Source organism: Nocardiopsis endophytica, assembly GCF_027706725.1.
Lineage (GTDB): Bacteria > Actinomycetota > Actinomycetes > Streptosporangiales > Streptosporangiaceae > Nocardiopsis_A > Nocardiopsis_A endophytica.
Genome location: NZ_JAQFWQ010000058.1, coordinates 1 through 43,535, shown reverse-complemented (window position 1 = coordinate 43,535; position 43,535 = coordinate 1). Strand labels below are relative to the sequence as shown.

41 protein-coding genes and 1 tRNA gene are annotated in these 43,535 nt (G+C 75.3%); 18 read left to right on the top strand and 24 right to left on the bottom strand.

Annotated elements, in window-relative coordinates:
- Positions 1-906: 906 nt before the first annotated feature.
- Positions 907-4,482, top strand: coding sequence for a hydantoinase B/oxoprolinase family protein (locus tag O4J56_RS19240; RefSeq protein WP_270687467.1), 3,576 nt, complete (start codon positions 907-909; stop codon positions 4,480-4,482).
- 463 nt (positions 4,483-4,945) lie between these two features.
- On the opposite strand, the gene O4J56_RS19235 is transcribed toward O4J56_RS19240, so the two are convergent.
- Entirely contained in the window at positions 4,946-5,650 is a 705-nt protein-coding gene (locus tag O4J56_RS19235) for a GntR family transcriptional regulator (RefSeq protein WP_270687466.1), read from the bottom strand.
- A 287-nt stretch (positions 5,651-5,937) separates the two neighbouring features.
- On the opposite strand from O4J56_RS19235, the gene O4J56_RS19230 reads away from it, so the two are divergent.
- From O4J56_RS19230 to O4J56_RS19210, 5 genes are all read left to right on the top strand, one after another.
- A complete protein-coding gene (locus tag O4J56_RS19230; protein WP_270687465.1) occupies positions 5,938-7,167 on the top strand; it encodes an NRAMP family divalent metal transporter in 1,230 nt (409 codons plus the stop codon).
- Positions 7,168-7,270: 103 nt separating this feature from the next.
- Positions 7,271-8,062 (top strand): LamB/YcsF family protein, encoded by a 792-nt coding sequence (locus O4J56_RS19225; protein ID WP_270687463.1) that lies wholly within the window; start codon positions 7,271-7,273, stop codon positions 8,060-8,062.
- 39 nt (positions 8,063-8,101) lie between these two features.
- The gene (locus O4J56_RS19220; RefSeq protein WP_270687462.1) at positions 8,102-8,713 is read left to right on the top strand and encodes a 5-oxoprolinase subunit B family protein; all 612 of its coding nucleotides are present in this window, start codon (positions 8,102-8,104) and stop codon (positions 8,711-8,713) included.
- Between the two features lie 54 nt (positions 8,714-8,767).
- Positions 8,768-9,637 (top strand): 5-oxoprolinase subunit C family protein, encoded by an 870-nt coding sequence (locus O4J56_RS19215; protein ID WP_270687461.1) that lies wholly within the window; start codon positions 8,768-8,770, stop codon positions 9,635-9,637.
- Positions 9,638-10,039: 402 nt separating this feature from the next.
- Positions 10,040-10,840, top strand: coding sequence for a putative hydro-lyase (locus O4J56_RS19210; RefSeq protein WP_270687460.1), 801 nt, complete (start codon positions 10,040-10,042; stop codon positions 10,838-10,840).
- A 13-nt stretch (positions 10,841-10,853) separates the two neighbouring features.
- Here O4J56_RS19210 and O4J56_RS19205 read toward each other — a convergent pair whose 3' ends face one another.
- On the bottom strand, positions 10,854-11,339 hold the full coding sequence (locus O4J56_RS19205) for a PaaI family thioesterase (protein WP_270687459.1): 486 nt from the start codon (positions 11,337-11,339) through the stop codon (positions 10,854-10,856).
- Positions 11,340-11,397: 58 nt separating this feature from the next.
- Complete coding sequence (locus O4J56_RS19200) at positions 11,398-13,215, bottom strand: DUF7800 domain-containing protein (protein WP_270687457.1); 1,818 nt, start codon at positions 13,213-13,215, stop codon at positions 11,398-11,400.
- A 183-nt stretch (positions 13,216-13,398) separates the two neighbouring features.
- Here O4J56_RS19200 and O4J56_RS19195 point away from each other — a divergent pair, with 183 nt between their 5' ends.
- The 5 genes from O4J56_RS19195 (at position 13,399) to O4J56_RS19175 (ending at position 15,870) form a co-directional block, all read left to right on the top strand.
- Positions 13,399-13,815: a YjbQ family protein gene (locus tag O4J56_RS19195; protein ID WP_270687455.1), complete on the top strand. Its 417-nt coding sequence runs from the start codon at positions 13,399-13,401 to the stop codon at positions 13,813-13,815.
- A gap of 168 nt (positions 13,816-13,983) precedes the next feature.
- A complete protein-coding gene (locus O4J56_RS19190) occupies positions 13,984-14,415 on the top strand; it encodes a DUF3052 domain-containing protein (RefSeq protein WP_270687453.1) in 432 nt (143 codons plus the stop codon).
- 150 nt (positions 14,416-14,565) lie between these two features.
- The gene (locus O4J56_RS19185; RefSeq protein ID WP_270687451.1) at positions 14,566-15,027 is read left to right on the top strand and encodes a peroxiredoxin; all 462 of its coding nucleotides are present in this window, start codon (positions 14,566-14,568) and stop codon (positions 15,025-15,027) included.
- 179 nt (positions 15,028-15,206) lie between these two features.
- Positions 15,207-15,280, top strand: a tRNA-Val gene (locus O4J56_RS19180).
- Positions 15,281-15,378: 98 nt separating this feature from the next.
- Positions 15,379-15,870, top strand: coding sequence for a VOC family protein (locus O4J56_RS19175; RefSeq protein WP_333563812.1), 492 nt, complete (start codon positions 15,379-15,381; stop codon positions 15,868-15,870).
- Between the two features lie 50 nt (positions 15,871-15,920).
- Here O4J56_RS19175 and O4J56_RS19170 read toward each other — a convergent pair whose 3' ends face one another.
- From O4J56_RS19170 to O4J56_RS19150, 5 genes are all read right to left on the bottom strand, one after another.
- Positions 15,921-16,232 (bottom strand): hypothetical protein, encoded by a 312-nt coding sequence (locus O4J56_RS19170; protein WP_270687450.1) that lies wholly within the window; start codon positions 16,230-16,232, stop codon positions 15,921-15,923.
- Positions 16,229-16,516, bottom strand: coding sequence for a hypothetical protein (locus tag O4J56_RS19165; protein ID WP_270687448.1), 288 nt, complete (start codon positions 16,514-16,516; stop codon positions 16,229-16,231). Before O4J56_RS19165 ends, O4J56_RS19170 begins: the two co-directional genes overlap by 4 nt.
- A 341-nt stretch (positions 16,517-16,857) precedes the next feature.
- Positions 16,858-18,975 (bottom strand): xanthine dehydrogenase family protein molybdopterin-binding subunit, encoded by a 2,118-nt coding sequence (locus O4J56_RS19160; RefSeq protein WP_270687446.1) that lies wholly within the window; start codon positions 18,973-18,975, stop codon positions 16,858-16,860.
- Positions 18,972-19,964, bottom strand: coding sequence for an FAD binding domain-containing protein (locus tag O4J56_RS19155; RefSeq protein WP_270687445.1), 993 nt, complete (start codon positions 19,962-19,964; stop codon positions 18,972-18,974). Before O4J56_RS19155 ends, O4J56_RS19160 begins: the two co-directional genes overlap by 4 nt.
- Positions 19,961-20,524 (bottom strand): (2Fe-2S)-binding protein, encoded by a 564-nt coding sequence (locus O4J56_RS19150; protein WP_270687444.1) that lies wholly within the window; start codon positions 20,522-20,524, stop codon positions 19,961-19,963. Before O4J56_RS19150 ends, O4J56_RS19155 begins: the two co-directional genes overlap by 4 nt.
- 229 nt (positions 20,525-20,753) lie before the next feature.
- Between O4J56_RS19150 and O4J56_RS19145 the strand changes: the two genes are divergently transcribed.
- From O4J56_RS19145 to O4J56_RS19135, 3 genes are all read left to right on the top strand, one after another.
- Positions 20,754-21,464 carry a TetR/AcrR family transcriptional regulator gene (locus O4J56_RS19145; protein ID WP_270687442.1) on the top strand — a complete coding sequence of 237 codons (711 nt, stop codon included), beginning with the start codon at positions 20,754-20,756 and terminating at the stop codon, positions 21,462-21,464.
- A gap of 210 nt (positions 21,465-21,674) precedes the next feature.
- Positions 21,675-22,361 (top strand): hypothetical protein, encoded by a 687-nt coding sequence (locus tag O4J56_RS19140; RefSeq protein ID WP_270687440.1) that lies wholly within the window; start codon positions 21,675-21,677, stop codon positions 22,359-22,361.
- Between the two features lie 71 nt (positions 22,362-22,432).
- A complete protein-coding gene (locus tag O4J56_RS19135) occupies positions 22,433-23,266 on the top strand; it encodes an alpha/beta fold hydrolase (protein ID WP_270687439.1) in 834 nt (277 codons plus the stop codon).
- A gap of 19 nt (positions 23,267-23,285) precedes the next feature.
- On the opposite strand, the gene O4J56_RS19130 is transcribed toward O4J56_RS19135, so the two are convergent.
- The 3 genes from O4J56_RS19130 to O4J56_RS19120 all read right to left on the bottom strand — a co-directional run bounded on the left by O4J56_RS19130 (position 23,286) and on the right by O4J56_RS19120 (position 26,144).
- Positions 23,286-23,771, bottom strand: coding sequence for a DUF3592 domain-containing protein (locus tag O4J56_RS19130; protein ID WP_270687438.1), 486 nt, complete (start codon positions 23,769-23,771; stop codon positions 23,286-23,288).
- Positions 23,772-23,967: 196 nt separating this feature from the next.
- Complete coding sequence (locus tag O4J56_RS19125) at positions 23,968-24,474, bottom strand: DUF3592 domain-containing protein (protein WP_270687436.1); 507 nt, start codon at positions 24,472-24,474, stop codon at positions 23,968-23,970.
- Positions 24,475-24,692: 218 nt separating this feature from the next.
- Entirely contained in the window at positions 24,693-26,144 is a 1,452-nt protein-coding gene (locus tag O4J56_RS19120) for an amidase (RefSeq protein WP_270687434.1), read from the bottom strand.
- Between the two features lie 67 nt (positions 26,145-26,211).
- Here O4J56_RS19120 and O4J56_RS19115 point away from each other — a divergent pair, with 67 nt between their 5' ends.
- The 3 genes from O4J56_RS19115 (at position 26,212) to O4J56_RS19105 (ending at position 28,598) form a co-directional block, all read left to right on the top strand.
- Positions 26,212-26,859 carry a TetR/AcrR family transcriptional regulator gene (locus O4J56_RS19115; protein WP_270687433.1) on the top strand — a complete coding sequence of 216 codons (648 nt, stop codon included), beginning with the start codon at positions 26,212-26,214 and terminating at the stop codon, positions 26,857-26,859.
- Positions 26,860-27,218: 359 nt separating this feature from the next.
- Positions 27,219-27,848, top strand: coding sequence for a hypothetical protein (locus O4J56_RS19110; RefSeq protein WP_270687432.1), 630 nt, complete (start codon positions 27,219-27,221; stop codon positions 27,846-27,848).
- A 120-nt stretch (positions 27,849-27,968) separates the two neighbouring features.
- Entirely contained in the window at positions 27,969-28,598 is a 630-nt protein-coding gene (locus tag O4J56_RS19105; protein WP_270687431.1) for a hypothetical protein, read from the top strand.
- A gap of 40 nt (positions 28,599-28,638) precedes the next feature.
- Here O4J56_RS19105 and O4J56_RS19100 read toward each other — a convergent pair whose 3' ends face one another.
- The 3 genes from O4J56_RS19100 to O4J56_RS19090 all read right to left on the bottom strand — a co-directional run bounded on the left by O4J56_RS19100 (position 28,639) and on the right by O4J56_RS19090 (position 32,669).
- Positions 28,639-29,412, bottom strand: coding sequence for an MBL fold metallo-hydrolase (locus tag O4J56_RS19100; protein ID WP_270687430.1), 774 nt, complete (start codon positions 29,410-29,412; stop codon positions 28,639-28,641).
- Between the two features lie 246 nt (positions 29,413-29,658).
- Positions 29,659-30,918 (bottom strand): metal-dependent hydrolase family protein, encoded by a 1,260-nt coding sequence (locus O4J56_RS19095; protein WP_270687428.1) that lies wholly within the window; start codon positions 30,916-30,918, stop codon positions 29,659-29,661.
- Positions 30,919-31,049: 131 nt separating this feature from the next.
- Positions 31,050-32,669: an AbgT family transporter gene (locus O4J56_RS19090; RefSeq protein ID WP_270687426.1), complete on the bottom strand. Its 1,620-nt coding sequence runs from the start codon at positions 32,667-32,669 to the stop codon at positions 31,050-31,052.
- 119 nt (positions 32,670-32,788) lie between these two features.
- Here O4J56_RS19090 and O4J56_RS19085 point away from each other — a divergent pair, with 119 nt between their 5' ends.
- The gene (locus O4J56_RS19085; RefSeq protein ID WP_270687424.1) at positions 32,789-33,844 is read left to right on the top strand and encodes an Lrp/AsnC family transcriptional regulator; all 1,056 of its coding nucleotides are present in this window, start codon (positions 32,789-32,791) and stop codon (positions 33,842-33,844) included.
- Between the two features lie 422 nt (positions 33,845-34,266).
- Here O4J56_RS19085 and O4J56_RS19080 read toward each other — a convergent pair whose 3' ends face one another.
- From O4J56_RS19080 to O4J56_RS19035, 10 genes are all read right to left on the bottom strand, one after another.
- Positions 34,267-35,991 (bottom strand): sensor histidine kinase, encoded by a 1,725-nt coding sequence (locus O4J56_RS19080; protein ID WP_270687422.1) that lies wholly within the window; start codon positions 35,989-35,991, stop codon positions 34,267-34,269.
- A gap of 93 nt (positions 35,992-36,084) precedes the next feature.
- Positions 36,085-37,080 (bottom strand): Acg family FMN-binding oxidoreductase, encoded by a 996-nt coding sequence (locus O4J56_RS19075; RefSeq protein ID WP_270687420.1) that lies wholly within the window; start codon positions 37,078-37,080, stop codon positions 36,085-36,087.
- Complete coding sequence (locus O4J56_RS19070) at positions 37,077-37,604, bottom strand: universal stress protein (protein WP_270687419.1); 528 nt, start codon at positions 37,602-37,604, stop codon at positions 37,077-37,079. The genes O4J56_RS19075 and O4J56_RS19070 overlap by 4 nt, the downstream gene beginning before the upstream one ends.
- A gap of 287 nt (positions 37,605-37,891) precedes the next feature.
- Positions 37,892-38,686 (bottom strand): HAD family hydrolase, encoded by a 795-nt coding sequence (locus tag O4J56_RS19065; protein WP_270687418.1) that lies wholly within the window; start codon positions 38,684-38,686, stop codon positions 37,892-37,894.
- Positions 38,687-39,173: 487 nt separating this feature from the next.
- The gene (locus O4J56_RS19060; RefSeq protein WP_270687417.1) at positions 39,174-39,800 is read right to left on the bottom strand and encodes a dihydrofolate reductase family protein; all 627 of its coding nucleotides are present in this window, start codon (positions 39,798-39,800) and stop codon (positions 39,174-39,176) included.
- On the bottom strand, positions 39,797-40,312 hold the full coding sequence (locus O4J56_RS19055) for an SRPBCC domain-containing protein (protein ID WP_270687415.1): 516 nt from the start codon (positions 40,310-40,312) through the stop codon (positions 39,797-39,799). Before O4J56_RS19055 ends, O4J56_RS19060 begins: the two co-directional genes overlap by 4 nt.
- On the bottom strand, positions 40,309-40,665 hold the full coding sequence (locus O4J56_RS19050) for an ArsR/SmtB family transcription factor (protein ID WP_270687414.1): 357 nt from the start codon (positions 40,663-40,665) through the stop codon (positions 40,309-40,311). The genes O4J56_RS19055 and O4J56_RS19050 overlap by 4 nt, the downstream gene beginning before the upstream one ends.
- Positions 40,666-41,164: 499 nt before the next feature.
- Entirely contained in the window at positions 41,165-41,851 is a 687-nt protein-coding gene (locus O4J56_RS19045; RefSeq protein WP_270687413.1) for a response regulator transcription factor, read from the bottom strand.
- A 129-nt stretch (positions 41,852-41,980) separates the two neighbouring features.
- Entirely contained in the window at positions 41,981-42,535 is a 555-nt protein-coding gene (locus O4J56_RS19040; protein ID WP_270687412.1) for a CGNR zinc finger domain-containing protein, read from the bottom strand.
- Positions 42,532-42,816, bottom strand: a complete 285-nt coding sequence (locus O4J56_RS19035; protein WP_270687468.1) for a VOC family protein — start codon at positions 42,814-42,816, stop codon at positions 42,532-42,534. Before O4J56_RS19035 ends, O4J56_RS19040 begins: the two co-directional genes overlap by 4 nt.
- Positions 42,817-43,535: the final 719 nt, after the last annotated feature.

Sequence of the window (43,535 nt, the reverse complement as noted above, 5' to 3'; positions counted from 1 at the left end):
CCTGTTCGACACCCGGACCGGCCTCGCGAGCGGTGCGGGTGCACGGTCATCGCGATACCAGAACGGGATTCGGCCCCAGAGGGCCCCTAAGCGGCACGCCGGGACCGTTTGTCGGGCCCGGCGTCACCGGGTGTAGCCGATATCGGCCCACCGCCGCCCGCGGGTGCGCGGCGGGAGCGGCCGGGCGGCCGCACCGACGCCCCAGACAGCGACCCGGGCCCCTGAATAGGTACGAGCCGGGCATCCTGTTCCCGAATCTCGTTCTGGTGCCGCTGTGTTCGTCACCCATGGGTCCTGGCGGGTGTCGCGGAGCGCGCTTCCCGCCCCTCCTCACCCTTAACGCGGAGTGTTCGACCAGGTCATAGCCGTGCCGGGGTTCGCGGTACGGGCCCGCCGACCGCCACGGGCGCGGAAGAGCGCGAACCCCGCCCATCGAGCCGCCCATCCGGGCCATCCAGGGCCCGCCGGACGGCAGGCGGGGCCGGGGAATCGCCCTGCTGTCGCCGTCGCTGCCCTTCGCGGTGACCGTGCACACGCGCTGCGCCCGACGACGCTGCCTTGAGGGCTGCCCGCCTTCGTCGTCGCCGCCATCCTGCTCACACTCCGGCGGGCCGCCGCTCGGCTGGTGTCCGTGAGTGGGGTACCTGCTCAGCCGCTCCGACCTCCCGGACTGTGAGGGGCCTGCCGGATGGCAGGCAAGGCCGGGGAACCACCCCGGTCCGGCCGTCGCCGCCCATCATGGGGACCACGCACACACCCGGCGGCCGACTGTGCTGCGCCACGGGGCGCCCACCCTCCTCGTCGCTGACCTCCTCGGCTGTCTTCCGTCGGCCGCCCTTCGGATCGGTGTGGCCCGACTCACTCCCCAGGGCGTCATGCGCCCCGCCTCCGGGTACGACCCTCCGCGTGACGACGGGACGCTGGCAGTTCTGGGTGGATCGCGGTGGCACCTTCACCGACGTCGTGGCCCGTGGGCCCGACGGCGGGATCAGGACGCACAAGCTCCTCTCGGACAATCCGTCCGAGTACGAGGACGCCGCGGTCGCCGGGATCTCCGCCCTGCTCGGCGGCCCCGTCGGCCCCGACGCCGTGGAGTCCGTGCGCATGGGCACCACCGTGGCCACCAACGCCCTCCTCGAACGGGCGGGCGAACGCACCGCCCTCGTGGTCACCCGCGGGTTCACCGACGCCCTGCGCATCGGCTACCAGGCCCGGCCACGCATCTTCGACCGGCACATCCGCCTGCCCGACCCCCTCTACGAACGGGTCATCGCCTACGACGAGCGCATCGCCCCCGACGGCACCGTCGTCCGCCCGCCCGACCTGGACGCGCTCGCCACCGACCTCCGGCGCGCGCTCGACGACGGCATCGGCGCGGTCGCCGTCCTGTGCATGCACAGCCACCTCCACCCCGAGCACGAGCGCGCCGCCGGGGAGCTCGCCCGCCGCCTCGGCTTCGCCCAGGTGTCGCTTTCCAGCGAGGCCTCCCCGCTGATGAAGCTCGTCCCGCGCGGGGACACCGCCGTCGCCGACGCCTACCTCTCCCCGGTGCTGCGGCGCTACATCGACCGGGTCGCCGAGCGCTCGGGCGGGGTGCGGCTGATGTTCATGCAGTCCAGCGGAGGCCTGGCCGAGGCCGGGCGGTTCCGCGGCAAGGACGCGGTGCTGTCCGGTCCGGCCGGCGGCATCGTCGGGATGGTCCGCACCTCCCAGGCGGCCGGGTTCGACCGGGTCATCGGCTTCGACATGGGCGGCACCTCCACCGACGTCTCCCACTACGCGGGCGCCTACGAGCGCGTGCACGAGGCGCAGGTGGCCGGGGTGCGGCTGCGCGCGCCCATGCTCGACATCCACACCGTGGCCGCGGGAGGCGGGTCCGTCCTCCGCTTCGACAGCGGCCGCTACCAGGTGGGCCCCGACTCGGCCGGAGCCGACCCCGGCCCGGCCTGCTACCGCAACGGCGGCCCGCTCACCGTCACCGACGCCAACCTCATGCTCGGCCGCATCCAGGCCGACCACTTCCCCCGCGTCTTCGGCCCCGGCGGGGACGCGCCGCTGGACACCGGCACGGTGCGCCGGCGCTTCGCCGGGCTCGCGGCGGGCATCGCCGAGCGCACCGGCGACACCCGCACCCCCGAGCAGGTCGCCGAGGGGTTCGTGAAGGTGGCCGTGGAGAACATGGCCAACGCGGTCAAGAAGATCTCGGTGCAGAAGGGGCGGGACGTCACCGGGTACTGCCTGACGACCTTTGGCGGCGCGGGCGGCCAGCACGCCTGCGCGGTCGCCGACGCCCTGGGCATCGGCACCGTGCTGGTGCCCCCGCTGGCCGGTGTGCTGTCGGCGCTGGGCATGGGGCTGGCCGACACCACCGACATGCGCGAGCAGTCGGTGGAGGAGCGCCTCGGCCCCGAGCTGCGCCCCGCCCTCGACGACCTGGCCGACCGGCTCGGCGCGGACGCCCGGGCGCACCTGCGCGACGAGGGCGTGCCCGACGCGCGCATCGAGCTGCGGCGGCGGGCCCGGCTGCGCTACGACGGCACGGACACCCCGGTCACCGTCGTGCTGGGGGCGGTACCGGACATGGTCGCCGAGTTCGAGCGCGAGCACCGGCGCACCTACTCCTTCCTGATGGAGCGCCCGCTGGTGGTGGAGGCCGTGGAGGTCGAGGCGGTCGCCCCCTCCGACACCGGCGACCCGGCGCCCGCCCCGGCGGCGGCCCCCGAGCCCCCCGAGCCGGTGCGGATGCACGTCGCGGGCCGGTGGCGCACCGTCGGGCTGCACCGGCGGGCCGCCCTGCCGCCCGGCACCGACGTCACCGGCCCGGCGGTCATCGCCGAGGACGGCGCGACCACCGTGGTCGACGACGGCTGGGCGGCGCGGGCCGAGCCCACCGGCCACCTGGTGCTGCGGCGGGTCCGCCCGCGCCCGCGCACGGCCCTGGGCACCGGCCCGGACCCCGTGATGCTGGAGGTGTTCAACAACCTCTTCATGTCCATCGCCGAGCAGATGGGCGCCCGGCTGGAGGCCACCGCCCAGTCGGTCAACATCAAGCAGCGCCTCGACTTCTCCTGCGCCCTGTTCGACCCGGGCGGCGGCCTGATCGCCAACGCCCCGCACATGCCGGTGCACCTGGGGTCGATGGGGGCGACCGTGCGGGAGGTGGTGGAGCGCAACGCCGGGCGGATGCGCCCCGGCGACGTGTACGCGGTCAACGACCCCTACCACGGCGGCACCCACCTGCCGGACGTGACGGTGGTGACGCCGGTTTACGACGCCGAGGGGCGCGAGGTGCTGTTCCACGTGGCCTCGCGCGGGCACCACGCGGAGATCGGCGGGCTCACCCCGGGGTCGATGCCCGCGTTCAGCCGTGATGTGCACGAGGAGGGGGTGCTGTTCGACAACCACCTGCTCGTGCGGGAGGGGCGCTTCCTGGAGGAGGAGACGCGCGCGCTGCTGGAGGGCGCGCGGTACCCCTCGCGCGCGCCGGAGGTCAACCTGGCCGACCTCAGGGCGCAGGTGGCGGCGAACGCCAAGGGCGTCGAAGAGGTCGGGAAGATGATCGGCCACTTCGGCCTGGACGTCGTGCAGGCCTACATGGAGCACGTGCAGCGCAACGCCGAGGAGGCGGTGCGGCAGGTCATCGACGCCCTGGGGGACGGGGAGTTCCGCTATGAGACGGACTCGGGCGCCGTCATCGCGGTGCGGGTGGAGGTGGACCGGGAGACGCGGTCCGCCGTCATCGACTTCACCGGGACCTCGCCGCAGCTGGAGACCAACTTCAACGCGCCGTCGTCGGTGGCCCGGGCCGCGGTGCTGTACGTGTTCCGCACGCTGGTGGGGGACGAGATCCCGCTCAACGACGGCTGCCTGGTCCCGCTGAGCATCATCGTGCCCGAGGGGAGCATGCTCGCGCCGGCCTACCCGGCGGCGGTGGTGGCCGGGAACGTCGAGACGTCGCAGGCGGTGACGGGCGCGCTGTACGGGGCGCTGGGGGTGCAGGCCGAGGGGGCGGGGACGATGAACAACGTCACCTTCGGGAACGAGCGGTTCCAGTACTACGAGACCGTGGGTTCGGGGTCGGGCGCGGGCGACGGCTTCGACGGTGCGTCGGTGGTGCAGACGCACATGACCAATTCGCGACTGACCGACCCCGAGGTGCTGGAGGTGCGGCTGCCCGTGCGGCTGGAGGAGTTCTCGGTGCGGAAGGGCAGCGGCGGGGCGGGCGCCTGGCGCGGGGGCGACGGGGGAGTGCGGCGGATCGTGTTCCTGGAGCCGATGACGGTCAGCACGCTCACGGGCAACCGCAGGCGCGCGCCCTATGGTGCGGCGGGCGGCGAACCGGGCGCGTGCGGGGCCGACAGGGTGGAGCGCGCCGACGGCACCGTGGAGGAGCTGGAGGGGTGCGCGTCGGTGCGGATGGAGCCCGGCGACCGGCTGGTCGTGCAGACCCCGGGCGGCGGAGGGTACGGGCGGCGCCGATAGGCGGGGGAGCCCCCGTGCCCGGAGCCTACTGACGTCACCGGGGTCGTTCGGCGGCCGGGGCCGCCGACGGGCTGCCCGCCGTCGGCCGTTTGCCGAGGGCGGGTCGCGGGCCGCCGGGAGTCCATCGCTCCAGGGGCCATGGTCCATGCCGACGGGCAGGGTGACTGGATTGACGGAAGCCGCACCGACCGAATGGGTGAGACTCCATCGCTGCGGGTGCTGCGGGGTTCCGGCCGCCTGACGTGGTGACGACTGCTCATCGGCGGTGACCGGGTGGGGGTTTCATCAGGCCGAGGGCGTTCCGCCGAGTGGTGTCGTACACGCCGGCCGTGGTCGGCCCCAGCGGCCTGGCCTGGGCGGATGGATACGACACCACTCCAAGGGATGCCCGCCGGAGATCGGACAAGGACCCCGCACGCCCCCGAGGCGCCGGGCGGCCAACGCCTCCAGACGGCCGCCCCTACTACTCCTTCTCCTCGGTCTCCTCCGAGAACGCCTCCACCAGCTGGCGTTCGGCCACGTCGAAGTAGTCGGACAGCTCCTCCGCCGCCTTCTCCAGGCGCCCCTCCTCCAGCAGGCGGTGGATCCGGCGGTTCAGCGCCACGTAGGGGACGTGGAAGTCGCGCGGGGCCGCCATCGCGTGGAACACCAGCCGCAGCTCGGCCAGCAGCCGCCGCACCACCTCGTCGGTGCGCGGGCTGTCCGCCAGCGCCGCCAGGGCCTGGTGGAACCGCATGTTGGCGGTGCCCACGCCCCACCAGTCGCCGCGCCCGGCCGCCGCCTCGCCCTCCTCGACGGCGGCGCCCACCCGGGCCACCGCGCCCTCCGGGGCCCGGTCGGCGCGGCGCACCGCGTCCAGTTCGAGCGCACGCCGCACCCGGTACAGGTCGACCACGTCGGCCAGCTCCGGCTCGGCGACGAATACGCCCCGGTTGAACCGGTGCACCAGCAGCCGCTCGTGCCCGAGCAGCCGGAAGGCCTCGCGGAGCGTGTTCCGGGACACCCCCAGGGCCTGGCCCAGCGCCTCCTCCGACAACCGTGCGCCCGGGGCCAGCGCGCCGTCGATGATCCGCTCGCGCAGCGCGTCGGCCACGCGCTCGGCGGTGCTCGACCGCTCCAGCGTCCCCCGCAGGTCGGAGAACGCCTCCAGCCCCTCGCTCGTCGCCACCCTCGGTCCCCGCTCCCTCGTCGTCGCGCCGGTGTTCCGCGGGGCCGGTGCGGCCCGGCCGCGCGCCCCGCCCCCAATTCTGTCGGACTGCGCGAACGCCTGCGGCGCGGGGCGTGCGGGCGGCCGCGGTGACCGGCCTCACGAAGGGGTGTGGCCTGGAGCGCGTGTCGGGGGTACGATGACGTCCTCCGTGCGATCGGTGAATTGTTGAACAATCCTCACCATGGCCGTGCGGTGGCCCCTGTTCCCTCCCCCTCCAGCGGGATCCCCAGACGAGCGAGGTCCGCATGAGCACCACCACGACCGCACCCGCGCGCCGCGGGCGCGGTGTCCTGCTGGGAGCCATGTTCCTGATGGCCACCAGCGCCGTCGGCCCCGGATTCATCACCCAGACCACCGAGTTCACCGTGACGATGGGCGCGGCCTTCGCCTTCGCCATCCTCGTCTCGATCGTCGTCGACATCGCCGTGCAGCTGAACCTGTGGCGGGTCATCGGCGTGGCCGGCCAGCGCGCCCCCGCACTCGCCAACAAGGTGCTCCCGGGCGCCGGGTACCTGCTCGCGGCGCTGATCGTCTTCGGCGGGCTGGTCTTCAACATCGGCAACATCGGCGGCACCGCGCTCGGCCTCGACGCCCTCGCGGGCATCGACGCCCGCATCGGCGGCGCCGTCTCCGCCCTCATCGCCATCGCCATCTTCCTCAGCAAGCGCGCGGGCATGGCCATGGACCGCATCATCGTGGTGCTCGGCGTCCTGATGATCGCCCTGACCCTCTACGCGGCGTTCTCCTCCTCCCCGCCCGTCGGCGAGGCCCTGCGCGGCGCCGTGGCCCCGGGGGCGCTCGGCGCGGACGAGTTCACCGCGATCGTCACCATCATCGGCGGCACCGTCGGCGGCTACATCACCTACGCCGGGGCGCACCGCCTCATCGACGCCGGGGTCACCGGCCGCGAGAACGTGCGCGCCATCTCACGCGCCTCGGTCACCGGCATCATCGTCACCGGCATCGTCCGCATCCTGCTCTTCCTGGCGGTGCTGGGCGTGGTGTCCGGCGGCGCCGCCATCGCCGACGCGAGCAACCCGCCCGCCGCGGCCTTCCAGCACGCCGCCGGAGAGGTCGGCCTGCGCCTGTTCGGCATGATCATGTGGGCGGCGGCCATCAGCTCGGTCATCGGCGCCTCCTACACCTCGGCGACCTTCATTACCGGGTTCTCCGAGCGGCTCCAGCGCCGCAGCACGTGGGTGGTGGCCGCCTTCATCGCCGTCTCCGCCGTCGCCTTCCTGGTTCTGGGCAAGGCCCCCGCCACCCTGCTGGTGATGGCGGGCGCCATCAACGGCCTGATCCTGCCCGTGGGCCTGGCCCTGATGCTGTGGGTCGGCTGGCGCCGTTCCGCCGACCTGCTGCACGGCTACCGCTACCCGCGCTGGCTGCTCGCCCTCGGCGCGGCGGTGTGGGTGCTGACCGTGTACATGGGGTGGAACGCGCTGTCGGGCATCGCGGCCCTCTGGTCCGCCTGACACCGCGACCGGGGTGCGGGGCACCGGGCCGCCCGGCGCCCCGCACCCGCCTTCCGAACGCGAGGACACGATCGACCGCGACGACAAGGAGGAGAGACCGCACGTGCGCATCGACCTCAACGCCGACCTGGGCGAGAGCTTCGGCCGCTGGGAACTCGGCGACGACGAGGCCCTTCTGGCCATCGTCACCAGCGCCAACATCGCCTGCGGCTTCCATGCCGGAGACCCGACCGTGCTCCGCCGCGCCTGCCGCGGCGCGGTGCGGACCGGGGCGGCGATCGGCGCCCAGGTGGGCTACCGGGACCTCGCCGGGTTCGGCCGCCGGTTCATCGACGCCGCGCCCGAGGAGCTGGCCGACGACGTCCTCTACCAGATCGGCGCCCTGGACGGCATCGCCCGCGCCTCAGGAGGGCGGGTCGCCTACGTCAAGCCGCACGGGGCGCTGTACAACGCGATCGTGCACCACGAGGCCCAGGCGGGCGCCGTGGCCGCCGCGGTGCGCGCCGTCGCCCCGGGCCTGCCGGTGCTGGGCCTGCCCGGCTCGGCGTGGCTGCGCGCGGCCGAGGAGGCCGGGCTGCGGCCGGTGCGGGAGGCCTTCGCCGACCGCGCCTACACCCCGCAGGGCACACTGGTGCCGCGCCGGGAGCCGGGGGCGGTCCTGCACGACCCGGACGAGATCGCCGAGCGCTGCGTGCGCATCGTGCGCGGCGAGCCGATCGCGGCCGTCGACGGCACCCCGGTGCGGATCGGGGCCGAGTCGCTGTGCGTGCACGGCGACACCCCCGGCGCGGTCGAGACGGCCCAGGCGGTGGCCAAGGCCCTGCGCGCCGAGGGCATGGTGCTCGCGCCCTTCGCGGGCGGTGGGCCCGAGGAGGGGCGGGGCGGGGATGGGTGAGGGGCCCAAGCCCGCCGCCCGTCCGCGGGAGGTGCCGCCGTGCGCGTCCTGAACTGCGGCGACTCCGGCGTCCTCGTCGAGGTCGCCGACCTGGCGCAGGCCCTCGCGCTGCAGGCGGCCCTCGACGAGAACCCCATCCCCGGCGTGGTCGAGGCCGTGCCCGCCGCCCGCACGGTGCTCCTGCGCGTCGACCCGGGGTCCCCGGGCGGCGTGCGGGCCGTGGCCGAGGCGGCGCGGCGGCTCCACCCCCGCCCCGGTGACCTGCCGCGCGGCGGCGAGGTGGAGATCGGCGTCCAGTACGACGGCGCGGACCTGGGCGAGGTCGCCGAGATCACCGGCATGACCGAGCGCGAGGTGGTGCGGGCGCACACCTCCGCCCGGTGGACCGTGGCCTTCGGCGGCTTCGCGCCCGGGTTCGGCTACCTGGTCGGCGACGACCGCCGGCTCGACGTGCCGCGCCGCGGCGAGTCGCGCACCCGGGTGCCCGCCGGGTCGGTGGCGCTGGCCGGGGGGTTCGGCGGCGTCTACCCGCGCAGCTCCCCGGGCGGGTGGCGGCTGCTCGGGCACACCGATGCCGTGGTGTGGGACCTTGACCGGGACCCGCCCGGCCTGCTGGTGCCGGGCACCCGCGTCCGGTTCCACGAGGTCTGAAGGGCACCGGGGCGCCGCCGGGGCGGGCAACGACGACGAGGAGGGGAACGACACGTGGCGGACCGGGCACTGGAGGTGCTCGCACCGGGACCTTTGGCGACGGTGCAGGACGCCGGGCGGCGCGGCCACGCGGCGCTGGGGGTCGGCGCGTCGGGGGCGGCGGACGCCGCCTCCTACGCCCGCGCCAACCGGCTGCTGGCCAACCCGGAGGGGGCGGCGGCGCTCGAGGCGACCATGGGCGGGCTGGCGCTGCGCGCACGCGGTGACGTGTGGGTGGCCGTCACCGGCGCCCCGTGCCCCGTGCGGGTCGGCGGGCGCGGTGGCGCGACCGCCGAAGTGCTGCGCCTGCGGGACGGCGAGGAGCTGCGGCTGGGCCCGCCCCGGCGGGGGCTGCGCAGCTACGTCGCGGTCCGCGGCGGCCTGGACGTGCCCGCGGTGCTCGGCTCGCGCAGCACCGACGTGCTGTCGGGGCTGGGGCCCGAGCCGCTGCGCGCGGGCGACGTGCTGCCGGTGGGGGAGCCGCCGCGCGCGTTCCCCGTGCTCGACGCGGTGCCCGAGCCGCCGGTGGGCGGGGACCGGCTGGAACTGGGCGTGGTGCTGGGGCCGCGCGACGACTGGTTCGCCCCCGAGGCGGTGGAGGCCCTGCTCGGCGGCGAGTTCGAGGTGACCGGCCGCAGCGACCGGGTGGGCATGCGCCTGGCGGGCCCGGCCCTGCCCCGGGCGGTCGGCGGCGAGCTGCCGACCGAGGGGATGGTGCCGGGGTCCCTACAGGTCCCGCCGGACGGCGAGCCGGTGCTGTTCCTGGCCGACCACCCGGTGACCGGCGGCTACCCGGTGATCGCGGTGGTGCGCTCGAACGACCTGCCCAGCGCGGCCCAGGCCCGCCCGGGAACGCGGCTGGCGTTCACCGCCGTGTCGCCATGAGGGCGATGGCGTGTGCCCCGTACTGCGGTCCGGCGCCGCCGCGTGCACCCCGACAGGCCCCGTCACAAACGAGGCCGGGGCCGCTCGGGCCAGGCCGATGGGAGGGCGCCGTCGGCGGTCTCGGTGAGGAGGGGGCGCCTCCGCTCCGGTCACGTCCGGACGAGGACGGGCGGGGCTCCGGTCAGGACTCCCAAGAGTCGGTCCGGTTCAACTCGAAGGCCGCAGTGGCCGGACCGGCCCACGCGCACGGAAATGGTGCCGCTCCAAGGACACGGTCGGCGGATCGGGCGCGATGGGGGCGAGCGTGCGGACCGACGAGAAGTCCGTCCCGGCCGCCCCGGAGACGCGGCCCCGTGACCGGCGGACCCGGGCGCGGGTACCAACCACCACGAGGAGGAGCACATGCCCACACCCACACTCCCCGACGACGCGGCGTCCCTGGCGCCCGCCGAGGCGCGTGCGCTGTTCCGGGGCGGCCTCCGGGTGCCCACGTCGGGCGTCAGCGCCGGGTACGCCCAGGCCAACCTCATCGCGCTGCCCCGCGACTGGGCGTTCGACCTCCTCCTGTTCGCCCAGCGCAACCCCAAGGCCTGCCCCGTGCTCGACGTCGCCGAGGACGGCCGCACGAGCGCGCCCCTCTTCGACGGGGACCTGCGCACCGACCTTCCCGCCTACCGCGTCTACGAACACGGCCGCCTCGTCGCCGAGACCACCGACGCCTCCGAGCACTGGCGGCCGGACCTGGTGTCCTTCCTCATCGGGTGCAGCTTCACCTTCGAGGCCCCGCTGATGGAGGCCGGGATCCCCGTCCGGCACATCGAGGCCGGGACCAACGTCGCCATGTACCGCACGTCGCGCCCCTGCCGCCCCGCTGGCCGGCTGTCCGGGCCGCTCGTGGTGTCCATGCGGCCGGTACCCGCCGACCGCGTTGCCGACGCGGTGCGCATCACCTCGCGCTACCCGGCCGTCCACGGCGCTCCGGTGCACGTCGGCGACCCGGCGGGGCTCGGCATCGCCGACCTGTCCCGCCCCGACTACGGCGACCCGGTGGAGGTCCGCCCGGGCGAGGTGCCGGTCTTCTGGGCGTGCGGGGTCACCCCGCAGGCGGCCGTCACCGCCTCCGCCCCCGAGTTCGCCATCGGCCACGCCCCGGGCCACATGGCCGTCACCGACGCCCGCGACGCCGACTACCAGGTGCCCTAGGCGAGCCGCGCGGCTACGGGGTCACGCGGATGAGGGTCTGCTGCCCGTTCGCCACGAGCCTCCGCCGGCCGTCGTCGACGCCGAACACCTCCAGCCCGCACACGGTCAGCGTCCGCCCCGCCTTCAGGACGCTCCCGACCGCCTCCAGGCGCTCGCCCACGGCCGGGGCCAGGAGGTTGATCTTGTACTCCACGGTCAGGATGTCCGCCCCCTCGGGGAACAGCGTGTAGGCCGCGTACCCGCCCGCGCTGTCGGCGATCGCGCTCGTGGCCCCCGCGTGGAAGTAGCCGTTCTGCTGGGTGACCTCGGGGCGGGCCGGAAGCGCGATGTGCACGCGGCCCGCCTCGATGCGCGTGATCCGCGCCCCGAGGTGGGACATCAGCCCCTGGCGGCCGAAGCTCTCCCGGATGCGCGCCTGCACCTCGGGGGCCGCCTGCCCGTGCCCGTCGCTCGCCTCCGGCTCCCGGCGGGGCGGGTCCTGTAGCGGGTGGTCGTCCAAGCGTCCTCCTTCGCGGACTCGGGGAGCGGGGTGGGGCGGGGGCGGGTGAGGCGCGTTCTCACACCTCGTGCGGCCCCTCCTCGTCGATCTGCAGGTCGCCGGAGGCGCCGTCCCGCCCCCTGAGCCACACGACCTCGGCGCGGCGGCCGTCGAGCGCAAGTTCGGCGATCGCGTTGTCGAACCACGGCCCCTCGTCCAGCCCCCACTCCAGCAGCGGTGGGCGCACCCCGGCCGTGCGGGCCATGATCCAGCCCGCCCACGCCGTCGGCGCCGCCGCCGACAGCCGTGCCGCCCACCGGAACTTCGTCGGCAGCCGGTTGCACAGCGGCGACGACACGAGCTGGGCGATGCGCGTCCCGCCACCGGGTGCGCCCTCGCGCGCCGCCCGGCGCGACGGCCGGGCGCGGGCCAGGTAGGAGAAGTGGACGTCCCCGGACAGGAACAGGGCCGTCGCGGGCGGGTTTCCGCGCGTGCCGGAGGCCAGCTCCACGAGCGCGCGGGAGACCGAACCGAAGGACCGCCCGAACGCCGACCAGTGCTCCAGGTCCAGCGCGCGCCGCAGCTTCTCCGCGGGGCCGCGGAGCCGTTCGCCCCACGCCCCCGACGCGAGCGCCTCGTCCCACGCCTCCAGCCGGTGCACCGCCTTGGGGAGGAGGAACGGCAGCGTCGACGCGATCAGCAGGTGGTCGGCGTCGCCGGTGACGCGCTCGTCGAGCCACGCCGCCCCCGGGGCGCCCAGGATGTCCCTGCGGCGCTCGTCGGCCACGTCCCGCCCCGCACGCGTGTCCACCATCAGCAGGCGGGCGGGGCCGAGCCGGTGCTCGTGGCTCCACACCCTGCTCTGCGGCTCCTCGTGCCAGCCCAGGGCGGCCGCGTCCAGCGCTTCGGCGGCGTCGTTCCCGGCCGCCGCCCCCTCGCCCGAGGAGGCCTTCAGCACCTCGCCGTAGAGCGGGTCCTCCGCCCGCTCCTCGGCCGACAGGTTGCCCAAGTGCTGGTACACCCAGTACGAGCCCAGGCCCGAAACGATGCGGTGCCGCCACCACGGCGAGGCGTCCATCTCCGCGCGCCAGGCGCCCGAGGTGTTCCAGTCGTCCCGCACGTCGTGGTCGTCGAACAGCATGAGGGTGGGAACGGTCGACAGCAGCCACCGGACGTCGGGGTCGCTCCACGAGCGCCGGTACAGCTCGGCGTACTCGTCGAAGAAGACCACCTCGTCGGCGGGCGGCCGGGCCTCGGCACGCGCCCGCGCGTCCGGCCCCGCTCCGGTCCCGGAGCCGCCCCCGTCCCCGGCCGCCTGGGAGCGTCGCCGCGCGAGGAACTCCTTCATGCCGGGCTGTAGCTCGTCGGCGTACACCTGGTCGCCGATGAGGAGCAGGACCGCGGGTTCCTCGGCGGCCGCCGCGCCGTCGCCGTCCGGCCCCCTGCCGTCCGCGCCGTCCCCGGCGCCCGCGTCGCGGCGCAGCCGGGCCAGCCGCCGCCCGTAGGCGCGCAGCATGTCGGAGCCGTAGCGGCGCACCGCCCCGGGGGAGTGGTCGATCGGGGTGCGGCAGGAGCCGAACGCCAGCCGCACCGGGGCCTCCCGCCCCTCGGGCGGGGTCCGCACCAGGCTCGGCGGGTGCTCGGAGGCCGGGTCGGGCCACACCTGCGCGCCGTCCACCTCCACGGTGTAGGGCGTGGAGGAGCCCGGCGCGAGGCCCTGGAGTTCGCACAGGGCGTAGTGGTGGCCGTGCACGGTGAACGTTCGGGACCGCGCGCGCACCCCGCCCGCGGTGACGGCCACCTCGGCGGGCGCCCCGGTCTCCACCCACACCGTCGCGGTCGTCGGCGTCGTCTTGCGCAGCACCGGGCCCAGCCGGAGGTCGGCTCCCACGTCCACCTCTCATCCTCGCCGCCGCGTCGCCCGGCGGCCCCGCAGCCGAGTATGGCGCGCCCGCGCCCCGCCCGTCACGCCGCACGGGGCCCACCGGGCGGGGCGGCGGACGGGGACGGGTGGGGAGGATGCGGGCGAATCGGTCCTGAAATGGTTCGACACGCCGCACGGGTGGGTAACCGTTGCCGCATGCGGACAAGAACACTGGAGCTGCGCACCGGGGATTCCGAAGGGGTCTTCGACATCACCGCGGAGTGCGTCTCCTTCACCTCCGAGGCGGGCGGGGACGGGCTGCTGAACGTCTTCGTGCCGCACGCGACGGCCGGGGTCGCGGTGATGGAGTTGGGCGCCGGGTCCGACGACGACCTGCTGGCCGCCCTTCGCGACCTGCTGCCCGCCGACGACCGGTGGCGGCACCGGCACGGCTCGCCCGGACACGGGCGCTCGCACGTCATGCCGGCGATGATCGCGCCCTACGCCACGCTGCCGGTGCTGGACGGCCGACCGGCGCTGGGCACATGGCAGTCGGTGGCGGTCGTCGACCTGAACGTGGACAACCCGCGGCGCACGGTGCGGCTCTCCTTCTTGACGGGCCCGGGGGAGTGAGCAGGATGGTAGGTGTCGGCGGCATCAGGGCACGCGTTGACGGATGAGGGCCCCAGCGTGTGAACTTAGCCAGCAACAAGCGGGAACGACCCGGCCGCGAGCGACCGCGAGGAAGCGGGGCGGCCGGTGGGCGGGCCGGCAGGAGAACATTCTCAGAGGAGGACTTTCGTGAGCGCGACCGCGGGCCAGGCGCAAAGCGACCGTAGCCTGGCCGACCGACTCGGATTCAAGCCGGGTCAGGTGGTGCAGGAGTTCGGCTTTGACGACGACGTGGACGAGCAGCTTCGCGCGTCGATCGCCGAAGTCACCGGCGAGGAGCTCGTCGACGAGGACGACGACGCCATCGTCGACGCCGCGCTGCTGTGGTGGCGCAGCGACGAGGAGGACGACCTGACCGACGTCCTGGTGGACGTCCTCGGCTCGGTCGAGGGGGGCGGGGTCATCCTCGTGCTGACGCCCAAGGCCGGGCGCGACGGCCACGTGCCGCCGAACGAGGTCGCCGAGGCGGCGACCACGGCGGGGCTGTCGCAGACCAGCGCCGTGAGCGCGGGGACGGACTGGTCGGGGACCCGGCTGGTGACGCCGAAGGTGAAGCACTGACGGGCCGCAGCCACCGCCGTGCCCGGGCGGGGAGGAGCGCCGTGCCGGACGCCTTCCGCCTGCCCTAGGCTTGGCCGCGCGGGGCGCCGCCCGGTCCGGCCGGGCCGCCGGCGCCCCGCAGCCGAACCGGCCACCTAGGAAGGCATGCGCATGTCCATCGAGACCGGGCAGCAGGCTCCCGACTTCGCGCTCTCGGACCAGCACGGGCAGACGGTCAAGCTGTCCGACTTCAAGGGCCGCAAGAACGTGGTCCTGGTCTTCTACCCGCTCGCGTTCTCGGGCGTCTGCGAGGGCGAGCTGTGCTCGCTGCGCGACAACATCTCCGACTTCCAGGGCGAGGACGTCGAGCTGCTCAGCGTGTCGGTGGACTCGATGTTCGCCCACCGGGCCTGGGCCGACAAGGAGAACCTGGAGTACCCGCTGCTGTCGGACTTCTGGCCGCACGGCGAGGTCGCCAAGGCCTACGGCGTGTTCGACGAGGACAAGGGCGTGGCGGTGCGCGGCACCTTCCTGATCGACAAGGAGGGCGTGGTGCGCTGGAAGGTCGTCAACCCGATCTCCCAGGCCCGCGACCTCGAGGACTACCGCAAGGCCCTGTCCGAGCTCCGCTGAGCCGCGGAGCCCCGGAAGCCCGCAGGCCCGGCACGGCCGAGCGGCCCGCGGACCGGCCGCGGGTGTGCACCCCGGGACCATGGGGCGCACACCCGCCGCACCAGCCCGAGGAGACGGCGGGACCCGGTACCATTTCAAACGATCGAACGGCCCGGCCCCGAGGCCCGGCGCCGATTCGAGGGCGCATAGCTCAGTTGGTCAGAGCATCCGGCTTACAACCGGAAGGTCACAGGTTCGAGCCCTGTTGCGCCCACACCTCGTGTCGTCCATGTCGTTCGCCTTCGTGAGGGCGGCACAGATCGGTTCGAATCGAGGACACTCTCTGACCTCGATGGGCGTCAGTCTGGGCGCATGACCGAAACGAGCGGAACCGCGCCCCGGAAGACCACCGACCTGTCCGATTCCGCGATCCCCCGCGGGATCGCCCAGATGGGCCTGTGGGCCGACGATGTCCCCGCCGCGGCGGAGTGGTACGCCCGCGTCTTCGGCATCGAGCCCTATTTCGTCCGCCCGCTCGAAGGCACCCCGCTCTACGCGGAGTTCCGGATCGGGGACGACGGCGACGAGCTGGGCATCACCGACCGCCGGTTCGCACCGGCCGGTGCGCCGCGGTCGCCCGGCGGTGCCGTCACGTCCTGGCACGTCGACGACATCGAGGCGGCCTTCGACCGGCTGCTGTCCCTCGGCGCCGCGGAGTACCAGCCGGTCACGCCGCGGGGCGAGGGCTTCGTCACCGCTTCGGTGGTCGACCCGTTCGGGAACGTCCTCGGCCTGATCCACAGCCCCCACTACCTCGCCGTCCTCAGCGGGCGAGGGGCGACGGGCGCCGGTGCATCCCGATGATCAGGCCCCTGACCCGGGCGGGGTCAGGGGCCTGCGGGGCTCTTCGGCCCCTATTCGATCTCGGCGAGGACCGCGGCGTAGTCGATGATCCCGCCGACGATCGGGGTCGCCATCATGACGACGAACGCGAACCCGGCCCACACCCGGTTGCCCGGGCTGCGGAAGCTCAAGACGCTCAGGACCAGCGCGGCGGCCCCGAGCGAGAGGTAGGCGGCGAGGTCGAGCACCGCGCTCGTGAGGACGGCGTTCGCGACGAGCAGGGCGACGGCCGCGCAGAGCCCCGCGATGCCCGGGATGCGGGCGCGGTCGGCGGCGACGGGAGGGCCGGGAGGGGCCGGGTACGCCGGGTAGCGGGGGGTCACATCTCACCTGCCATGAGCGCGTTGTGGGTGCCGTACGCATAGAGGATCAGGAAGGTCGCGAAGGTGACCAGCGGCCCGATCACGGCGAGCAGAATGGCCAGGATCGCTTGTGCGGACGCCCCTTCCGCCCGCATGGATCCCACGGCGGTGACGATCGCGATGATCCCCAGGGCGGTGGGCACCAGGAACTCGACCGGGCGCCTCAGGGTCATGAGCAGGTCGACCACGAAGAACGCATCGGTTTCCCCCAGGGGCTCGTCTCTGGTGTCGAGGATCGTGATCATGCTCATGTCCCCGCCCAGGCCGATCGCGCCGCCTAAGCCGATGGAGACCGCGAAACCTGCGAAGACGAGTGACCATGTTCCCTTGCTCGCACGTGGGGGATGCATGCGGTCCTTTCGGATCCCGTGGCCGACCACCGCCGGTACGTCCGTAGCGGTGTCGCCTGTGGCCTCTACAGCGCGAGAGAGCCTATACCGGTCGGCGGAATCCCCGGAACGACAGGGGTTCCCGCCGATCCGCGCCCCCGCTTGGCGCCCCCGCGCCGCGGCCCCGGACACGCCTCGGCGGGCGGGGTGTGCACCCCGCCCGCCGATGTGCGGAGCCCGCCGGTGTACGGACCCCGTCAGGCCCCCGGCGCCTCCCGGCCGGCCGCCAGGACGCGGTCGGGGCGGATCGGCAGGTGGCGGTGGCGGACGCCCGTCGCGTGCCAGACCGCGTTGCCGATGGCCGCGGCGGCGCCCACGATGCCGATCTCGCCGATGCCCTTGATGCCGACCGGGTCGTCCGGGTCCGGGTCGTCGACCCAGAACGCCTCCATGTCCGGCACGTCCGCGTTGGCGGCCACGTGGTACCCGGCCAGGTCGCCGCCGACGACGGCGCCCGAGGCCCGGTCCCGGGCGGCCTCCTCGTGCAGGGCCATGGACAGCCCCCAGACCATCCCGCCGAGGAGCTGGCTGCGCGCCGTCAGCGGGTTGACGATCCGGCCCGCGGCGAAGGCGCCCAGCATGCGGCGCACCCGCACCTCACCGCTGGCCGGGTCCACGGCCACCTCGGCGAACTGCGCGGCGAAGGAGTACCGCTCCTTCTGGGCCAGAGCGCCGATGGCCGCCCCGGTGTCGGTCCGCGCGGTGATGCCCTCCGGCGGCACCTCCGCCCCCGGGACCAGCCGCTCCCGCAGCTCGCGCGCGGCCTCCGCCACCGCCCAGGCCCAGGACCGGGTGCCCATCGACCCGCCGGCGATCATCGCCGGGCCCAGGTCGCTGTCGGCGATCCGGATCTTCACGTTGTCCGGGTCCGTGTCCAGCGCGTCCGCGGCGACCAGCGCCATCGCGGTGCGCGCCCCGGTTCCGACGTCGCTGGCGTTGACCCCCACGGTGAACGACCCGTCGGCCTCGGCCGTGGCCGACGCCGTGGACGGGACCGCCCCCGAGGGGAAGGTGGCCGCGGCCATTCCCGTGCCGAGCAGCCACCGCCCCTCGCGGCGCACGCCCGGGCGGGGGTCGCGGTCGGCCCACCCGAACCGGCGGGCGCCCTCCTCCAGGCAGGCCCGCAGGTTGCGGCTGCTGAACGGCAGCCCGGACAGCGGCCCCACCTCGGGCTCGTTGCGCAGGCGCAGCTCGATCGGGTCGACGCCGCACTTCTCGGCGAGCTCGTCCAGCGCGGACTCCAGGGCGAAGGAGCCCGGCGCCTCGCCCGGCGCGCGCATGAAGGTCGGCGACGGCACGTCCAGCCGCAGCAGCCGGTGGGCGGTGCGGTGGGCGTCGGCGTCGTACAGCGTCCGCGCCGGAGTCGCGCTCAGCTCGGTGTACTCGATCGTGGTCGAGGTCTGGCTGCACGCCTCGTGGTCGAGGGCGCGCAGCCGCCCGTCCGGGTCGGCGCCCAGCCGCACCCGCTGGGCCGTCGGGGGCCGGTACCCCACCAGCGAGAACATCTGGCGGCGGGTGAGGGTGACCCGCACCGGCCGCTGGAGGGCGGTCGCGGCCATCACGGCGGCCACCAGGTGCGGGCGGGTCCCCTTGTTGCCGAAGGCGCCGCCGACGTGCTCGGCGCGCACCCGCACCGATTCGGGGTCCAGGGAGAACAGCTGCGCGAGGTCGCCGGCCACCATCGGGGTCCCCTGGTTGGAGTCGACCACCTCCAGGCGGCCCCCCTCCCAGCGGGCGGTGGCCGCGTGCGGCTCCATCGAGTTGTGGTACTCCTCCGGCGTGGAGTACTCGCGGTCCACGACCACGGCGGAGGCGGCGAGCCCGGCCTCGATGTCGCCCTTGGACCGGTCCTCCTGCCCGGGCGGGGTGTAGGCCTCGGGGCGGTCGGCGCCGAACACGACGTCGTGCGGCTCGGGGTCGTAGTCGACCGCCAGGGCGTCGGCGGCCTCCCGGGCCTGCTCGGAGGTCTCAGCGACGACCAGCGCCACCGGCCAGCCCGCGTGCGGCACGCGGTCGTTCTGGAAGAGCCCCAGGAGCGGGTCGACCGGTCCGAGCATGCCGGAGAAGTCGGTGTTCACACGCGGCGCGTTCCCGTGGTGCCACACGCCGACGACCCCGGGCAGCGCGAGCACCGGGTCGGCGTGCACCGCGCGCACGCGCCCCCGGGCGACGGTGGACAGCACCAGGTGGCCGTAGGCCAGCCCGTCGAAGTCGACCTCCCCGGCGTACTTGGCCGCCCCGGTGACCTTGTCCAGCCCCTCCAGGCGGACGCGGGCGGTGCCGACGGCGCTCTTGCCTTCTGCGGTGGCGGTCATGCGCCGGCCTCCTCGGCGAGTTCGGTCAGGACGGACACGGCCAGGTCGCGCATGAGCGGCACCTTGTATTCATTGTCGGGCAGCGGCTCGGCGGCGGCGAGCTCGGCGTCCGCTGCGGCGGCGAAGGCCTCGGCCGTCGCCGGCCCCCCGGCCAGGGCCTTCTCGGCCGTCTGGGCCCGCCAGGGGCGGGGCGCGACCGCGCCGAAGGCCAGCCGCACGTCGTGGACCGTGCCGTCGCGCACCTCCAGGGCGGCGGCGACCGACCCGATCGCGAAGGCGAACGAGGCCCGCTCGCGCACCTTGCGGTAGCGGGAGGCGGCGGCCACGGGCGCGGGCGGCAGGGTGACGGAGGTGATCAGCGCGCCCGCGGGCAGCGCGGTCTCCACGTGCGGGGTGTCGCCCACCGGCGGGTACAGGTCGGCGAGCGGCATCTCGTCCGGGCCGTCGGCCGTCTCGTAGGCGACGACGGCGTCGAAGGCGGCGAGGGCGACGGCCATGTCCGAGGGGTGGGTGGCAACGCAGTGCGCGGAGGCGCCGAGGATGGCGTGGTTGTGGTGCTCGCCCTCGATGGCGGGGCACCCGCTGCCGGGCACCCGCTTGTTGCACGGCCCTGTGGCGTCGGAGAAGTAGCCGCAGCGGGTGCGCTGCAGCAGGTTCCCGCCGACGGTGGCCATGTTGCGCAGCTGGCCGGAGGCCCCGGCCAGCAGGGCCTGGGCCAGCGCCGGGTAGCGGCGGCGCACCTCGGGGTGGGCGGCGGTGTCGCTGTTGGTGGCGGTCGCGCCGATGCGCAGACCGCCGTCGCCGGTCGCCTCGATGCCGTCCAGCGGCAGCTCGCGGATGTCGACGAGGAGGGACGGCCGCTCGATGCCGGTCTTCATCAGGTCGACGAGGTTGGTCCCGCCGCCGAGGAAGCGCGCCTCCGGGGCGGCGCCGTGCAGGGCGAGGGCGCCGGAGACGCCGTCGGCGCGCCGGTAGTCGAACTCCTTCATGCGGTGGCCCCCTCGGCCTCGGTCCCGGGCGTGCGGGCGTCCGCGGCCCTGGCGACGGCCTGGACGATGGAAACGTAGGCGCCGCAGCGGCACAGGTTGCCGCTCATGCGCTCGCGGATCTCCTCGGCGGTGAGCTCCGGCGCCCCGGCCTCGGGGCGCACGTCGCCGGTCGCGACGCTGGGCCAGCCCGCCGCGTGCTCCTCGATGACCGCGACGGCCGAGCAGATCTGCCCCGGGGTGCAGTAGCCGCACTGGTAGCCGTCGAGGTCGAGGAAGGCCTGCTGGACGGGGTGGAGCCGGTCGCCGTCGGCCACGCCCTCGATGGTGGTGACCTCCCGGCCCTCGGCGCCCACGGCGAGCTGGAGGCAGGAGACGGTGCGGCGGCCGTCGACCAGCACCGTGCAGGCGCCGCACTGGCCCTGGTCGCAGCCCTTCTTGGAGCCGGTGAGGCCGAGGCGCTCGCGCAGGGCGTCGAGCAGTGTGGTGCGGTGGTCGACGGCCAGGGTGTGCTTCTCGCCGTTGACGGTCAGCGTGATCGTGCTTGAGGTGGCTGGGGACATGGTCAGCCTCTTTCGCGGACAGGGGGTGTGCCGCGCCCGCGCCCCGCGGGTCCGTCGGGCGGAGACGCGGGGCATGGGCGCGGCGGGTGCGCGGAACGCCGCGATGGGCGCGGTCGTGGCGGTCGGGATCGGTGGCCGGATGCCGCCGTTCGTGCGGAAACGTCCCCCCGCTACAGTGGGGGCGGGAGTAAACGGACAGCTGTCCGGACACTGGGAATCTAGTGGACAGTTGTCCGCTTGGCAAGGGCGGCCCGCGGGGGCCGCCCGGGGAGTGGGCGAGCGCGATATGGGCAATCCGGACGAGGCGGGCGGCGGGGGCGCGCCGCTGCGCTCGGACGCGCAGAAGAACCGCGAGCGCATCCTCGAGGTGGCCCTGGTGGAGCTCACCCGGTCGCCGGAGGTCCCGCTGAGCGCGATCGCCAAGAAGGCGGGCGTGGGGCAGGGGACCTTCTACCGCAACTTCCCCAGCCGCGCCGCCCTCGTCCTGGAGGTCTACAGCCACGAGATGCGGCAGGTCGCAGACGCGGCCCCGCACCTGCTCGACAAGCTGCCGCCGGCCCGGGCGCTGCGCGCGTGGATGGACCACCTGGCCCGGTTCGCCCTGGCCAAGGCCGGTCTGGCCGAGGCGCTGAGCCAGGCGCTCGGTGGGCCCGGGGGGCTGGCCAAACCCGGCCCCGGCCCGTTGAACGAGGCCATCGCCCTGCTGCTGCGGGCCAACGACGAGGCCGGGACCATCCGGCCCGGGGTGGTCCCCGAGGACTTCATGCTCGCCATCGCGGGCCTGTGGCACATCGGGGCCGGGGAGGACCGCAAGGAGCGTGTCACGCGCCTCTTCGACCTGGTCATGGACGGGCTGACGGCCGGAGCGCCGCGCCGCCGCGACGCCGGGGGCGAGGGGCGCGGCGGCCACGCCGGGCCGGACGCCGCGGACGGGGGATGACGGTCGGCCGGTCGGCCCGGGACCCGCTCGCGGGCGCGGGCCGGGCCCATGCGGTGGACCCCTGAACGCTGGTTCGTGTAACTTTCGCCGGTCGCGACGGCCCCGGAGCCGTCACCGGCGGGCCGATCCGGCCGGACGGGGACCTCACCACTCCAACGGACGACCGGGGCCGCTCGGCCGGAACCGGCCCCGGTATCGGGAGGGATCAGCGTGGAACGCCGCCGCCTGCTGCTGCTCCTGGCGGTGCTGCTCGTGGGCGGGGCCGCGATCGGCCTCGCCTCCGTGGGCGCCGACCGGGTGCCGTCGACGGCGTGGGGGGACGGCGGTGCGGAGCCGCCCTCCCTGGCCGTGCGGCTCTTCTTCGCCCTCGTCACGTTTCTGGACACCTACGTGGGGTGGTCCCTCGGCCCCTTCGTCCTCGGATACGCCGTGCTCGGGTACGGGGCGGTGCGGTCGCCGGTGCCGCCCGCGGCGGCGGGCGCGGGGTTCGCCGTCGCGGCGCTCGGCGCCTACGGGGTCGGCAGCCATTTCGCGCAGGTCGCCGACGCCAGGGCCGCGGCGGCGTTCGAGGCGGCCGGGGACGTCCCGCCGCCGCCCGGCCCGGCGCCCGAGCCGAGCCTGGTGGGGAACGTGCTGGGCCCGGCGCTGACCCCGCTGCTCCCGGCGGCGGTCGCCGGGGCGGTGGCGGTCGCCGTCGCCGCCCACTACGCGGGCCGGTTCCCGGCCCTGCTCCTGGTGCCGGTCGGGGCGGTCGCGCTGGACCTGTGGCGGCGGGCGCCCGGCCCGTCACAGGGCATCGTCAACACCGTCCCGGACGCGCTGCTGGCCGCGACCGGGATCGTGCTGGTCGTGTGGACGGCGGCGGCCCTGCTCCGTCGGTCACGCGGCGACCGATGAGTTCCCCGGCGCCGCGCGGTCCAAGCATGCGGTGGGAACGACGCATGCCACGACCACATGAGGAGCAGGCCATGACAGACGCAGCGACGCCGTCCACGGGCAGGCTGAAGGTCCCCGGGGCCGAGCTGTACTACGAGGTGCGCGGACAGGGGCCGCTGGTGGCCCTGGTCGGCTCGCCGATGAACGCCGAGCCCTTCGCGGCCCTCGCCGGCCTCCTCGCGGACGGCTTCACGGTCCTCACGACCGACCCGCGCGGCATCCGCCACAGCGTGCTGGAGGACCCCGAGGAGGCGACGACGGTGGAGACGCGTGCCGACGACCTCGCCCGGCTCCTGGAGCATGTGGGCTCGGGCCCGGCCGCGGTCCTGGGGTCCAGCGGCGGCGCGATCACCGCGCTGGCGCTCGCCCAGGCCCGGCCCGACCTCGTGGGCACCGTCGTGCCGCACGAGCCGCCGCTGAACGAGCTGCTCGACGAGCGCGAGGAGCACAGGGCCGCGACCGAGCGCATGGTCGGGATCTACCGCTCGGGCGACGTGGTGGGGGCCTGGTCGGCGTTCATGGAGAGCGCGAACATCCAGATGCCCGAAGGGGCGCTGGAGCAGATGTTCGGAGGGGAGCGCGACCCGCAGGACGTGGCCGACGAGCGGCGCTTCTTCCTGTACGACCTGCCCGCGACGACGGGGTGGCTCCCGGACACCGAGGCCCTGCGCGCGAGCGGGGCGGACCTGGTCCTCGGCATCGGCGAGGACTCGGCCGGCGAGCTGTGCGACCGGACCACGCGCGCCCTCGCGGAGCTGCTCGGGACGGAGCCGGTCCTGTTCCCCGGCGGACACACGGGCTTCGCCACGGACGAGGCCCCGGAGGCGTTCGCCGCCCGCCTGCGCCCCATCATCGGCGGAGCCTGAGCGGCGGCGCCGGGGGCCCTCAGCCCTTGTGCGGGCCCAGGGCCCCCGGGTTGCGCCGGAAGTGCCGGACGGTGAGGCGCGCACCGATGGCCAGTAGTGGCACCGACAGCACCAGGGCCGCGATTCCGATGTAGAAGAACACGTCGAAGGCGCCCTCCTCGGTGCTGGGCACGGTGACCACGTGGTCGGGCTCGCCGGGCGCGTAGGCCACCGGCAGCTCCTCTCCCTCGTAGTGGTCATCGGGGTTCAGGCCCCCGAGTTCGACCCGGGTGAACGCTTCGCCTTCGGCGTCGTAGTCCACGAAGACGGTGACGTCGTCACTGCTCCGGCCGTTGTCGGGGTGCACCTCGACGTGCCGCTCCGATACGACCGCGTCGGCGCGTTCGGTGTGGTCGGTGTAGTCGCTCATGCCGACCACGACCTGATAGGCGCCCATGCCGAGGGCGACGACCCCGAAGGCGAAGGGCCACGTTCCGGGACCAAGCGGGCCCGTGCGGCCGTTCACGCGCTTGAACATGGCTGCGACCGACTGCCTTCCGGTGGGGGACGGTGTCCTCGCATGCGACGCCGTCCCCCGGCCCCGGGTTCCCGGGGCGGGGCCTGTGGCCGTCAGCGGCCATCGGCGGGGACAGCCTCGGTTGGGAGGACGCCCTCGGGCCGGTCGCCCCAGTGTCCTGCCACGGCTTTCCCCGTGACCCTTCTCAGCCCTTGAGCGAGCCGGCGCCCGAGCGGCGCTTGACGTGCTTGACGGTGAGGAGCACCCCGGTGACCAGCAGGGGCACCGACAGCACCAGGGCGGCGATCCCGATGTAGAGGAACACGTCGTAGGCGCCCTCCTCGGTGCTGGGCACGGTGACCACGTGGCCGGGCTCGCCCGGTGCGTAGGCCACCGCGAGCTCCTGCCCCTCGTAGTGGTCGTCGGCGTCCAGGCCCTGCAGCTCGACCCGCTCGAGGTCCTGGCCCTCGGCCGTGTAGTCGACGAAGACGGTGATCTCCTCCCGGCGCTCGTCGGGCTCGCGCTCCTCGTCCTCGTAGGTCACCTCGACCAGCCGCTCCGAGACGACGGCGTCGGCCCGCTCGGTGTGGTCGGTGTAGTCGGTCGTCCCGACGATGGACATCACGACGCCCAGGATGAGCAGGACGAGTCCGAAGACGGCGACGGGCGCCCCGGGACCGAGGTTCTTCTTGCGGGACTTGCGCTTGGCCATGGCGCTCACCGACGGCCTTTCCGAAGTGGGGGATGGTGCCGAGGTCTCCGACGCCGCGCACCGGCGGCGGGTTCCCTGGCGGCGGCCCTGCCCGGCCGATCCCCCTCCGGCCGTCGGCGGCTTGGGGCGGGAACCGTCCCAGGGGCGCTCCCGGGCCGGTCGGCGCCGCGGCCGGGGCGCGGCGTGCCGGTTCCCGCGTCGGCCGCCGCGCCCCGCGCTCAGCCCCGCGGGTCGATCGGGGTCAAGGGGGCGAACCTCCGCTCGATGGCCTCGGCCGCCTCCAGGCACAGGTCCTCGCGGTGCACCGGCCCGATCACCTGGACCGAGCGCGGCAGGCCGTCGGCCGTCCCCACCGGGACGGCCACCGCGGGCACCCCGACATAGCTCGTCACCGCGCACAGCCCCAGCCCGCGGGTCACGCGCTCGTGCGCCTCCGGGTCCACCAGCTCCTCGCCGGGCGCGGGGACCGGGCCCGTGAACACGGGGCCCAGCAGCAGCGGCACCTCCTCCTGGAACCGGGCCCACGCCCGCTGCACCCCCAGCCGGTCGGCCGTGGCCTGGACGTATGCCGCCAGGTCCGACGGCGGATTCCGCCTGGCGGAGTACGTGACGTGGCGGTGGGCCTCCTCGCTCATCAGCTTCTCCAGGTGCGGCCGCGCCAGCGCGAACTCGGTCGCGGTCAGCCGCCCGTAGCCCTCCAGCGCCTCGTCCGGCCGCGGCGGCACGGCCTCCTCCACCGCGTACCCCGCCTCCTGCAGCGCCTCGGCCGCCGCCGCCACCGCCTCCTTGGCCGCCGGGTCCGCCGTCCCCGGCCCGAACGGCTCGGCGGCCACCCCGACCCGCAGCGGGCGGCGCACGGGCGGCCCCTCCAGCGGCGCCGGCACCGCGCGCGGGTCGCCCGCGTCCGGCCCCGCCAGCACCGACAGGGCCAGGCGCAGGTCGCCCACGGACCGCGCGATCGGGCCGTCGACCGGCAGGAGCTGCGAGGCCAGGGTCGGCTCCCGCCCGCCGACGCGGTGGTCCGAGGCGACCCGCCCGTACCCGGGCTTGAGCCCGGCCACCCCGCAGAACGCCGCCGGGACCCGCACCGAGCCGCCGGAATCGTTGCCCAGTCCGAGCACCGCCATGCCGGAGGCCACCGCCGCCGCGTCGCCCCCGCTGGTCCCGCCGGGTGTGCGGCCGGGGTCCCAGGGGTTGACCGTGTCCCCGTACAGGGTGCTGCGGGTGTGCACCCCGCCCAGCGTCATGTCGGGCAGGTTGGTGCGGCCGACGCAGACCGCCCCGGCGGCGCGCAGCCGCCGCACCGGGGGAGCGTCCTCGCGGGCGACCAGGTCCCGCAGGCGCGGCACACCGAACGTGGTCGCCGTCCCCGCGACGTGGATGTTCTCCTTCACCGTGAACGGCACCCCGGCCAGCGGCCCGAGCCGCTCACCGGCCGCCCGGCGGCGGTCGACCTGTTCGGCCTCCGCTCGGGCACGGTCGGCGAGCGGCGTGGTCACGGCGTTGACCGCGGGGTTCACCGCGGCGATGCGCTCCAGGTGCGCCTCGACCGCTTCTCGGGCGGTGAGGTCCCCTGCGGCGACCGCCGCGGCCAGCTCGGCCGCGGTGCGCGTGTGGATCGGCGTGGGCATGGCGGTGCGCGCCCCCTCGTCGGGTGGTGGTTGATACACTCATGTTTTCTAATACAGAGTCGTATCCGAATACAAACCTGTTTTTCGATGGGGAGGGGTGGGCGCCGTGCCCGAGAGGCTGACCAGGCAGGAGAGCAGGCGGCGGACGAGGGGGCGGCTGCTGGAGGCCGCCGCCGAGCTGTTCGCCGAGCGGGGGGTGAACGGGGCGTCGGTCGAGCAGATCGCCGAGCGCGCGGGGTATTCGCGCGGGGCGTTCTACGGCAACTTCGACGGCAAGGACGCGCTGGTCGCCGAGCTCCTGGCCGAGCGCACCCGCCGGGAGGCGGAGGAGGTGCGGGCGGCGACGGCGGACGCGGCGAGCCGGGCCGAGGCGTTCGAGGCCCTGCGCGCCTGGAACCGGGAGCGGGCGCGCAACCTGGACTCGTGGCTGGCATTGCGGATGGAGCTGCTGCTGCACGCCATCCGCACCCCGGAGCTGCGGCCGCTGCTGGCCGAGCGCGAGCGGGCGGCCCGCGCCGCCCTCGCCGAGGGGGTCCGGCACGAACTGGACCGCGAGGGTGCGGAGGCTCCCGCGGATCCGGCGTTCCTGGCCCTGATCGCGCACGCCCTGGAGGACGGCCTGCTCATCCAGCGCGTCCTCGACCCGGGAGGCGTGGGGGACGAGGCGGTGGTCGACGCGGTGGAGTTGCTGCTCCGCTCGTGGACGGCCCTCGGAGGGGAGCCGGAGCGGGCGGGGGAGACCGGGGCCCCGTGAGTCGGCGGGCGGACCGCAGGGGGCCGGCCCCGCCGACCCCGCCCCCGAACGCCGCCCCTGCGCCGTTGATCTCGGGAGAAACGACGCTAAAACCGCGCTTGTAGCGTCGTTTCTCCCGAGATCAACGCGGAGCACACCTGCCTCTAAGAGGCCGCTTCGGGGTCGGGCGGGGCGTCTCGGATTCACGGGCCCGCCATGCGGTGTTCCGCGCTCTGTCGTCCGGCGTTGCCAGGATGCGGGGCGGGAGGCCCGCGTGGCCTTCCGTGCACCTGCGGCCGAACAGCACAACGTGCCCTGAGCGCTCCGGGCTCCGGCGGGCCCCGAGCCCGCTGGCCGGGCCGGGCGTAGAGAGTCCCCCCATGAGCAGCCTCCTGCGCTTCCTTGCCCGCTTCCGCGTCGGGATCCGCACCTGGATCCTGGGCACCGCCGCCATGCTCGGGATCTCCGGCGACTACATCGGCACGCTGGATGGCTCGGCCTGGTACCAGCGCGGGTGGATGATCGCGTTCGGCCTGGTGATCCTCGCGGCGCACGTCGGTGTGGAGATGCTCAGCAGCCGTGAGGACCGGCGCCTGGCCCGGGACCTGGAGGAGGCCCGCGACCGCCTCGCGGAGTCCCGCGAGGAGCTGCAGGAGCTGCGCGGCGAACGCCGGCGCCTGCAGCGGAACGTCGAGGTCCTCAAGAAGGAGTCCGAGGTCTACCGCGCCGAGCTCGCCGCGGCGGCGCGAGAGTCGGACGGGCTGGCGTGGCTGGACGGCCCCCAGGGCCGGGCGGCGCTGGACGGGCTGCGCGACTTCGCCGACCAGTTGGTCGACGAGCACGGCGCCGCGCGCTCGGACCGGCCCGCGCGCTCCCCGGAGACGCGGGCCTCCACCCGCCCGAGCCTGGCCCGCGCCGCCCTGCGCCTTGCCGTGCAGGTGGCTGTGGGCCTGCTCTCGGCGGCGTTCCTGGCCCTGCTCGTCCTGGGCATCGAGGTCTACTTCGACTGATGCCGCGCCGCTGACGCCGTTCTGCCGACACCGCCGACACCGCCGACACCGCCGATACCGCTGCCGAAGCCGATCCGCGCCGAGCCCTGAGAACCGGCCCGCGTCCCCCGGAGGTGGACGATGCCCCCCGTCCTGACCCGTCCCCTCCCGCCGTTGGCGGCCGTCGGCCTGCTGGCGGCGGCGTCCGCGTGTTCGTCCGCGCCGACCGCCGAGAGCGCGCACATCGTGAGCTTCACCGAGCCCGCCGGGGCCGTGTGCACCTCGGTGGTGGTCGTCTCCCCGGGCGACGAGAACGCGGGCCAGGGCGACGAGACCGAGAGCAGCACGGACTGCGAGACGGCGCCCCCGGAGCGGTCGCGGGTCGAGGAGGACCGCCGCCCCCTGCCCGACCCCCGGCCGGACGAGGAGTGGGCGTGGGTGGAGATGGTCACCGCCACCGACGCCCACGGGCGCGCGTGCACCGTCGTGGCGGTCCGGTTGGGCACCGGGGTGATCGACGAGACCTCGCTGGACTGCGACTACCCGCCCGTGGACGTGCGACCGGGCCCGGTCGTGCGCACACCGCCGCCGGACCCCGACCCCGAGTCCGACGACGACCGGGTCCAGGTCGTCTCCTTCGCCGATGAGCACGGCCGCTCGTGCGTCACCACCACGGCCCGGGGAGGCCTGGGCGTCGAGGTCGACATCACCTGCGAATACACCGACAAGGAGCCCCCGTCCGAGGCGGTGGAGACCCCCGTCCCCGGGTGACGGCGGCCCCCTCCGCGCCTGCGGCGGCCGGCGTCCGGCCTCAGACCAGGTCCAGGCGCTCGCTCAGGCCCGCGGCGGTGAAGGCCCTCTTCAGTTCTTCGCGGCCCTCGGTGAAGTGGGTCCAGCCCTCGAAGTGCACCGGGACGGCCTGGTGGGCGCCGAGGATGCGGGCGGCCTCGGCCGCCTGGGCGCTGTCGAGGGTGATGGTGGTGTCGAACATCGGGGCGCGCGCCGCGCCCGCGAACAGGACGGCGGTGTCCACGGGGCCGAACCGGCCGGCCACCTGCCGGACCAGGTCCAGGGACGCGTTGTCCCCGCTGACGTAGACCTTCGGCAGGCCGTCGCCGGTCAGCACGAAGCCGATGACCTCGCCGAGGACCTCCTCCGCGCCTTCTGGGCCGTGCAGGGCGGGCACCGCCGTCACGGTCACCGTGCCGCCGCCGGGACGGGTCACCTGGGTGTCCTCCCACGGCGCCAGGCCGCGGACGGAGCGGGCGGTGCCGCCCAGGCGCTCGGCGCCGCCGCGCGTGGTGAGCGTCAGAGGCACGTCGGCCAGGAGGGCGCGGCCGGACACGTCGAGGTTGTCGGGGTGCTCGTCGTGCGAGAGCAGCACCGCGTCGATGGGGCCCAGATCGGCGGGGGCGGCGGAGGGAGGCGCGGTCTTGGTGATCACGGTGCCGTTGCCCACGGGGTGGTCGGCGGGGGCGTCGAAGGTGGGGTCGGTGAGCAGGTTCAGCCCGCCGTAGGAGATGAGGGCGGTGGGTCCGCCGATGGTGCGGACGGGGACGCGGGCGGGGGAGCCGGTACCGGGCATGGTTGACCTCACGGATGAATAGATGAAGTGCCGTGAGACAGATTGTCGAGCATCCTCACGGATAAAGGCAAGGTTTTCCGTGATAGATGTCGGCGGCCGGACACACGGAAAAGGGCGCCCCTGCTCTGAGCAGGGGCGCCCCAGGGGGGGATCCTCCGTCGGGTCCGGCAGGGGGGATCGACGCGGCCGGAGCCCCGTCGCCCCGGTCCGGCCCCCGGGAGTGCCGGAAGGGGCCGGGCCGGGCCCTCAGGCGCGGATGTCCTTCACCACCCGTCCGCCCTGCACCACCACGACCACGTTGTCCGGCTCGGCCAGCACGCCCACGTCCAGCAGCGGGTCCCCCTGGCACACCACCAGGTCGGCCAGCTTGCCGTGCTCCACCGTGCCCAGGCGGTCGGCCACGCCCAGCAGCTCGGCCGAGGACCGCGTGCCCGCCACGATCGCCTCCATCGGCGACAGCCCGACCCGCACCAGGAAGCCCAGCTCGGCCAGGTTCCTCCCGTGCTCGCTGACCCCGGCGTCGGTCCCCAGCGCCACCCGCACGCCCCGGCGCACCGCCTCCGGGATCCGGTCGAACGTGCGCTCGGCCAGCCACTGCTTCGCCCGGTAGGCCTTCTCCGTCATCAGGTGGCGCCGGTGCTCGAAGTCGAAGGTGGCCAGCGTCGGCACCAGGAACGTGCCCCGCTCCAGCATCAGGTCGATGCCCTCGTCGTCCACCAGGTAGCCGTGCTCGACGCTGGACACCCCGCCGAGCACGGCGTTGCGGATGCCCGCCGCGCCCTGGGCGTGCGCGGCCACCGGCCGCCCGCCGCGGCGCCCGGTCTCCGCAACGACCGCGGCGATCTCCTCCCGGCTCAGCCCCTCGTCCTCCGGCCCGTCCGACGGGCTGGAGATGCCCCCGGTCGCGCACACCTTGATCACGTCGGCGCCGTCGCGCATCAGCCGCCGCACGGCCACCCGCGCCTCGTGCACCCCGTCGGCGGTCTCGCCCGCCCCGGGGGCCAGCCGGTGCGGGTCGACGCCGCTGGGCAGCGTGAAGTCGGCGTGCCCGCCGGTGTCGCTGATCAGCCGCAGGGCCACCTGGAGCCGGGGGCCCACCGCCAGGCCGCGCTCCTGGGCCGCCCTGAAGCCGGCGTCCAGGCCCCCGAGGTCGCGGACGCTGGTGACGCCCGCCTCCAGGGTGCGCCGCATGCGGTCGGCCGCCGCGAGCGCCTGCAGGCTGGCGTGCGAGTCCAGGTGGTTCCACACCAGCTCGCGCGGGTTGTCCAGGCCGAGGTGCACGTGGCAGTCGAAGAACCCCGGCAGGAGGGTGCGCCCTCCCAGGTCCACCTCCTGCCGCCCCGGGGCGGGGGCCGGTGCTCCCGCCGCCGGACCCGCGTAGGCGATGGTGCCGTCGGCGGCCGTGTCCACCACGGCGTCCTCGACCGGCGCCGCTCCGGTGCCGTCGATCAACCGCGCCCCGGAGAAGCGGACGGGGCGCGGCGGCGGGGTCACGTGCTCGGGCATGCTCTCGGAACCTCCGTTGTCGTGGGGATCGGGGATCAGGGAACGCGTGGACGAGCGGGGCGGCCGGGGTGCGGGGCGGGCGTCGCCGCCCCGCCCCCGGACCGGCGCCACAGCGGACGTTACGGGGGACGCTACGGGGCGATGCGGGCGTCCATCCCGGGACCCACCGGCGTCCCGGTGAAGTAGAAGAGGGACAGCACCGCCGTCCACAGCACCAGGAACGTCAGGGAGAACGGCAGGCAGCGGGCGATCACGGTGCCCAGCCCGGCCTTGGGCTCGTAGGCCCGCAGGAGGCCGAGGACCACCACCATGTACGGGTTCAGCGGGCTGATGGCGTTGGTGGAGGAGTCGCCCACGCGGAACATCGCCTGGACGAAGCCCGGCTCGTACCCCAGCAGGGCGAACAGGGGCACGAACACGGCCGCGAACACCGCCCACTGGGCCGAGCCGGAGATGACGAAGATGTTGATCACGCACGCCAGCAGGGTGAACGCGATCAGTGCGCCGTAGCCGGTGAAGTTCCAGCCCTCCAGCGTCTCCGCGCCGCTCACCGCGATCCAGTCCGACACCCGGCTCCAGTTGAACAGCGCCAGGAACTGCGCCAGCACGAACGCGACCACGATGAACCCGGACATGTCCTTGACCGCCGCGCCCATCATCCGCGCCACGTCGCCGCCGCCGGTGATCTCGCGGGTCACCGCGCCGTAGACGACCCCGGGCACCGCCAGGGCCAGGAACACCAGGAACACCACCGAGTCGAGCAGCGGCGACTCCGGCAGGAACGACCCGCCCTCGCCGCGCAGCGGGGCGTTCGGCGGCAGCACCACCGCGAGCACGGCGGCGGCCAGCACCAGCAGCGCGGCCCCGGCCCACAGCAGGCCGCGCCGCTCGACGGGCGACAGCTCCGGGTCCATGCGCAGGTCGGCGCGCTCACCCTCGTCATCGCCGCCGCCGCCGGCCGCTCCGGGTGCCCCTGCCGAACCTGCCGCCCCGGCCACGGGCGTGCGCGACACCCCGCGGCGCTCCAGCGCCGGCTCCAGCACCTTGTCGATGAGCAGCCCCGCCACCCCGGCCAGCAGCACCGCGCAGGAGACCGAGATGAAGTAGTTGGACACCACGGTCACCGGGGCGGTCTGGGCCGCCACCGGCTCGGCGGCGGCCGTGGTGATCCCGCTCAGCAGGGCGTCGGTGCCGGTGATGAACGGGCCGACGCTGAACCCGGCGGTCGCCGCCGCGAACCCGCCCAGCAGCCCGGCCACCGGGTGCCGCCCCGCCGCGGCGAACACCAGCGCCGCCAGCGAGGGGACCAGGATCATCGACGCGTCGCTCATGATGTTCGCCGACACCCCGATGATCCCGACCACGTACGGCAGCATCCACCGCGGCGCCCGCCCGAACGCCCGCCGGACCAGCGCCGTCAGCAGCCCCGAGCGCTGGGCGACGCCGACCCCGAGCAGGACGGTGAGCACCACGCCCAGGGGCGGGAACCCGATGAAGTTGTCGACCAGGGTGGTGGTGAACCAGGCCAGCCCTTCGGCGCTGAACAGGCTCCGGATCGGCTCGGTCCCGCCGTCGGGCAGGTCGACCGTGGTCCCGAGCGCCGCCATCAGCGCCGAAGCGGCGCCCACGGCGAGGAACAGCAGCAGGAAGAGCAGGAACGGCTCGGGCAGCCGGTTCCCGGCGCGCTCCACCGCGTCCAGCACACGCGCACCGAGGCGCGGCCGGGCCTGCAGGACCTTCTTCTCCGACATCGGCCACCTCGCAAACGGGGGGAAACATGCAGCTCACCGGCCGGATGAGGGCTCACACTCTAAGCGGCGCGGCGCTATGCTGGCCGAAATGCAGGATTCCTGCCGTGTCAGGGGGACCCATGCAGCATTCCGGCATCCGTGTCGGACGGCGGGACCACCGGGTCGACGAGTTCGACCTGCAGCTCATCAACGCCCTGCAGCTGGCGCCGCGCGCGCCGTGGGCCCGGCTGGGGGAGGTGCTGGGCGCCGACGCCACCACGCTCGCCCGCCGCTGGGAGCGCCTGACCGGCGCCGGGCTGGCACGGGTCACCGCCTTCCCCGCGGCGCCCTCGCTGCCCCGCCAGCCCATGGCCTACCTGGAGCTGACCTGCCGCAACGGCACGGTCCCGGAGGTGTCGCGCGCGCTGGCCGAGGACCCGGGAACGCTCAGCATCCAGTTCACGGCCGGGCGGCACCAGCTGCTGCTGACCGTCAGCCGGCCGCGCGAGCTTGCCGGCTACCTGTTGGACTGGATCGGCTCGTTCCCCGACGTGGTGGCCTACGAGACGCACGTGATCACGAGGATCCCCTTCCAGGCCAGCCGGTGGCACCTGCACGCGCTCGCCCCCGGCCAGCGCCGCGCGCTGCGCGCCATGGCGGGGCCGCCGCCGGGGCCGGGGGCGCCGCCGCCGGTGACCGAGGCGGACCAGGCCCTCATCGGGGCCCTGGCCGCGGACGGCCGCGCGTCGTACGGCGCGCTGGGCCGCGCGGCGGGGGTGAGCGCCAGCACGGCGGCCCGGCGCCTGGACCGGCTGCTGCGCGGCGGTGCGGTGGGGCTGCGGTGCGACGTGGCGCGGCGGGAGCTGGGCTGGCCCGCCGCCGCGGTGCTGTGGGGGTCGGTGGCCTACGAGGAGCTGGAGCGCGCCGCGGCCGACCTTGAGGAGGCCGTGCCCGAGTTGCGCTTCTGCAGCACGGTCGCGGGGTCGGAGAACGCGCTGCTGGTGGTGTGGCTGCGGGCGATCGCCGACCTTCCCGAGGTCGAGCGCCGCCTGGAGGCCCGCCTCCCGGGCCTGCGCCTGACCGACCGGAGGATCGTGCTGCGCACGATGAAGCTGATGGGCCAGGTCCTCGACGACCAGGGCCGCTACGCCGAGACGGTGCCGATGCGCATGCGGGAGCCGGCTGTGTGGGGGTGAGGCACCGGTGCGGCGCATCGTGGTCGCGGGCGGGGTTCCCGGCCCTGTTTCCCATGGGCGGGCGGGCCGCAGGGCGCCCAGCCTCGCCGACCCCGCTGCCGAGCGCCGCCCCTGCGCCGTTGATCTCGGGAAATGCGCCCCTAAAACCGGCCCGGAAGCGTCGTTTCTCCCGAGATCAACGCCGGGCACAACCGCCTATCCGCGCGCCTTCTTCGGCGTCGAACTGGGCGCGGGAGGCGCCCCGGCGGCTCGGGGATCAGGCGAATGGGGCACTGGGGCGAAAGCGGCCGGGGCGGCCAGGGGGATCCGGCGCGGGCGGCCCCGCCGCCCGATCCGCGATCGGGGAGCGACTCCGCCCCCACGCGGGCCCTCGGGTGCTCGTGCACCCCCGCGCCGGGCCGGCCGCCCTTGTCCTCTCTCCCTCACCCCTCCACGGGCAGGGGGACGCTCCACAGGAGGCGGGTGCCGCCGCCCACCCCCGGGGCCACCGTGAAGGCCCCGCCCAGGGCCTCGGCCCGGTCCTTCAGGTTGCGCAGGCCGCCCCGGCGGCCGCCCTGCGGGATGCCGCAGCCGTCGTCGGCCACGTCCACCTCCACCTCGTCCTCGTCCACCCGGACCCTGATGTCGGCCCGCGTGGCGCCCGCGTGGCGGGCGATGTTGGACAGCGCCTCCTGCAGCACCGCCAGCACCTGCTCAGCCACCCCGTCGGGCACCCGGCTGTCGATCGGCCCCTCCAGGCGCAGCCCCGGGGTGAACCCCAGCGACTCCCCGGACGCGTTGGCGATCTCCAGGATCTGGGTGCGCAGCCACCTCCGGTCCTCACCGCCCGCGTGCTGCAGGGAGAAGATCGTCGAACGGATCTGCCGGATGGTGTCGTCCAGGTCGTCCACCGCCCGCTGCACCCGCTGGGCGTGCGTGGGGTCGTTGGTCCGCCGCACCGTGCTCATCAGGGACATCGCCACGGCGAACAGCCGCTGGATGATCACGTCGTGCAGGTCCTTGGCGATCCGGTCGCGGTCCTCCAGCACGCTCAGCCGCTCGGCGTCCACCCGCGCCTCGGCCAGCTCCAGCGCCACCGCGGCGTGTCCCGCGAACGCCGACAGCAGGTGCCCGGTGGTGGGGGTGTAGGCGTCCTCCCCGCGGGCCCGTGCCAGCACCAGCAGGCCCCGCGCGGCGTCCTTGCCTCCGAGCGGCGCCAGCAGGACCGGCCCCAGCTCCAGGCCGTCCAGGAACGGCAGCGTGCACGCGCCCTCCGCCGTCCCGGGCAGGGCCATCGGGCCGCCCTCCCGGAAGGCGCGGCCGGTGGGGCTGTCGCCGAGCGCCACCGCCCGCCCCCGCACCCGCTCGGCGCCCTCGCCGTCGGCGGTGTCCACCACCAGCCCGTCGCCGCCCGTGCTGGGGATGGCCAGCGCCGCCAGCACCGACCCGGACATGCGGCGGGCGCGGCGCGCGATCAGCGCCAGCACGTCATCGGCCTCGGTCCCGGTCAGGAGCCGGGTGGTGACCTCGTCGGAGGCGTCGAGCAGCAGTTCGCGCCGCCGGGTCTCCTCGTACAGCCGGGCGTTCTCGATGGCGACCCCGGCCGCGGTGGACAGCGCCACCACGATCGCCTCGTCGTCCTCGTCGAACTCCCCGCCGCCGGTCTTCTCGGTCAGGTACAGGTTCCCGAAGACCGAGTCGCGCACCCGGATCGGCACCCCCAGGAACCCGCGCATCGGCGGGTGGCCCTCGGGGAACCCGCGCGACTCCGGGTGGTCCTCGATCCGCCGCAGCCGCAGCGGCCGGGGGTCCTTGATGAGCAGTCCGAGGATGCCCTGGCCCTCGGGCCAGTGGTCGATCCGCGCGATCTCGTCCTCGCCCAGGCCCAGCGGGAGGAACCGGGTCAGCTCCCCGGCGGGGCCGATCACCCCCAGCGCGCCGTAGCGGGCCTCGACCAGGTCCATGGCCGCCTGCACCAGGCGGCGCAGCACCGTCTCCAGTTCCAGCCCCGACCCGATGGTCACCACCGCGTCGAGCAGGGAGTGCACGCGGTCGCGCGTGAGCAGCGCGGTGTCGATGCGCGACTGCAGCTCCGTGAGCAGGTCGTCCAGGTGCAGCCGGGGGAGCAGGACGCGGGCGCGCTCAGGGCCGGGGAGCTCTTCGCCCATGGGCTCACCTTCCGATGCTCCGGGGACGGGACGGCGGTGCGCAAGCGCCGATTGTACTCCGAGCGTTCCCGCGCATAGGTGGGTCCCGGGCGGTCAGCGTCCCTCCTCCACGGGCGCGAACAGGCGGTGGGGGCGCGCCTCCCGGTCGCGGCCCAGGCGCAGGATCATCTGCGGGCAGGCCCCGTCGCACAGGCGCGCGCCGATGAACGCGCGCAGGTGCGGCTCCTCCAGCGGCTGGGTGTGGAAGGCCGAGGACACCCCGCCCGCGGTGGCGGTCAGCAGTACCCGTTGCAGCGCGCGGCCGGCGGCCAGGCGGTCGGCCCGCCCGTCGCCGGCGGTGGTGAGCAGCACGGCGGTCCCGGCGACGTCCCCGTGCGGGTCGAGCATGCCGCGCACCCGGCCGCGCCCGTAGTCGCGGTCGGGGAAGAGCGCGTCGGCGACCCGGTCGGGGGGCGGGAAGTCCTCCGCGTGCACCCCGTCGGGGTCCGCCGTGCCCGGGGCGCGCACCCAGCGGGCGAGCTCCTCCCCGGTGTCGCGCTCGCAGCGGTGCAGGAATTCGGCGGCGGCGACCAACCCGGCCAGGGAGCGCATCAGCCGCTCGTCCCCCAGGGGCCTGAGCACGGCCCCCTCGGCGGAGGCGGCCGAGACCAGCGCGCGCACCGTGCGCACGTCGTCCACGTCCCCGGGGAAGGGGCCCCGGTGGGTGCGGCGGAGCGCGATCGACTCGTACAGCATCCGGTCCTCGGCGGTGGGCTCGGCGGCCTCGGCCGCCAGCACCTCGGCCAGCAGGCCGGGGCGGTCGGGGTCGGGCAGCTCCCGCACGGCGGGCCGCACCCCGTGCGCGCGCAGCGCGACCACGACGGTGAACAGGGCGGCTCCGCAGCTCACCACCTGCTGCCGGGCGTCGGGGTCGGCGACGGGCAGCAGGCGGTCGGGGTCGGTGCCGACGGTGATGAGGTCTCCCGCACGGCGCACGGTCCACGGGCGTGTCCCGTACACCGACGGGGCCCGGGCGGCGGCCTGGACCGCCGCGTCGAGGGCGGAGCCCACGCCCGGCGGGGTCGGCGGTGCGGGTTCCTGGAGGTTCATGACCGGCCTCCGCCCGCGGACCCGACCGGCTCGGGCGTCCGCCGCCGTGCGGGGGCGTCGTCGTGCGGCGCGCACGGCGCCTGCTCCGGGCCGACGAGGACGACCGGGCAGGGGGCGACGCGCAGGCAGGCCGATGCGGTGGGCCCGAGCGCGGGAGCACCGGGGCCGCTGGGGCCGCGGGCGCCCAGGACGAGCAGTTGGGCCCCTTCGGCGGCGCGGGCGAGCCCGCGTGCCGCCAGGTCGTCGCGGAAGACGGCGTGGTGCACCCGGGGCCACGAGCGTCCGGCCCGCTCCGCGGCGCTGCGCAGGTCGCGCGCGGCGGGACCGGTGCGGGGGAGCGCGTGCGCACCGGCGTACGGCGCGTGCGGGGCGTTTCCGTCGTCGAGCACCAGGACCGCCCACAGGTCGCAGTCGCGAAGGCGGGCTTCGCGGACGGCCCACTCCAGTGCGAACGCCGCGGGGGGCGAGCCGTCGAAGCCGACCACCATGTGCGGTGTCGGCCCTGCCGGGATACGTGGTTCCATGTCGGCCGTCCTTCTCCTACGGAGTTCGGGTGCCTCCGTTCACCTCCAGCCCACCCGGTCACGGCATCGGCCGCCAGAGTCCCGGGGAGGTACGGGGCGGGCCGTTGGTCCCTGAGTTGAGCACCGGCCCTGTGTGAGCACCGGGTCGGGGAACGGGAACGCGGCGGGGAGGGCCCTCACGGAACCCTGGACCCCACAGTGGGACGGGCCCGGCCCCCGCCGACCCGGCCGCCGGGCGCGGACCGCCGGGTCGTTGACGGTGTCGCCGACGCGCCGGAACACCGCTCTTAGGGGGCGTGCGCGGCGCCGGGGGTCGTGAGCTCGGCGGGGTCGGACACCACCGCGTCGGCGCCCGACCAGGCCGCGAGGAGGGCGCTCTGCGGTGTCCCGTTCCCGGCGGCGTACCGGTCGACGGCCACGATCAGCCGGAACCCGAGCCGCCGCGCGGCGCGCACCGCCGGGGCCGACGACAGCAGCACCGCGGTGCACCGGGGCCCGAGCCCGAGCCGTGCCCCGGTCTCGGTGAGCACCGCCGCGTGCCGTTCCTCCGCGGTCATCAGCCCTTCCGCCACCCGGCCGTCGACCACGGCGTCGAACAGGCCCGTCATGCCCGTCGCCTGCACCGTCGCCGCGGCTCCGCGGTCGCACGAGACGGCCGCGGTGGCGATCCCCTGCGCCTGCAGCGCGGACAGCAGCGCGACCGTGGGGCCCCACGCCGCCGTGCCCACCGTGCGCAGGGAGTCCAGGTAGTACCGGTCCTTGCGGTCCCACAGCCGTGCGACGTCCTCGTCCCCGTCGTCCGCCACCAGCAGCGGCCCGGTCGTCGGGTCGCCGTCGCGGGAGGCGGCGAACGCGCGGGCGGCCTCGGGCGGCGACATGCCGGACATCAGCCGGTAATCACAGCGCAGGTCGAACGGGTGGAAGCGGCCTCCGCGCCCCCGCGCGCGCTCACGGAGCACCTCGTCGAATGTGCGCTTCCAGGCTGCGGCGTGCAGCGGCCCGGTGTCCACGGCGACACCGTCCACCTCGACCACAACGGCCGAGACGCCGTCCAGTGTGACCGGCGCGCTTCCCCTCGCCATCGTCGCGGCCCCTCCTTCTGCCTTCCGCCGTGCACCCCCGGGTGATGCGCCCGTGCGGAGACGGGACCATCCCATCCCGTCCGGGGCGTCCATGACAGGGGCATTGGTCGGGTCCGGCCCGGCCGAACGGCGGACGGGGCGCCGGACCGGGCCACCGGTCCCGAGGGGCGCCGGGCGAACGGCCTGATCTGCGGGGCCTTTCGCTCCTGTGCGGCGAGGGGGGTCTGGGGCAGCCTGGGAGGTGAGCGGTCTTCGGGGCGATGATCCGTGACGGCGGGGTACCCCGGAACCGCAGGCCCGCGGTCCGCGGCCGACGCCGCCCGGATACGACGGAGCGGACGCGGAGCCGGACGCCGGGCGGTGCGCGGGCGCCGCCCGGCGTCTCCGTGTGCGGGACAGGGCATGGGCCGACCGCGGCGGTCCGCGCGCGGGTGCGCGCGGTGGCGCGGTGGCGCGGTGGTCCGCACGGCGGTCGGCCGGGCAGGGCTCAGACGAACTCGGACACGCCCGCGTAGTCGGCGTGCGGCGCGCGGCCCCGGGTCTCGTACTCCAACAGGAGCAGGCCGTTCGGGGTCGCCTCGTGCGCGACCAGCCGGAGGCCGGAGGAGTCCCCGGGGCCGGACAGCAGCCGTCGGCCCGACCGCAGCACGGCCGGCGCGACCACCAGGCGGAGCGTGTCGACCAGGCCCGCCGCCAGCAGGGCGTCGCCCAGGCGGGCGCTGCCGTGGATCTGCAGTTCGCGCCCGGGCCGCTCCTTGAGTTCGGCGACCGCCCGTACCGGGTCGCCCCGGAGCACGGTCGTCGGGTCCCAGCCCCCTTCGGCGAGGGTGGAGGACACGACGTACTTCGGCAGCGTGTTCATACGCTCGGCGAACGGGTCCTCCGGGTCGGTGATCGCGGGCCAGTCGCGGGCGAACGCCTCATAGGTGCGCCGCCCGAACAGCAGGCCGTCGGCGAGGTCGAGCCAGTCGGACGCGCGGCGGACGAACGCCTCGTCGATGTGCGGGACGAGCCAGCCTCCCTCGGCGAACCCGCCGCTGGTGTCCTCGTCGGAGGCGCCGGGCCCCTGGCTGACCCCGTCGAGCGTGGTGAACTGGGTGAGCGCGAGCCTCATCGCCGGTCCCGCCCCTCGGCCGTCCCGGTGGCCCCGGCTGCTCCGGCCCCCTCGACGAAGGCGGCGAGCTGCGCGGCGACCGTCCCCCACCCCTCGGCGAAGCCGAGCTTCTCGTGGCGGGCGCGCGATTCGGGGTCGCCGTGCCGGACGATGATCCGGTAGTCGGTGCCCTCGGGGTGGTCGGCCATCGTGATCTCGGCGGTCATCGATACCGGGGCGGGGGCGGCCGGGCGCAGGCCGCCGTCGACGGCGTTGGTGAACACGATGCGCTCCCGCTCGTCGACGGCGATGAAGCACGCGTCCAGGTGCGGGGCGAAGGCGGCGCCGCCGTCGTCGCTCATCCGCGTCACGAACGCGCCGCCGGGGTGCGGCTCCAATCGGTCCACCCGGCAGAGCAGCGGCGCCGGGATCCACCACTGTTCGAGCGAGGCGGGGTCGGTCCAGGCCCGCCACACGGATGTGCGCGGGGCGCGGATCACCCGTTCCAGGGCGAGGTCGAGGTCGGGGTTCATGGTCGGTCGTCCTTTCGGTCGGTCCGCTCGGTCCGGCCGGTGACGAACCGTTCCAGGCGGTCGGTGCGCTCGGACCAGACGCGGCGCTCCCCGGCGAGCCAGTCGTCGACGAGGTCGAGCCGCTCGCGGTTGAGCACGCAGGTGCGTACGCGGCCGGTCTTGACCGTGCGGATGAGTCCGTTCGCCTCGAGCGTCCGCACGTGCTTCATGAAGGAGGGGAGGGTCATCGGGAAGGCCTCGGCGAGGTCGCCCACGCTGGTGGGGCCGTGCCCGAGCCGCCGCACGACGGCGCGGCGCGTCGGGTCGGCGAGGGCCGTGAACACGCCGTCCAGGTCCGCCGAATAGTTTGCCATGAGGCTAAGTATCGATCAGTGCGGCGCCCGATGCAAGGAGGCGGGGCGCAGGGCGGCCGAGCCGGGGGACACGGGGCGCCTGTGGGGGCGCGCGGCCGATCGCCGCAGGAGTGCTTCTATCAGAGGCGGCCCGGTCCGGGCGCTGCGTCCTCACGGCGGCGGTCTGCGGACCGGCCGGTGCGCGCCCGTCCTTCGCGCACCGGCCGGTGCGTTCGGCCGCGGCGCCCGCGCGCCCACGGGGCGACCGGCACCGTCGCCCACGGCCGTCTCGGAAACGGTCGTGCCGTGAGGGCTCTTCCGTCCTCCCGACGCTAATCGGGAGACCCGTGCGCTCCGAGGGCCGGATGCCCCCGAGCAGGCGGTAGACCGGCGCGGCCGCGGACGACCAAGGCCGCTTGACACCGGCGGGCGGGTCCGCCACTCCAGGCGCGGCGGCGGCGCCCGCCGGTCCTGCCGCCGCCCGCCGGTCCTGCCGCCGCCCGCCGGTCCTGGCGCCGCCCTACCTCCGGTCGTCGTCCCTGCGCGCCGCCTCGCTCTTCAACCGGGCAGCGAGTGCCGCCGCCTGGGTGCGCCGCCGCATGTCCAGCTTGGACAGGACGCTGGACACGTAGTTCTTCACCGTCTTCTCCGACAGGTACACCCGTTCGCCGATCTGCCGGTTGGTCAGCCCCTCGCCGATCAACTCGAAGATCCGGCGCTCCTGCTCGGACAGCTCGTCCACCGGGTTGCGGGCCGCGTCGGCCTCCCGCATGCGGCGCATCATCCGGGCCGTGCTGCGCGGGTCGAGCAGGGAGCCGCCGGCCGCGACCGTGCGCACCGCGCCCACCAGGTCCGAGCCGTGGATCTGCTTGAGCACGTACCCCGACGCCCCGGCCATCACCGAGTCGTACAGGGCGTCGTCGTCGGCGTAGGAGGTGAGCATCAGGCAGGACAGCCCGGGCAGGCGCGAGCGCATCTCCCGGCAGACCCCCACGCCGCTGCCGTCGGGCAGGCGGACGTCCAGCAGGGCGACGTCCGGGCGGGCGGCGGGGATGCGCGCCTCGGCCTCGGCGGCGGACCCGGCCTCGCCGACGACCGAGATGTCCTCTTCCTCCTCCAACAGTGCGGCGGCGCCCCGGCGCACCACGTCGTGGTCGTCCACCAGGAAGACGCGGATCGTGCGCCCGCCGCCGTCGGTCGTGGTCATGGTGTCAGCCCCTTCGATCGGCCGACCCTCCGCGGGTTCAGGGGAGGGGAACCGACGATCGCACGGCCGCGCGGCCGATACCAGCGCCCGGGGGGACACATCCGTCCGCCCCGGCCCGGGCCCACCGGGCTAGCCGCGGGCCCGGCGGCGGTGGGCGGCCACGCGGGTGCGGGTGCCGCAGCGCGCGGAGCAGTAGCGGCGCCGGCCGCCGGTCCCCGGGTCGAGGAACATCCGGTCGCAGCCGGGGGCCGCGCACACGCCGCCGGGTACCCGCTGCTGGTCGGCCAGGAGCACGGCGAGCGCCATCGCGCCGGAGGAGAGGAGCCACTCGTCCAGCGGCCCCTCATCGGAGGCGTCGACGTGCAGGTGCCAGTGCGCGGCGCCGCCGTGGTCGGTGAGGCGCGGTGCGCCGACGCCGGAGAGCAGGGCGTTGATGCGCTGCGCGGAGGCCGCCGTGTCGGGGGCGGTCGCGGCGTCCCGGAGCTTGTGGGCCGCCGCGGCCATCGCCCGGACGTCGGCGGGGGTGAGGCCGAAGGGCCCGGTCTCCCCGTGCGCCCGGAGCACCTCCTCGACCCGGGCGGGCGGCGGCGGGTCGGGCAGCAGCACGTTGGCGAGGTCCGCGGTGCGCAGGGCGACGGCCCGCACCCACGGCCCGGCCAGCAGGCCGGTGACGGGGTAGGTCACGGGTGGCCGCCCCCGGCCCGCGTGCCGTGGGCCCACACGTCGACCTTGCGGCCGTCGGGGTCGGTCACCACGTGCCGCCCCGGGGGCAGCGGGGGCGCGGCCCGCCGGCCGTCGATCTCCAGGCCGAGCCGGACGGGGCCGGTGGGGGCGGACAGGACCGGGTAGAGCTCGACGACGGTGCCGTCCTCCAGGACGGCGGCGTGGTGCACGGGGCCGTCGCCGTGCTTCTCCTTGGTGAACGAGAGACCGAGGGCGCTGTAGAACGCCCGGCACTCCTCCATGCGCTCGGTGTACAGGACCAGCAGCGAGAGCCGCCCCTGCACGGAGGAGGGCGGCGGGGAGTCGGGTTCGGACAAAGGGTGCTCCTGACAAGACGGATGGTGCGGCCGTTCGGCGGTGAGCCCGTGCCGGGCGGTGTTGTTGGGCAGCGTTGTCGGGCGGCGTTGTCGGGCGGCGGCTGTCCCAGCATTGTCGCCTGGTGGGCGTGTGGGTGGTCGTCGTTGATGGCGGCGACGGAGAAGCGGGGCGGTTCCCAGGGCCTGCTTGCCGTCGGGCGGGCTGTTGGCGGTCCGGGTGGGCGAGCGGCTGGGCAGGTACCCCACTTCGGGGCCCCACCCGAGCGGCGGGCCGCCGGGGCGCGGGGTGGAGGGCGGCGACGAGGACAGGTCGGCGGACCGTGCCGCAGCGTTGTCGGCCGTGGGGCGTGTGCGTGGTCGCTGCTGATGGCGGCGACGGAGAAGCGGGGCGGTTCCCAGGCCCTGCTTGCCGTCGGGCGGGCTCCTCGCGGTCCGGGTGGGCGAGCGGCTGGGCAGGTACCCCACTTCGGGGCCCCACCCGAGCGGCGGGCCGCCGGGGTGCGGGGCAGGGCGGCGACGAGGACAGGTCGGCGGCCCCGGCCGGCGCTCGTGGCGGTCGCGCCCCTGCCCGGCGATGATCTCGACAAGAGTGCTGTCAAAACCGCCGGAATGGCAGCACTTCCGTCGAGATCATCGCCGAGGGG

What these genes read in the sequence shown, in the direction of transcription:
- O4J56_RS19085 (WP_270687424.1), top strand. Translation starts at nt 32,789, where the DNA reads ATGCAGCATTCCGGCATCCGTGTCGGACGGCGGGACCACCGGGTCGAC.
- O4J56_RS19090 (WP_270687426.1), bottom strand. Translation starts at nt 32,669, where the DNA reads ATGTCGGAGAAGAAGGTCCTGCAGGCCCGGCCGCGCCTCGGTGCGCGT.
- O4J56_RS19175 (WP_333563812.1), top strand. Translation starts at nt 15,379, where the DNA reads ATGACCGAAACGAGCGGAACCGCGCCCCGGAAGACCACCGACCTGTCC.
- O4J56_RS19195 (WP_270687455.1), top strand. Translation starts at nt 13,399, where the DNA reads ATGCGGACAAGAACACTGGAGCTGCGCACCGGGGATTCCGAAGGGGTC.
- O4J56_RS19050 (WP_270687414.1), bottom strand. Translation starts at nt 40,665, where the DNA reads ATGGCAAACTATTCGGCGGACCTGGACGGCGTGTTCACGGCCCTCGCC.
- O4J56_RS19165 (WP_270687448.1), bottom strand. Translation starts at nt 16,516, where the DNA reads ATGATCACGATCCTCGACACCAGAGACGAGCCCCTGGGGGAAACCGAT.
- O4J56_RS19160 (WP_270687446.1), bottom strand. Translation starts at nt 18,975, where the DNA reads ATGACCGCCACCGCAGAAGGCAAGAGCGCCGTCGGCACCGCCCGCGTC.
- O4J56_RS19105 (WP_270687431.1), top strand. Translation starts at nt 27,969, where the DNA reads ATGCCCCCCGTCCTGACCCGTCCCCTCCCGCCGTTGGCGGCCGTCGGC.
- O4J56_RS19230 (WP_270687465.1), top strand. Translation starts at nt 5,938, where the DNA reads ATGAGCACCACCACGACCGCACCCGCGCGCCGCGGGCGCGGTGTCCTG.
- O4J56_RS19210 (WP_270687460.1), top strand. Translation starts at nt 10,040, where the DNA reads ATGCCCACACCCACACTCCCCGACGACGCGGCGTCCCTGGCGCCCGCC.
- O4J56_RS19075 (WP_270687420.1), bottom strand. Translation starts at nt 37,080, where the DNA reads ATGAACCTCCAGGAACCCGCACCGCCGACCCCGCCGGGCGTGGGCTCC.
- O4J56_RS19080 (WP_270687422.1), bottom strand. Translation starts at nt 35,991, where the DNA reads ATGGGCGAAGAGCTCCCCGGCCCTGAGCGCGCCCGCGTCCTGCTCCCC.
- O4J56_RS19125 (WP_270687436.1), bottom strand. Translation starts at nt 24,474, where the DNA reads ATGGCCAAGCGCAAGTCCCGCAAGAAGAACCTCGGTCCCGGGGCGCCC.
- O4J56_RS19035 (WP_270687468.1), bottom strand. Translation starts at nt 42,816, where the DNA reads ATGGAGGAGTGCCGGGCGTTCTACAGCGCCCTCGGTCTCTCGTTCACC.
- O4J56_RS19135 (WP_270687439.1), top strand. Translation starts at nt 22,433, where the DNA reads ATGACAGACGCAGCGACGCCGTCCACGGGCAGGCTGAAGGTCCCCGGG.
- O4J56_RS19045 (WP_270687413.1), bottom strand. Translation starts at nt 41,851, where the DNA reads ATGACCACGACCGACGGCGGCGGGCGCACGATCCGCGTCTTCCTGGTG.
- O4J56_RS19155 (WP_270687445.1), bottom strand. Translation starts at nt 19,964, where the DNA reads ATGAAGGAGTTCGACTACCGGCGCGCCGACGGCGTCTCCGGCGCCCTC.
- O4J56_RS19110 (WP_270687432.1), top strand. Translation starts at nt 27,219, where the DNA reads ATGAGCAGCCTCCTGCGCTTCCTTGCCCGCTTCCGCGTCGGGATCCGC.
- O4J56_RS19185 (WP_270687451.1), top strand. Translation starts at nt 14,566, where the DNA reads ATGTCCATCGAGACCGGGCAGCAGGCTCCCGACTTCGCGCTCTCGGAC.
- O4J56_RS19055 (WP_270687415.1), bottom strand. Translation starts at nt 40,312, where the DNA reads ATGAACCCCGACCTCGACCTCGCCCTGGAACGGGTGATCCGCGCCCCG.
- O4J56_RS19100 (WP_270687430.1), bottom strand. Translation starts at nt 29,412, where the DNA reads ATGCCCGGTACCGGCTCCCCCGCCCGCGTCCCCGTCCGCACCATCGGC.
- O4J56_RS19060 (WP_270687417.1), bottom strand. Translation starts at nt 39,800, where the DNA reads ATGAGGCTCGCGCTCACCCAGTTCACCACGCTCGACGGGGTCAGCCAG.
- O4J56_RS19070 (WP_270687419.1), bottom strand. Translation starts at nt 37,604, where the DNA reads ATGGAACCACGTATCCCGGCAGGGCCGACACCGCACATGGTGGTCGGC.
- O4J56_RS19095 (WP_270687428.1), bottom strand. Translation starts at nt 30,918, where the DNA reads ATGCCCGAGCACGTGACCCCGCCGCCGCGCCCCGTCCGCTTCTCCGGG.
- O4J56_RS19065 (WP_270687418.1), bottom strand. Translation starts at nt 38,686, where the DNA reads ATGGCGAGGGGAAGCGCGCCGGTCACACTGGACGGCGTCTCGGCCGTT.
- O4J56_RS19150 (WP_270687444.1), bottom strand. Translation starts at nt 20,524, where the DNA reads ATGTCCCCAGCCACCTCAAGCACGATCACGCTGACCGTCAACGGCGAG.